51 protein-coding genes and 8 pseudogenes (1 of these 59 only partly in view) are annotated in these 56,100 nt (G+C 65.3%); 39 read left to right on the top strand and 20 right to left on the bottom strand.

The window, feature by feature from the left end; translation table 11 throughout:
- Nucleotides 1-535 precede the first annotated feature (535 nt).
- The 7 genes and pseudogenes from ACFQE0_RS08830 to ACFQE0_RS08790 form a co-directional block, all read left to right on the top strand.
- Nucleotides 536-1,577, top strand: a pseudogene (locus ACFQE0_RS08830) (IS3 family transposase); the annotation flags it as partial.
- A gap of 78 nt (nt 1,578-1,655) precedes the next feature.
- Nucleotides 1,656-2,753 (top strand): annotated as a pseudogene (locus ACFQE0_RS27655) (IS3 family transposase).
- Nucleotides 2,754-2,990: 237 nt separating this feature from the next.
- Nucleotides 2,991-3,461, top strand: coding sequence for a hypothetical protein (locus ACFQE0_RS08810; protein ID WP_139239579.1), 471 nt, complete (start codon nt 2,991-2,993; stop codon nt 3,459-3,461).
- Between the two features lie 1,862 nt (nt 3,462-5,323).
- Nucleotides 5,324-5,902 carry an ABC transporter C-terminal domain-containing protein gene (locus ACFQE0_RS08805; protein ID WP_139239580.1) on the top strand — a complete coding sequence of 193 codons (579 nt, stop codon included), beginning with the start codon at nt 5,324-5,326 and terminating at the stop codon, nt 5,900-5,902.
- A gap of 881 nt (nt 5,903-6,783) precedes the next feature.
- Nucleotides 6,784-7,416, top strand: coding sequence for a hypothetical protein (locus ACFQE0_RS08800; RefSeq protein ID WP_378968849.1), 633 nt, complete (start codon nt 6,784-6,786; stop codon nt 7,414-7,416).
- The gene (locus ACFQE0_RS08795; protein WP_081948797.1) at nt 7,413-9,647 is read left to right on the top strand and encodes a DDE-type integrase/transposase/recombinase; all 2,235 of its coding nucleotides are present in this window, start codon (nt 7,413-7,415) and stop codon (nt 9,645-9,647) included. The genes ACFQE0_RS08800 and ACFQE0_RS08795 overlap by 4 nt, the downstream gene beginning before the upstream one ends.
- Before the next feature lies 1 nt (nt 9,648).
- On the top strand, nt 9,649-10,701 hold the full coding sequence (locus tag ACFQE0_RS08790) for an AAA family ATPase (protein WP_179696867.1): 1,053 nt from the start codon (nt 9,649-9,651) through the stop codon (nt 10,699-10,701).
- A 985-nt stretch (nt 10,702-11,686) separates the two neighbouring features.
- Here ACFQE0_RS08790 and ACFQE0_RS08785 read toward each other — a convergent pair.
- Nucleotides 11,687-12,088, bottom strand: coding sequence for a hypothetical protein (locus ACFQE0_RS08785; protein WP_378968846.1), 402 nt, complete (start codon nt 12,086-12,088; stop codon nt 11,687-11,689).
- 766 nt (nt 12,089-12,854) lie between these two features.
- On the opposite strand from ACFQE0_RS08785, the gene ACFQE0_RS08780 reads away from it, so the two are divergent.
- From ACFQE0_RS08780 to ACFQE0_RS08765, 4 genes are all read left to right on the top strand, one after another.
- Nucleotides 12,855-13,223 carry a cupin domain-containing protein gene (locus ACFQE0_RS08780; RefSeq protein ID WP_059408428.1) on the top strand — a complete coding sequence of 123 codons (369 nt, stop codon included), beginning with the start codon at nt 12,855-12,857 and terminating at the stop codon, nt 13,221-13,223.
- 91 nt (nt 13,224-13,314) lie between these two features.
- A complete protein-coding gene (locus ACFQE0_RS08775) occupies nt 13,315-13,557 on the top strand; it encodes a hypothetical protein (protein ID WP_378975737.1) in 243 nt (80 codons plus the stop codon).
- Nucleotides 13,530-13,814: a cyclase family protein gene (locus tag ACFQE0_RS08770; protein ID WP_179239982.1), complete on the top strand. Its 285-nt coding sequence runs from the start codon at nt 13,530-13,532 to the stop codon at nt 13,812-13,814. Before ACFQE0_RS08775 ends, ACFQE0_RS08770 begins: the two co-directional genes overlap by 28 nt.
- Nucleotides 13,815-14,100: 286 nt before the next feature.
- Nucleotides 14,101-14,532, top strand: coding sequence for a LysR family transcriptional regulator (locus ACFQE0_RS08765; protein WP_179239981.1), 432 nt, complete (start codon nt 14,101-14,103; stop codon nt 14,530-14,532).
- On the opposite strand, the gene ACFQE0_RS08760 is transcribed toward ACFQE0_RS08765, so the two are convergent.
- Complete coding sequence (locus tag ACFQE0_RS08760) at nt 14,523-15,038, bottom strand: MarR family winged helix-turn-helix transcriptional regulator (protein ID WP_081948528.1); 516 nt, start codon at nt 15,036-15,038, stop codon at nt 14,523-14,525. The genes ACFQE0_RS08765 and ACFQE0_RS08760 overlap by 10 nt on opposite strands.
- A gap of 168 nt (nt 15,039-15,206) precedes the next feature.
- On the opposite strand from ACFQE0_RS08760, the gene ACFQE0_RS08755 reads away from it, so the two are divergent.
- From ACFQE0_RS08755 to ACFQE0_RS08740, 4 genes are all read left to right on the top strand, one after another.
- Nucleotides 15,207-15,515 carry a hypothetical protein gene (locus ACFQE0_RS08755; protein WP_043378310.1) on the top strand — a complete coding sequence of 103 codons (309 nt, stop codon included), beginning with the start codon at nt 15,207-15,209 and terminating at the stop codon, nt 15,513-15,515.
- Between the two features lie 79 nt (nt 15,516-15,594).
- Complete coding sequence (locus ACFQE0_RS08750) at nt 15,595-16,152, top strand: YkgB family protein (RefSeq protein ID WP_465264065.1); 558 nt, start codon at nt 15,595-15,597, stop codon at nt 16,150-16,152.
- 14 nt (nt 16,153-16,166) lie between these two features.
- The gene (locus ACFQE0_RS08745; RefSeq protein ID WP_043378316.1) at nt 16,167-16,718 is read left to right on the top strand and encodes a carboxymuconolactone decarboxylase family protein; all 552 of its coding nucleotides are present in this window, start codon (nt 16,167-16,169) and stop codon (nt 16,716-16,718) included.
- A gap of 478 nt (nt 16,719-17,196) precedes the next feature.
- Nucleotides 17,197-18,108 (top strand): helix-turn-helix domain-containing protein, encoded by a 912-nt coding sequence (locus tag ACFQE0_RS08740; protein ID WP_139239449.1) that lies wholly within the window; start codon nt 17,197-17,199, stop codon nt 18,106-18,108.
- 473 nt (nt 18,109-18,581) lie between these two features.
- On the opposite strand, the gene ACFQE0_RS08735 is transcribed toward ACFQE0_RS08740, so the two are convergent.
- Entirely contained in the window at nt 18,582-19,178 is a 597-nt protein-coding gene (locus ACFQE0_RS08735) for a cytochrome P460 family protein (RefSeq protein WP_051975887.1), read from the bottom strand.
- 36 nt (nt 19,179-19,214) lie between these two features.
- Nucleotides 19,215-20,114 (bottom strand): cytochrome P460 family protein, encoded by a 900-nt coding sequence (locus ACFQE0_RS08730; protein WP_378968840.1) that lies wholly within the window; start codon nt 20,112-20,114, stop codon nt 19,215-19,217.
- A gap of 201 nt (nt 20,115-20,315) precedes the next feature.
- Between ACFQE0_RS08730 and ACFQE0_RS08725 the strand changes: the two genes are divergently transcribed.
- Complete coding sequence (locus ACFQE0_RS08725) at nt 20,316-20,648, top strand: hypothetical protein (protein WP_043378319.1); 333 nt, start codon at nt 20,316-20,318, stop codon at nt 20,646-20,648.
- 66 nt (nt 20,649-20,714) lie between these two features.
- On the opposite strand, the gene ACFQE0_RS08720 is transcribed toward ACFQE0_RS08725, so the two are convergent.
- From ACFQE0_RS08720 to ACFQE0_RS08710, 3 genes are all read right to left on the bottom strand, one after another.
- Nucleotides 20,715-22,721 (bottom strand): putative bifunctional diguanylate cyclase/phosphodiesterase, encoded by a 2,007-nt coding sequence (locus tag ACFQE0_RS08720; protein ID WP_378968837.1) that lies wholly within the window; start codon nt 22,719-22,721, stop codon nt 20,715-20,717.
- A complete protein-coding gene (locus tag ACFQE0_RS08715; RefSeq protein WP_378968835.1) occupies nt 22,625-23,725 on the bottom strand; it encodes a PAS domain-containing protein in 1,101 nt (366 codons plus the stop codon). Before ACFQE0_RS08715 ends, ACFQE0_RS08720 begins: the two co-directional genes overlap by 97 nt.
- Nucleotides 23,726-24,087: 362 nt before the next feature.
- Nucleotides 24,088-25,221 (bottom strand): RNA-guided endonuclease InsQ/TnpB family protein, encoded by a 1,134-nt coding sequence (locus ACFQE0_RS08710; protein ID WP_230365910.1) that lies wholly within the window; start codon nt 25,219-25,221, stop codon nt 24,088-24,090.
- Between ACFQE0_RS08710 and tnpA the strand changes: the two genes are divergently transcribed.
- Nucleotides 25,198-25,605 (top strand): IS200/IS605 family transposase, encoded by a 408-nt coding sequence (gene tnpA / locus ACFQE0_RS08705; RefSeq protein WP_043378321.1) that lies wholly within the window; start codon nt 25,198-25,200, stop codon nt 25,603-25,605. The two genes, ACFQE0_RS08710 and tnpA, sit on opposite strands and share 24 nt — an antisense overlap.
- 88 nt (nt 25,606-25,693) lie before the next feature.
- Here the strand turns inward: tnpA and ACFQE0_RS08700 are convergent, their stop codons facing one another.
- Together ACFQE0_RS08700 and ACFQE0_RS08695 are read right to left on the bottom strand one after the other, a co-directional pair.
- Nucleotides 25,694-26,965, bottom strand: coding sequence for a glycosyltransferase (locus tag ACFQE0_RS08700; RefSeq protein ID WP_043378323.1), 1,272 nt, complete (start codon nt 26,963-26,965; stop codon nt 25,694-25,696).
- Between the two features lie 485 nt (nt 26,966-27,450).
- Nucleotides 27,451-28,437 carry an AraC family transcriptional regulator gene (locus ACFQE0_RS08695; RefSeq protein ID WP_043378325.1) on the bottom strand — a complete coding sequence of 329 codons (987 nt, stop codon included), beginning with the start codon at nt 28,435-28,437 and terminating at the stop codon, nt 27,451-27,453.
- 162 nt (nt 28,438-28,599) lie between these two features.
- Between ACFQE0_RS08695 and ACFQE0_RS08690 the strand changes: the two genes are divergently transcribed.
- The 9 genes and pseudogenes from ACFQE0_RS08690 to ACFQE0_RS08650 form a co-directional block, all read left to right on the top strand.
- Entirely contained in the window at nt 28,600-29,289 is a 690-nt protein-coding gene (locus tag ACFQE0_RS08690) for a cytochrome b/b6 domain-containing protein (RefSeq protein ID WP_051975891.1), read from the top strand.
- Nucleotides 29,286-30,059, top strand: coding sequence for a molybdopterin-dependent oxidoreductase (locus tag ACFQE0_RS08685; protein ID WP_043378328.1), 774 nt, complete (start codon nt 29,286-29,288; stop codon nt 30,057-30,059). The genes ACFQE0_RS08690 and ACFQE0_RS08685 overlap by 4 nt, the downstream gene beginning before the upstream one ends.
- Nucleotides 30,056-30,586 (top strand): hypothetical protein, encoded by a 531-nt coding sequence (locus ACFQE0_RS08680; RefSeq protein WP_043378331.1) that lies wholly within the window; start codon nt 30,056-30,058, stop codon nt 30,584-30,586. The genes ACFQE0_RS08685 and ACFQE0_RS08680 overlap by 4 nt, the downstream gene beginning before the upstream one ends.
- A 19-nt stretch (nt 30,587-30,605) precedes the next feature.
- Nucleotides 30,606-31,349: a TIGR04282 family arsenosugar biosynthesis glycosyltransferase gene (locus tag ACFQE0_RS08675; protein ID WP_043378332.1), complete on the top strand. Its 744-nt coding sequence runs from the start codon at nt 30,606-30,608 to the stop codon at nt 31,347-31,349.
- Nucleotides 31,346-32,353, top strand: a complete 1,008-nt coding sequence (locus tag ACFQE0_RS08670; protein ID WP_378968828.1) for an MptA/MptB family glycosyltransferase — start codon at nt 31,346-31,348, stop codon at nt 32,351-32,353. Before ACFQE0_RS08675 ends, ACFQE0_RS08670 begins: the two co-directional genes overlap by 4 nt.
- 161 nt (nt 32,354-32,514) lie before the next feature.
- Nucleotides 32,515-32,703 carry a hypothetical protein gene (locus tag ACFQE0_RS08665; RefSeq protein WP_378968825.1) on the top strand — a complete coding sequence of 63 codons (189 nt, stop codon included), beginning with the start codon at nt 32,515-32,517 and terminating at the stop codon, nt 32,701-32,703.
- Entirely contained in the window at nt 32,700-33,752 is a 1,053-nt protein-coding gene (locus ACFQE0_RS08660; protein WP_043378338.1) for a radical SAM protein, read from the top strand. Before ACFQE0_RS08665 ends, ACFQE0_RS08660 begins: the two co-directional genes overlap by 4 nt.
- Nucleotides 33,753-33,755: 3 nt before the next feature.
- Nucleotides 33,756-34,454 carry a glycosyltransferase family 2 protein gene (locus ACFQE0_RS08655; protein ID WP_043378343.1) on the top strand — a complete coding sequence of 233 codons (699 nt, stop codon included), beginning with the start codon at nt 33,756-33,758 and terminating at the stop codon, nt 34,452-34,454.
- An 8-nt stretch (nt 34,455-34,462) separates the two neighbouring features.
- A pseudogene (locus ACFQE0_RS08650) lies at nt 34,463-35,230 on the top strand (aminotransferase class I/II-fold pyridoxal phosphate-dependent enzyme); the annotation flags it as partial.
- 52 nt (nt 35,231-35,282) lie between these two features.
- Here the strand turns inward: ACFQE0_RS08650 and ACFQE0_RS08645 are convergent.
- On the bottom strand, nt 35,283-35,660 hold the full coding sequence (locus tag ACFQE0_RS08645) for a hypothetical protein (protein ID WP_378975735.1): 378 nt from the start codon (nt 35,658-35,660) through the stop codon (nt 35,283-35,285).
- Between the two features lie 263 nt (nt 35,661-35,923).
- Between ACFQE0_RS08645 and ACFQE0_RS08640 the strand changes: the two genes are divergently transcribed.
- The 4 genes and pseudogenes from ACFQE0_RS08640 (at nt 35,924) to ACFQE0_RS08625 (ending at nt 40,421) form a co-directional block, all read left to right on the top strand.
- Nucleotides 35,924-37,579: a patatin-like phospholipase family protein gene (locus ACFQE0_RS08640; RefSeq protein WP_210274612.1), complete on the top strand. Its 1,656-nt coding sequence runs from the start codon at nt 35,924-35,926 to the stop codon at nt 37,577-37,579.
- 71 nt (nt 37,580-37,650) lie between these two features.
- Nucleotides 37,651-37,866, top strand: coding sequence for a ferredoxin (locus ACFQE0_RS08635; RefSeq protein ID WP_043378346.1), 216 nt, complete (start codon nt 37,651-37,653; stop codon nt 37,864-37,866).
- The gene (locus ACFQE0_RS08630; protein ID WP_043378349.1) at nt 37,863-39,188 is read left to right on the top strand and encodes an NAD(P)/FAD-dependent oxidoreductase; all 1,326 of its coding nucleotides are present in this window, start codon (nt 37,863-37,865) and stop codon (nt 39,186-39,188) included. The genes ACFQE0_RS08635 and ACFQE0_RS08630 overlap by 4 nt, the downstream gene beginning before the upstream one ends.
- Nucleotides 39,181-40,421: pseudogene (locus ACFQE0_RS08625) on the top strand (cytochrome P450). The gene ACFQE0_RS08630 and the pseudogene ACFQE0_RS08625 overlap by 8 nt, the downstream one beginning before the upstream one ends.
- Nucleotides 40,422-40,659: 238 nt before the next feature.
- On the opposite strand, the gene ACFQE0_RS08620 reads toward ACFQE0_RS08625, so the two are convergent.
- Genes ACFQE0_RS08620 through ACFQE0_RS08610 form a run of 3 tightly spaced genes read right to left on the bottom strand, consistent with a single transcriptional unit; the run spans nt 40,660 to nt 45,318 of the window.
- The gene (locus ACFQE0_RS08620) at nt 40,660-41,295 is read right to left on the bottom strand and encodes an MGH1-like glycoside hydrolase domain-containing protein (protein WP_378968821.1); all 636 of its coding nucleotides are present in this window, start codon (nt 41,293-41,295) and stop codon (nt 40,660-40,662) included.
- Entirely contained in the window at nt 41,228-43,369 is a 2,142-nt protein-coding gene (locus tag ACFQE0_RS08615) for an MGH1-like glycoside hydrolase domain-containing protein (RefSeq protein WP_378968818.1), read from the bottom strand. Before ACFQE0_RS08615 ends, ACFQE0_RS08620 begins: the two co-directional genes overlap by 68 nt.
- An 11-nt stretch (nt 43,370-43,380) precedes the next feature.
- Nucleotides 43,381-45,318, bottom strand: coding sequence for an amylo-alpha-1,6-glucosidase (locus ACFQE0_RS08610; protein WP_051975920.1), 1,938 nt, complete (start codon nt 45,316-45,318; stop codon nt 43,381-43,383).
- 4 nt (nt 45,319-45,322) lie between these two features.
- Between ACFQE0_RS08610 and ACFQE0_RS08605 the strand changes: the two genes are divergently transcribed.
- A complete protein-coding gene (locus ACFQE0_RS08605; protein WP_179696869.1) occupies nt 45,323-45,514 on the top strand; it encodes a hypothetical protein in 192 nt (63 codons plus the stop codon).
- Between the two features lie 435 nt (nt 45,515-45,949).
- Here ACFQE0_RS08605 and ACFQE0_RS08600 read toward each other — a convergent pair.
- The 5 genes and pseudogenes from ACFQE0_RS08600 to ACFQE0_RS08580 all read right to left on the bottom strand — a co-directional run.
- Nucleotides 45,950-46,048 (bottom strand): annotated as a pseudogene (locus tag ACFQE0_RS08600) (zf-HC2 domain-containing protein); the annotation flags it as partial.
- Between the two features lie 26 nt (nt 46,049-46,074).
- The gene (locus ACFQE0_RS08595; RefSeq protein WP_230365905.1) at nt 46,075-46,737 is read right to left on the bottom strand and encodes a sigma-70 family RNA polymerase sigma factor; all 663 of its coding nucleotides are present in this window, start codon (nt 46,735-46,737) and stop codon (nt 46,075-46,077) included.
- Complete coding sequence (locus ACFQE0_RS08590; RefSeq protein ID WP_043378364.1) at nt 46,724-47,296, bottom strand: chlorite dismutase family protein; 573 nt, start codon at nt 47,294-47,296, stop codon at nt 46,724-46,726. Before ACFQE0_RS08590 ends, ACFQE0_RS08595 begins: the two co-directional genes overlap by 14 nt.
- A 935-nt stretch (nt 47,297-48,231) precedes the next feature.
- Nucleotides 48,232-49,032 carry a LysR family transcriptional regulator gene (locus ACFQE0_RS08585; protein WP_378968814.1) on the bottom strand — a complete coding sequence of 267 codons (801 nt, stop codon included), beginning with the start codon at nt 49,030-49,032 and terminating at the stop codon, nt 48,232-48,234.
- Nucleotides 48,966-49,142, bottom strand: coding sequence for a hypothetical protein (locus ACFQE0_RS08580; RefSeq protein WP_378968812.1), 177 nt, complete (start codon nt 49,140-49,142; stop codon nt 48,966-48,968). The genes ACFQE0_RS08585 and ACFQE0_RS08580 overlap by 67 nt, the downstream gene beginning before the upstream one ends.
- A gap of 306 nt (nt 49,143-49,448) precedes the next feature.
- Here ACFQE0_RS08580 and ACFQE0_RS08575 point away from each other — a divergent pair, with 306 nt between their 5' ends.
- The 7 genes and pseudogenes from ACFQE0_RS08575 to ACFQE0_RS08545 all read left to right on the top strand — a co-directional run bounded on the left by ACFQE0_RS08575 (nt 49,449) and on the right by ACFQE0_RS08545 (nt 54,824).
- Nucleotides 49,449-50,315 (top strand): alpha/beta fold hydrolase, encoded by an 867-nt coding sequence (locus ACFQE0_RS08575; RefSeq protein WP_043378372.1) that lies wholly within the window; start codon nt 49,449-49,451, stop codon nt 50,313-50,315.
- Nucleotides 50,316-50,317: 2 nt separating this feature from the next.
- Complete coding sequence (locus tag ACFQE0_RS08570; RefSeq protein ID WP_043378923.1) at nt 50,318-51,250, top strand: C-terminal binding protein; 933 nt, start codon at nt 50,318-50,320, stop codon at nt 51,248-51,250.
- 18 nt (nt 51,251-51,268) lie between these two features.
- A complete protein-coding gene (locus ACFQE0_RS08565) occupies nt 51,269-51,844 on the top strand; it encodes a carboxymuconolactone decarboxylase family protein (RefSeq protein WP_043378376.1) in 576 nt (191 codons plus the stop codon).
- Nucleotides 51,845-51,866: 22 nt separating this feature from the next.
- Complete coding sequence (locus ACFQE0_RS08560) at nt 51,867-52,589, top strand: glutathione S-transferase family protein (RefSeq protein WP_051975893.1); 723 nt, start codon at nt 51,867-51,869, stop codon at nt 52,587-52,589.
- Nucleotides 52,586-53,281, top strand: a pseudogene (locus ACFQE0_RS08555) (glutathione binding-like protein). The gene ACFQE0_RS08560 and the pseudogene ACFQE0_RS08555 overlap by 4 nt, the downstream one beginning before the upstream one ends.
- Before the next feature lie 53 nt (nt 53,282-53,334).
- On the top strand, nt 53,335-53,688 hold the full coding sequence (locus ACFQE0_RS08550) for an ABC transporter substrate-binding protein (protein WP_043378379.1): 354 nt from the start codon (nt 53,335-53,337) through the stop codon (nt 53,686-53,688).
- Nucleotides 53,657-54,824, top strand: a pseudogene (locus ACFQE0_RS08545) (IS3 family transposase). The gene ACFQE0_RS08550 and the pseudogene ACFQE0_RS08545 overlap by 32 nt, the downstream one beginning before the upstream one ends.
- A 69-nt stretch (nt 54,825-54,893) precedes the next feature.
- Here ACFQE0_RS08545 and ACFQE0_RS08540 read toward each other — a convergent pair.
- A pseudogene (locus ACFQE0_RS08540) lies at nt 54,894-55,382 on the bottom strand (FAD-dependent monooxygenase); the annotation flags it as partial.
- On the bottom strand, nt 55,348-55,725 hold the full coding sequence (locus ACFQE0_RS08535; RefSeq protein WP_378968808.1) for an FAD-dependent oxidoreductase: 378 nt from the start codon (nt 55,723-55,725) through the stop codon (nt 55,348-55,350). The gene ACFQE0_RS08535 and the pseudogene ACFQE0_RS08540, both read right to left, overlap by 35 nt.
- A 135-nt stretch (nt 55,726-55,860) precedes the next feature.
- On the opposite strand from ACFQE0_RS08535, the gene ACFQE0_RS08530 reads away from it, so the two are divergent.
- A protein-coding gene (locus tag ACFQE0_RS08530; RefSeq protein ID WP_081948533.1) for a TetR/AcrR family transcriptional regulator crosses the window boundary here: on the top strand, nt 55,861-56,100 show its 5' portion. The gene runs 432 nt beyond the window's last position; only the first 240 of its 672 coding nucleotides appear in the window; its start codon is at nt 55,861-55,863; the stop codon falls past the right edge of the window.

Genomic DNA, 56,100 nt, shown 5'->3' with positions numbered 1-56,100 from the left:
GCTGCCCGCTCAGCCGGTAATCTCGCCGTCGACGTTCGGCTGGGGCACCGTTTTCGCGTTTCAGGATGTCCAAAAAGGTACTCAGCGGCGATCCGGTTCAGCGCTATCGAGGACGCTTGGAAGCGCTTTCCCTCTCTCGGACCCCCGGCTCGCCGGCGCGGGCTTTTTCGCGTGCCTCATCAAGCCTCATCAAGCACGATGCTGGCTGCCAGGGTGGCTATCGATAGGTCCTCGCCCTCAGCGGTGGATGTGCGCACGTGGTAGCCGTCTCCCTCGGCTCCTGGACTCTTTGAAGCGCCTCGGTGGCTGTCTCGGCCTGATGGACGACGCTCGGCTTCTCGGTGTTGGCGAGGTTGGCGCCAGCGATGATGTAACCCATAGATCCTCCTGCTGGGCGCCCTGCATAGGCTGGCTAGATGGCGCTCGCGAGGCCGAGCCCCGCTCCATCGTAGCGGCGGACTACAGGCACACATGAGGGTATCTGGACTTGCCTCGAGAAAGTGGAGAGCTCTTTTCCTGAAGGAGGAGGGGTCCGATGGCAGACCGGAAGCAGACCTTTACCCCTGAGTTTCGTGCTGAGGCGGTGCGATTGGCCCAGACGAGCGGGCGGTCCCGCCGCGAGGTCGCCGCCGATCTCGGTGTCGGGCTCTCGACGCTGCGCAACTGGATCGACGGTCGACGCGAGCGGGAGATGGACAACCCACCGGCCGATCGGCAGGAGGACATGGCCGCCGAGCCAAGCGTCTGCGGCGCGAGAACGAGGTGCTGCGCCAGGAGCGGGAGATCCTGAAGCGGGCCACGGCTTTTTTCGCCAAGGAGGGAAGTCGATGAGGTTCCGCCTCATCGACGCGGCGAAGAAGGACTTCCCTGTCGCGCGCCTGTGCAAGGTTCTCGATGTCAGTCCGAGCGGCTACTTTGCCTGGAAGAGTCGTCCGGCCTCGACGCGGCAGCGCGAGGACCTCGTGCTGCTTGCCCACGTCCGATCCGCGTTCACGCTCTCGCACGAGACGTACGGCAGCCCGCGCATGACCCACGAGTTGCGTGAGCAGGGTTTGGCGGCAGGCAGAAGGCGCGTGGCCCGGCTGATGCGGGAGAACGGGCTCAAGGCTCGCCAGCCGCGCCGCTTCCGGCGCACGACGGACAGCGGCCACGCCTTCCCGATCGCGCCCAACCACCTCGACCAGGACTTCATGGCGGCCGGGCCGGATCGGAAGTGGGGAAGCGATATCTCCTACATCTGGACGCGGGAGGGTTGGCTGTACCTGGCGGTGGTCCTCGACTTGTACTCTCGGCGGGTCGTGGGCTGGGCGGCGAGCGACCGTCTCCACAAGGAACTCGCGCTGACCGCGCTGCGACGAGCCCTCGTCGTCCGGCAGCCTGGATCAGATCTGCTCCATCATTCCGACCGCGACAGTCAGTACTGTTCAAACGAGTATCAGGCAGAACTACGAGGACATGGCATCGTGATTTCGATGTCTGGCAAGGGAAATTGCTTCGACAACGCGATGGTCGAGACGTTCTTCAAGACGCTGAAGAGCGAGTTGGTCTGGCGCACCGCGTTCCAGACACGAGCCGATGACGTCCCCCCATCGCTTTGGTCCGGCGTGAGTGCGAGTTTTCCGGTTTTGTGAGACCCTGAGGGGAGGAGCAGAGCCGTGAAGAAGAGCAGGTTCACCGAGGAGCAGATCGCCTTCGCGCTGAAGCAGGCCGAGACCGGGACACCGGTCGCGGAGGTGCTGCGTCGGATGGGCATCTCCGAGCAGACGTTTTACCGCTGGAAGAAGCTCTACGGCGGCTTGGGCACAGGCGAGCCGAGGCGGCTGAAGCAGCTTGAGGACGAGAACCGCAAGCTCAAGCAACTCGTGGCCGATCTGAGCCTCGACAAGCACATCTTGCAGGACGTGCTCGCAAAAAGCTCTGACGCCTGCTCGGCGACGCGAACTCGTGCACCAGGTTCAGGAGGCGCACGGGGTGAGCGAGCGGCGCGGCTGCGCCGCGCTCGGCGTCGGCCGGTCGGGCGTCCGCTACCGCTCGACCAAGCCCGATCAGGCACCACTGCGGATGCGCATCTGCGATCTGGCCAAGAGCCGGGTGCGCTACGGCTACTTCAGGATCTACATCCTGCTGCGCCGGGAAGGTTGGCGGGTGAATCACAAAAGGGTCCACCGCCTCTACAGGGATGAGGGCCTTAGCCTGCGGCTCAAGCGGCCCCGCCGGCACGTCAGTGCGGCACACCGTGAGCGTCAGCCGGCCGCGCTCCGGCCGAACGAACGCTGGTCGATGGACTTCGTCTCCGACGCGCTGTTCGATGGCCGCCGGCTGCGGCTCTGACGGTCGTCGATGCGTTCACGCGCGAGGCCCTGGCGATTGAGGTCGACCAAGGCAACAAGGGCGAGCAGGTCGTGGCGGTCGTCGCCCGCTTGGCAATGCTGCGCGGAGCACCGTGCGCGATCCAGGTCGATAATGGGCCTGAGTTCGTCTCGAAAGCACTCGACCGCTGGGCCTACGAGAACGGCGTCACGTTGGACTTCTCGCGCCCTGGCAAGCCGACCGACAACGCGCTGGTCGAGTCGTTCAACGGCCGCCTGCGCGACGAGTGCCTGAACGCGAACTGGTTCTTGTCGTTGGCCGACGCCAGGAGCAAGATCGAGACGTGGCGGCGGCAGTACAACGAGAGCCGTCCTCACACCGCCCTGGGGTGGCTGACACCCCAGGAATTCGCCCTGGCGGCGGCCCTGCAGGCCGCCGAATGAGATCCGGAGGCTCACCTTTCGGCCGGACCAAAATCCGGGGGACCCTCACAAAACCGGAAAACTCGCACTCACGCCGGACCAAAGCGATGGGGGGACGTCGAGCTCGCGCGACTGATCCGCCAGTTGGCTGGCTGCGCCCACTCGGGCTTTGCCCCACACGTAGCCTCATACCAGCTGAGCGCGGAGGCGAGCCGTTGCACCAGCTCCCGAGCGAGCCCGCACAAGTGCCGACGCGGAGTGACAAACATCCACGAAGGAATGATGTTATGCTCCAAGCGAGGCACCTTCGCAGGTGGCTGCGATGCACCTGCGATCGAAGGAACCTGCGTGGTCGGGCGTTCCAAGAGTCATCTGACGAATATGACCGGCGCGGAATTCCGTTCGCGCCTCCGTGAGCTAGGGCGAACGGATGCAGCATTCGCGGAGGAGGTCGGCAGTTCAACTCGCAGCGTGAGCCGATGGGTCAGCGAAGGGCCACCGCCCGAAATCGCCTATCTCGTCGACCTCTTGCTGACTCTCGAGTTGCATATCGGCGCACCCATTTCGCCGGAAGGAGGTGCGGGAAAGGACGCTTTTGATATCGTGTTCGACGACATGCTTGCGCGCGCAGCTATAAGTGGCCGAAAATCCGAATTGATTGCGAGTATGCGCCGCTGGTTAGAGCACCAATATGTCAAGATGAGCAGAAGTACTACTGGTGAAAGTTAGCATCTCGCAGTCGTCGATCGCACGCGAACGCCCGCGACGTCTCGAGGTCAACGGGAAGACGGACGCACCGTCCAAGCTGGTAGCCGTCTTCCCCCAGCGGCTGGCCGCCGCACGTCGGTCCTTCAGTTGAGCTGAGAGTTGCTCAACCCGGTTGCAGCCGTTGAGGCGTCATTTCGGGCAAGCGGCGGGAGACTCATTCCTCGGCGGCGGGATCGCGGGCCGAGCGTCCTTGCTCCAGACGTGCTCGCGGAAGAAGTAGCTGTCATGGTCGCGATTGCCGACAGCCTACCTAAGCATGCCCGGAAGCTGATCGAGCAGCGGGAACGCAAGCGGCCACTCATACCCTGCGCCGGCACAATCAAGGCTGTCGCGAGGCCTTGCCATCAGCGATCACGCGCACCGTGGTGGCACACCCACCAAGTGATCGGCCATGAGCCTAACGATCGTCTCGGTTTCAGCTGCAAACTCCGTCATTTCGCAACCACTGGCCCCATTCTCCGGAGCGAGCCCGCTGGTTCCGTCGAGAGAAACCGCGCCGCCTTGCGAGCCGTACTCCTGAGAGGCTGAGGAGCCGCTTCCAAACGCAAGCGCGGGCTCAATAGATGGAGAGCTGGGCGGTCCATCGCCAAGGTCCAGGCTCGACTCCCACAGCGCGCCGCTTGCTTCGGTCTGGATCCGCCAGAAGATGGCCGAGAAGGCGCAGCGAAAAATTCTGCGGGCTCCCACTCCGATTTGCCCGTTGCGCCTCCGATAGCACCGATCCCGAGCAGCGTGGACAAGTCGCTCATTACATCAGACGGCTCAAGCGGTTACAGTAACAACCGGTGACGGGCATCCCCATGATTCACAGATCCGCCAGAAGCGTTCATTTGGTGGTGCGCCATTTTGTCTATACTGTATCCATGCTGGTATTTCGGGGCCGATCGGAGGCAATGCCGCCGGATGTCGGATGTTAATGATGGCAGCTGGCTCGCGATGATTGCCGCCGCGATGAGTTAATGTCTCGCCGATCCGTGCGTTGCCGGTGCGAGCTGAGCAGGCATGGAGGCAATCAAGATGGACCCAATCTCCCCAGCTGAACTAAGGAACGAATTTGGACGGAAAGCGAGTCGTCACAGTTTTGTATCGATAAAAAACATGCGGCCGATCAGATATAATCAGCGCTGGCACCGTGATGCCCTTGTCCAACTATCCCTTGATCCGTCTGTGATAGCATTCGAAGCCGAGTCCGAGCCGCTCCCCCACGAAGTGCTGAACTTGATCGTTACCATTTTGGGCGGGCAGATGCGTGTTTCCCTCGTTCGGGACCACACCAACAGCACTGACTCAAACCAAGCGAAAGACCAGATAAGAATCAGCAGATCGACGATTCTGCGGGAGCCAAGAGCGAGTAATGCAAGAGCAATATGGGCCACTCGAAAGAGCATCGTATCTATCGGAGACAGAGTGAGAATTTTAGGAAAGCTAGATGCTGCGCCGAATGGCCTCAAGTTGGCGGAGTTGCTCGCATGCATCTCGACGTCACGAGTCGACCCAGTCGATGCAATCCTTGCTCTTGTATGCCAGGGCTTGGTCACTCTCGATATCGAGAAGCCAATCGCACCAAGCACAACCGTCCGACGTTCCTTGAATCCAAGATCGGACTGTGGACCCAAGACAGCTTTGAAGTCCTAGCTCGCGTCCTTGAGTACGGATAATCAGCTGATTGTTCCGGAGCGGGGCCGATCCGAATGTGTCCGGAGCTTTTGGAGGGCAGCGGAGATCAATCGTCCATGTCCATCCAAGCCACTTGCCACCGCTGTCCAATGCTCTACAAAATGCCGAGGATTGCTCTTCGTCTCCGCCTGAGGGAGCGAACCCAGATGTCGAAACGACGTCGAGAGATTGAGCAGCTTGAGGCTGAAATCGCTGCCATGGAGCAGCAGGTTCAGCAGATCGCTTCTAAGCGAGCAGTCGCAGTACTGCGTATGAGAACGCTCGAAGCCATGGAATTTTTCGAGACCGCGGCCGTTCCACATCAGGAGCGACAAGGGCATTTACCTCTCATACCCATCAATGGCGACATGCGAGGTGGTCCTTCTGAGCAGCGAAGTCGGCCGATAAAGGGAAAAAATACTACGACTGCACCCACTGACAAGAAGCGGTTGGTTGATAGAGACAAGCTGGCTGAATTGACGCGCCAACTGTGTCCAGCGCGTCAAAAAGCCGTGCTTCTGGTCGTCGAGATGATCGAAGCAGCGTATCCTTCAAGCGTCACATCTGCGGAGATCAATTCTCGATTCGCTGAAGATGGGACCGTCTCGATATCCGTGCTTGCGAAGTGCAAGACGGCTCTCCATCGGTCTCAGCTCGTGTCATTTAGTCGGGTAGATCAGAGGTGGTCCATCAAAGGAGCGCCAACTGACTCCGAGTCGCCAGGTTTGGCAATCGTGCCAGCATGACTGTGCAGCGGAGGAAGCATGAATTCACCGGCTTACAGCGGGAGGCCGCCGGAAAGGTGGTGCGCAATAGCGCAAAGCGAAGGCGCGGCCTTTTGGGCCGCGCCTTCCAGGTGCGAATCTCAGGCTAGCAACCAGCTTCGCACCTCCAGACACTTTCGATTCGTCTGTTTCGAAGCCCCTGTGGCAAGCAGGGACTTCGACCGACACTCTGCAGGTACCATGCCGCTGTAGCAAGCAGAGGCACGGGCCGAGCGCTGAGACTTTGGCATTTTTGACGTCAAAGGCAAGCCTCTCCCCTGTGGGATCGGTCGGTACTGGGCGGTCGACGGCTTTCAGCACGCGCCCCTGTGTTCCGCGGGCAAACAGCTCAGCAGGTTGGAAGGCCCGTCCATCCGGCTCCCAACCTTGGATATCGAGCGCGGCGAAGTGGGTGCCGGACCGGCCCCCGCCAAGAGGTGTCATCGACTCCCTCATGCATCGAGCTCGCGTCGTGTTGGTCCGTAGCCGTTCCTCAAGCCGTTCCGGGGCGCGGGCAATAACGGCAGCAGGCACAGCACGGCGAGCAGATGGCGCGCGGCTGAGTGTGGATTGGCAGCAGTAGACGAAAAATTTTCCCTGTAGAAATAAGCATATTTATCGGGCCAAGCGACTGAACTGCCGATCGCAGAAGGAGAGGTTTAGTTTATCGGAGGAGATGTCATGTTTCAACCTCGTGTATTTAGGAGCGCTGACAAAAGAATACTGCATAAATCTGGACCCGAAAAAGTCTGGAAAGCCTTGGTCCGGGCGTAGAGGTATTCAGATATCCAACTGGCGAACCCGTACGGCGGATCATCACTCAAGGTGGCTCAAGGAAAGTTGGCGGGTTCTACTCGTGGAAGATGATGAACCACACCGTCTTCGAGTCTGTGACCGAAGAGCGTTGCAGCATGCTGATGGACGTTCACTCCGCCGTTGACGCATTCTACGCCCAGCCTGAAACCATCCGCGTTACGGGTACCGAAGGCAATTCCTTCGAGTACACTCCGGACTTTCTAAGCATTTTAGGTGGAACAAGGTTCCGACTTGAGAATAAGCGTGCTTGTGATCTGTGGCCACCGAAACCGGCCGACCGCTACGACGAGTCGGGCATCCGGAAATGGGAGAAAGCCGCACTTGTGCGCGCTCGCCTCCGTGCCGTGCGGCAAGCCTACACACGCTGCGGCCTACAATGGAAATTGGTCTTAGACCTTCATATCGCCAACATGGCTGCACCGGAGGTAGTGGACGAACTGGTCTCACATGGCGGACGTCCGATTAGTGAGGGGGATTGGCGCCGCCTCCGGGAACATATTATCGCAGCCGAAAACGCCACGACGCTGGATGCCGCGTCCGCTGTTCTGCGTGAAGCAGAGGACCCGCGGGGGACGGTTCTGGCGCGTGTAAGTGAGGGCCTCCTCGGGATCGATCTCCACGAAATCCCTAGAGACGAGAGCCTTGTCTTCCTCACCGGCAGACGGAGGGACGAGGTATGACGGACGTCATGGAAGCGGACCTGAGCAGCGAAGACTCAATCGAGCCGGTCACCATAGATCATATTGTACCTGACGATCTTGAGGTCGGGGCTTTCATTATCTACGAAGGAAGGCCGTTTAGTTTCCTTCATAAAGATGAAGGGTGTGCGCCACTTATTTTCAAATCCGAAACCGGCCCTCCTCGGCTGATTGAGCTGCTGCCGACCGAATATATTCACAAAATTGCGCTCGGCGAAATAAAAAGGCCTGGTAGAAAAAACATCGCCGGACTAAATGCAGAGCCTGAGTCGTATAGGCATGACGAGAAATTTGAGGCGCTTCCTAAAAAAGCGCGAGAAGTTGCAGGATTGAAGGATTTATATGTCGAAGAGTTTGCGCGCAGGATCCGAGACGCCGAAGAACGAGGTGAGAGGTTCGCGCGAAACGAAACGAATGCATTGATTGTTCGCGAAATCGTAGATGCTGCTCTACCAAAGGACGTTCATCCACCGGCCATGCGATCGGCCCGCAGCATTTTGCGTTGGTTGCAGAGATCGGAGCTTAAGAAGGGCTCTCCGATGGCGAACGTCCACGGCAACTACCAACGTCCATACAACCGTAAAATATCCCAACGTGTGCTGGACCTTATTGCCACGATCATTCGTGAACAAGCCGACACTCTACCTCATGCCTTGCGGCCAGGTATTATCCGCGGTCAAGTAAACACCAAAATTAAAGAAATAAATTTGGAGGAGAGTCTCCAAATACCGCCAGTAAGAACAACAACTGTGACTTCAGAGTTCAATCGTTACGACGGATGGATACGGCTTGCAGCTACAAAGGGTAAACATGCGGCGGACTTGGAATTCGGTGCCGTCGGAAAACTCGTCCGGCCAACACGTATCAATCAGCATTGGGAGCTTGACCATCACTCGATCGACCTCATCCCCATTTTAGGAAGCACAGAACTCGGGCAAATGTTGTCAAAATCGGCGTTAGGCAGATTGGACATAACTTTAGCGATAGACGTTTACTCGGGCTATCCCGTTGGATTCTACCCGTCTTTCGAAGGTACTGGTCTGCTGCCTTCTTTGATGTGCATTGCTCATGGCGTTCAGGAAAAGACCTACGTGGCTCAACGCTTCCCGCATATCAGCGGCTCACTGCTCGCACATGGCAAGCCTACCAAGGTCCGGTTCGATCGCGCACGGGAGTACGTCGGCAGACAGATGGCGAGATCTCTCCGCAGAGTTGGAATTGGCTTCGAGCTGGCGCGACCCAGATTTCCAGACGATAAACCATACATTGAACGATTTTTTGGAACGCTCGAGAATGATTTCGTCTCTTGGCTTAAAGGAAGAACCGGATCAAGCCCTCGTGACAGGGGTGCTGCAAACCCCGCGAAGGAGGCGGCTATTGAACTAGATGATTTCGTTGCGCTTCTGCACGAATATTTTATCACTGTTTACGCTCGCAGACCCCAAAGAGGTCTTGATTGGGAAACCCCGGAGCAACGCTGGCTGCGAGGTCTGCGAAACTATAAGCCTAGGCTTCTGACTCCTGATGAACAAGCTCGCGTAGACGTTCTTGCCTCCATTGAGGTAAAGGTGAACGCTGGCCGGGAGGGGATACAGTGGCGCAACAAGCATTATCAATCCCCGGAGCTTCAGAGCATCCGCCGTACGTCGGGTAATTTCGGAGTTCGCAAAAACTCTATGACTCCGCTGATTGGCAGAATTTCACTACGAGACGTCGGCGTTATATTCGTGTCCGTTCCTAATACTGATACTCCCTCAGAGATTGCTGTTCCCTGTACCGCAGCGGCAGCACACGGCAGGACTGTTTGGCAGGACGAAGTTGTACAGGCGCTTCTTCGCCAGAAGAAAAAGAATCCGCAATCGAAGATCGACTATGAGGATGGATTTTCGGCGCTGTTCCGCCGGTCGATTGGATGCATGGGCATCAAAACCGACAAAGCCTCGAAGCTTGGTTCATCTCGCGGTGCAGTTACCGCTGCACGATTTACCGGCGTGATGGTCGACGGCGTATGTAAACATGCTTTGACGCGTCTGGTTCGTGACGGCACTGCGCTTGATCTGTTCGGCCAATTGGCGGCGCAAGATAAAAGCCAGGCGGTCTGCGAAGAAAATATAAATGCAATAAATACGGATGATGAGGACATCGTCGATATCTACGATGACATGCCTGCCGATGAAATAGATATGAGCGATCTCCTCGGTGAGGAGGATTGAGGTGGCAATATTCCCTCACGAGCTTCCGCACAAGAAGCGGCTGGATTACATAGACAGGATCTTTATACGGCATGATGCGATCAAGATCGCCGCACAGGCTCTCCAGCACCTCACGTTCGCTCCGAATCGGCGCAGGGAAGGATCCGTAGGATATATACGCGGATATTCACGTTGCGGCAAAAGCGAAATTCTAAAACGTCACATCGAAGAACTTACTGGCACACAGGTCGGAAAGGGGCTTCAGCGGCTCATCGAAGGCAACGGCCATTTGATCGTTTACCTCGAGCTTTCTGCCGGGGAAACACCGCTAGGTGTTGCGACCCGATGGTTGCGCCTCTTCGAGGATTTGCGTGTGAGCGCACGGGGCCGCAGGTATGAGCCGCCCCTACGTGAGCGTGACGCGATTCAGCGCGCTATAGATATTTCCAATGACAACAACGTCACGCTTGTCGCGCTCGACGAGTACCAGAATTTGTTCAGAAGTGGATCTTCTGCGGCAGTCGATGCAGCCAGAAGTATGCTCATAACCATGCAGAATGCAGCAACGTTTCCGATCGCAATCACCGGTTCTCCGCTCCTAGAGGAATTGTTCTCGCGACATGAGGCAGTTAAGGAACGTGCGGGTCCAAGAGTACTCTTAAAGCCGCTGCCGTTCCGTGCGCGGAAAGAACAAATTGCGTTCGCTAGTGTAATTAAAAAATTTGAAGACAAGCTACCGTTCTTGCAGAAGCCGGGATTGTCGACGAAGGATTGGTTACAGTCGACATTTTTTGCAACGCGCGGCCGTCTTGGGCGGCTCACCCTGCTCACTCGCGCTGCGACTGATTTGGCATTCGCCGATTGCGCTGAGGGAACGATGCCTTCGACGTTGTCTATCAAGCATTTAAATCAAGCTTTCGATCTACTTCATGGCGACGATCCTACAATGAATGGCGTAAATCCTTGGGTCAAAGATTTCCAACTTCCCAATATTCCGCTGTCGGTCGAGGACGCAATGCGCATCAATTTGGACGATAGGAAGCGACGCAAAGGAAGGACGCTTTACGATGAGTGACGTGCCTCCTTCAGCGGCGCGGCTGCGTCGAACCGTACAAGCACAACCTGGGGAGGACCTAAGAAGTGTAGTCGTGCGCTACGCTCGGATAAAACGTATATCGGTCGAGATGCTTCTGCGTTTTGGCCTGCAGGTAGACGCGAATAGCTTAGCTTCTGTCCCGCTTCGCAGATACCAACTCGAGACGTTTGCGGACCTTGCGGGTCTCGAGCGCAAAAGCTTGCAAATGATGCATTTGCCGAAGGTAAGAACGGCTTTGAGCTTTTCGGTCAGGACGCTGGCTTGGACGTCATCGAGCCACATCGGCGGCGAGTGGCACCCGGCATGCTCAAATCGGATGGTATTCCCTGGATCAGGGCGCACTGGCAAGTCGCCTGCCTTCCATGCGATCCGGACACTGGGGAATGTTTTGTTCAAATCTGTCCTACATGTCAGAAGTCGCTTTCTTGGGTAGGAATCGAGAGTGTCTATCTGTGTCAAAACTGCGCTATCGATTTGCGTATGGTCGCGCCCCGGTACGCCTCAGAGAGGAAACAGGAGTTGGCCAAGCTAATGGTCGGCGTGCTGCGTCGCGACGCGAACGCCCTCACGCAGTTGCCGGCCATAATTGCGCATTCAACTGCCCGCGAGCAACTCGCCTTCTTCTCGGTTCTCGCCAGTCTATCCTTCATTGTCGCAGGCCGTATCTTGCCACATGGGGCATTTGCAACTTTCCGCGGCCTTGAGCTTGCGCTCGAATATCCCTCTTGTCTCGATGGCATAATCGCAGATATAGTCCGGTCTCATGAAGAATGTAGCATTAAATTGGGCTGGTTTGCGGCGTTCATGGAAGTACGTTGTCGAGTAAAATTGCTCCCTTCCGGAAAGCTTAAGCGATCGATGGAGAGGCGTATCTTTAGAATTATGGGAATTGACGAGAAAAACTACATGGTTGTTCGCAGGGTCAGGCCTGATTTTTCTTCGGAATCTTGGCGATCAATTTCCTTTAAATACCAGAGTTTCCTGAGAGGCGTCCCAGCCAATCGTGAACCGGAATCATTGCCCGTGGGCGTAATCGATATGCCGGGCCCATTTCAGTCTTGATTTTTTCAACAATTTCGAGTTCTGCGACTCTCCTGAGGCAGGACTCGGCTTCGTCTTTTCCTAATATCTCTCGTTCGATGTCGCGCATCGTCTTGTAATCATCCGAGATGAATTCCAGCAGGAGTCTCACTCCTGGGTGGTACAATGCCTTGAAAAACAGATCTTCCCGCGCAAGTTGAGAGATCATGTTGCATTGTGGACGGCCGGATGCGTCGTCGAAAATATTAAGCTTGCTCGTATTTTGATTTGAGGGTTCCGCGCGAGTGCTACGGCGGGGCGGCTGCGCGGGTGATGCCCTTTCCATGTCCCACTCCCTCGAAATCAGTCTCTCAACTGCTGCAACATCAGGTGCGGAGTCGTGATGTGAACAGGCTCGCCGCGCCGAATCCATATGTCCGAAATCTGGCTAGAGCGTGCGTAGCTACAGCTGTTTAACCGTTCTGCGCTCGGTGTCTATCGGTCGGTTCAATAAAGCTGGCTTTCACCCTGTCAATGAGGAGCTATCGTGCGGTCGATCCAGTGTCAGAATATTTGTTCGAACTGCTTTTTGGTGTCAATTCGCCGGCATTCGGTGACAGAATAAGAGTGTCGTCGGCGGTGAGATCGCTTGAGGAAACCAGATTATTTCGGTGCCAATTTATTCCGAGCCCGACACGGGCTTCGCACAGGCCGCCATCGTCGGCCGGTTCGAGGCCGGACCCGCCGCGATCCGGGTCGAGGCTTGAAGGGGGGCGATGCCACCTCGTGACGCGCTCGCCGCTCCGATGCTGCGCGACAAGGTGCACGGAGCGTCCTCGGCGTTCACGTCCTAGAGCCTGCTGCGCAAGGCGGGCAACGCGGCCTCGACACCGTGCCGAACCGGTGGTCGTCGCGGGCTTGATCGATCGGCCCGAGCGGGTGATAGAGGCCCTATGCGCGGGGGCCGTCGCGTTCACGGTCGGCACGGCAGTGTTGGATGGCGTCTTCCAGGCCCAATCGTCCGCGCTCGCCGACCAGTTCGAGGCCATCCGGGCTGCGCTCGCGGCCGCGTGGGGCTGCAACAAGAGCCCTCCACAGCAAGGAGCGACATCATGGACAAGGTCAACCTCGCGAAGGCGTTCAGCACGTTCTCGGACCACTGGAGCCCCAAGATCGCCGGCGACCTGGGCGACTTTCAGGTCAAGCTCGCCAAGTTTAGGGGTTCCTTTCACTGGCACCAGCACGACCAGGAGGACGAACTCTTCCTCGTCGTCGAGGGTCGGTTGCGAATGAGCTTCCGCGACCGGCCGGCGCTTGATCTCGATCCGGGCGAGTTCATCATCGTCCCTCACGGGACCGAGCACTTGCCGGAGGCGCTCACCGACGAGTGCCATGTCGTGCTGTTGGAGCCGAACACCACGCTGAACACCGGCAACGTCGAGAATGAGCACACCATTCGCGAGCTCGGCCGGGTCGCCTGATGGGGCACGACCCGCATTCGGTCGAGGATCTCTGGGCGCTGCTGCCGCAACTGCGTGCGGCGCGCTGGGGGACCTGGCGCATGCCTTCGACGTGGACATTCTCCACCGCTCGAGCTTCGCCCCGGCGCAGCGGACGGTGATCTACCACCAAGATCCCGGCGTGGGCAGCAAGAAACACGGCTTCCTTGCCGAGGAGTGGCGATTGCAGGGCCAGTGGGGCGCGCATGTCGACCCGCCAGCTCAGTTCGTGCGGGTCCCCCGCTTCCTGCATCGGATAGCGGTGCAGAGCTGGTCTTTCCGCTCGTCGTGTCGATCATCGGCGAGCACACGGTAACCGATCCGGATTACCGTGCGAGGCTTGAGGATGTCCGAGCCTGGGAAGGACACAACGGACCCATGCCGGCGGGCGCCTTCGTCGCGCCGCGGACCGACTGGTCGCGTCGCTGGCCCAGCCAGGAGGGCATGCTGAACCGGCATGTGGCCGGCATGTGCCACTTCCCGGCTGGAGCCGCGACGTTCCTGCCTACGTGCATGAGGAACGAGACATCACCGCTTCCGGGTATGACACCACCGATACCGACCCGGACGTGATCGTCAGCGGAGGCGCCGTGTTCTTGGAAGCCTACGCTCTCGGATTGCCCCGCCGGCAGGTCGAGCTCGACGGTCAATCTCGATCAGGTGCACATGTGCGGCTGTCTGCCGGTCGCGAGTTGGCCAAAGATGAAGCAGAGCGCGGGCTTTCCCGCACGGATTTTCGCCCTAATGCCGGCCGCCGGCGATAGCGACCTGCCAAATCGAGCCGGCCGGTCCGCGGAGGACGTGGGGCTGAGCCCCGCTCGGATCGGATGACGCTTTGGCTCGTCGGGCTGGAAGCACCGTGCGATCGGGAGGCCGGCTTGAAGCCACCCCGATTGATCTCGTATCGTTGCATATCGCGCTTCAGGTCAACGAGCTTGGAAGCATTCGGTGCGCCGCCGAGGTACTCGGATCGCCGGCGTCCGTAGTGAGCCGTCGAATTCGTGCGCTCGAGGACACGCTGCCGGTTTCGCTGTTCGATGGGTCGGCTCGTGGCGTAGAGCCGACGATCGCCGGGCATCGGCTGCGGAGTGCTGCACGGTCCATCATCGTCGATTCCGAACACACGGTTCGTTCCGCACTCGCCCTCGACATAGATCGAATGGGATCGCTTCGGGGAGCTGGTCGCAGCCATCGCCGCGGGACAAGCGTGTCAGCTTCTCGACGCGTACAGCCCGACTCATGCAAGTATCGACAACGACCATACGGACGGCCTACTTGGGTTCAGACTTGATCACGGTCCGCCAACTTCGCCAATGCTCGGCGAAGCGAGCCCGCATTTGCCTCGCCGAGACGAGCCAAACACTCCGCCTGCATGTGCTCCCACAGTGGAACGGTTTCGTCGAGACGGGCACGGCCCACCTCTGTTAGGTGAACGCGCCGGGCACGCCGATCGTCCGGATCGGGTTCGATCGTGATCAACCCACGCCGCTCGAGCAGCTTGATGTTGGCCGTGAGCGTGCTTTTATCGAGGGCAAGCTCATCGGCCAATTCACGCATCGTCGGTCCGTCAGCACAGGCGAGCACGGTGAGAAGTGTGAACTGCCAGTTCGAAAGACCGACGGCTCGGAACGCCGCGTCGAACTCGCGCCCGATCACGCGGGCGGCGCGCTGGACGGCGACGCAGATGCATGCCTGCTCGATGGCTGCAGCCGCGACGGGGGTCAGCTTGAAGGACGAGGGCACGTCGTGGTTCCAAACGGAAGCTGGTTCTAGGATATAGATCGAGCGAGCGCTCATGCGAGCCGCCGAGCCGGACCTCCAAGAAGTTTGATATCACATCATGTGCGCCGGCGCACGTGCCGCGGACGAAAATGGTTTTATATAAAACTTGTTCAACGAGCGGCGCCATTCGCCGCCTCGAATCAATCGCGGCAGAGACCCGCTCAGGCTCGACGGAGATCCAAGATGTTCATGCGCACGATGTCAGCGTTCACGGTCGCGTTTGCCTTGACCGCCACCACGCTGCCGGCCGCGGCCCAGCAGAGCCGCACCTTCACCGCCTGGGGCCACGAATTCGTCGCGCCGGAGATCGACCCCCGGGAGATCACGCCCGCCGCCCCGAACGGCGCGGGCCCTGCCCCGTTGCGCAGCAACGGTCGGACCACCGCCTACACCGCCTCTTCCGGACAGCCTGCGACCACGGCATCGACGGCTCGGAACCCGACGCGAGCCATCGACGTCCGGGGCGCCCGCTTTGAAGTTCCGGCGCGGTGATGCGTCGTACCCTCTCCTGGACGGCGAAGGTGCATCTCGTCTCCGCCGGCACAACTTCGCAATAGAAAGCTCGATTCCCATGTCCAATCACTCTCTTGTTTCCGGCCGAAGCGGCGCCTTTGTCGAAGTCGGTCCGGCTTTGACTGCGATCGAGCGGTACGGGGATCACCTGACCCGAGCGGCGCTCTACGGTTCGCTCGCCGTCATCTACGCTTGGTTCGGGGGAATGAAGTTTACAGCCTATGAAGCGGAAGGACTGGTTCCGCTGGTCGGCAACAGCCCGCTGTTGAGCTGGTTCTACAGCATCTTCAGCGTGCGTGGCTTCTCGGCTTTCCTCGGCGTGCTCGAACTCAGCATCGGCGCCCTCGTCGCCGCGCGGCTCGTCAACCCCAAGCTCTCCGCGCTCGGCGGTCTCCTGTCGGCCGGCCTCTTCGTCACGACCCTGAGCTTTATGGCGTCGACGCCCGGTGTCGCCGCGCCGGGCTCGGCTTCCCCGCCATCTCGGTGTCGATCGGTCAGTTCCTCCTCAAGGATGTCGGCCTGCTCGCCATTTCGCTTTGGATTGCCGCCGACTCGCTCAAGGCGATCCGTCACCGTCGCGACTGATTTGTCGCCGGCCTCGGATACCGACCATTAATGAGGAGACCCACCATGCAACGCATCGCTTCCATCGACCCGGTCACGGCGACCGGTAGCGTCAAAGATCTGCTTGAGGGTGTGAGAACGCAGCTCGGTGTCGTACCGAACCTTCACAAGGTCCTCGCGCAGAGCTCGGCCGGCCTGGAAGGCGTGCTGGCCTTCTCCGGTGCTCTCGCACGGGGTACGCTCGATCCCGCGACGCGCGAGCGCATCGCGCTGGCCATTGCGAACGTCAACGGCTGCGACTACTGCAACGCCGCCCACACGGCGCTCGCCAAGCACCGCAAGCTGGATGAGGCGGAGATCGCGGCCAACCGCACAGGCCGCTCGACCGACGCCCGCGCGGATGTGGCGGTCAACTTCGCCCGCAAGATCGCGGTCACCCGCGCCGATGTCGCTGAGGACGACCTCGCGGCTTTGCGCAGGGTCGGTTACACGGACGCGCAGATCGTCGAGATCGTGCTTCATGTCGCGGTCAACGTGCTGACCAACTACGTCAACGAGGTGTTCAAGACCGAGGTCGACTTCCCGCATATCGGGCCTGCCACGCGCATCGCGGGCTGACGTCGAGCGGAGCCGGAGCCTCGGCACATGGGCTCTGGCTCCGTCGTGGGAGTGCGGATCACCGCCGTGGGGCGCATGGCTCCGTTTCGACGCACTCTCTTTAACCGGACCGTCATTCATTTCGGCGGAGAGCGCTCCAGCCCGACGCGCTGCGTTCTCCGATCGTATGACGAGGTCCAGCTAGTGCTCTGACGCCGACAAAGCGTACACAAGGCAGCGCCGTTTTCGCATCGATAGCAGCAAGTTAACGGACAGGCACGTGGTGCGTTCGTTGGCGTCTGTGCACTAGCGGCCGTTCCGGGCGATCCACGCCCCCGCCCAAGATCGCCGGAAGACCCCGTTATGATCCAGTTCACCGTCCATACTACCGACCTCTGCTCCGGAGCTTCGAAGGTGGTGCTCGCCGACGTCGAACAGGCGCTCGGCTTCGTGCCGCGTGCGCTGAACTATGGGCGCCCGGATCGGAGGGGGACTGCTCGTGAACACGCCGGCGATCATCGCCCTTTTGGCACAAGGCCGGGATAGCCAACCAGTCAAGCGGCCGAAGGGACGAGCAGAGTACACCGAATCCGTGGCGTTCCAGACGCGCAACGACGATGAGGCTTGGAAGCCTTGGGCCGAGCCGAACCGCGAGCACCATGACTTGACACTTCGGTTCTGCACATTCGACTGCGACATTTTGCAAGACGATAATTATCAATTTCATACTCAAAAATCACTAAGTAGCATTTACTTGGTGTGTCTAGATGAACACCCGCGGCTTCCGATCGGCGGATTTCGCACCCTGAATATCTACGTACCTGAACCGTCGCTTGGCGATATAGTCGAGTCCGGGGATTCAGTTTCGTCTGCTGCGCCAACAGGATCGATTGACCCCAGAGCCGTTCCTGACTGGCAACTTCGTCGCCTTGAAGTCGAGATGCTGGCTGAAATGCGCATGGCTCGACCTTTATCGCGTCTTCGCATCGATACGTTGGGACTGGAGGTTGCGGTCCATCTTCTTCGGCAGCACTCGTCCATGAACGGCGCAGTCCGTTGGGAATCCCTCGGTCCGCGCCGTAGCCGTTTCGATCCCGCCGTCGGAAGGGCGATCGAGTACATGGAATCGCGTTGGGCCGACGATATCAGGCTGGTGGACGTGGCTCGCGCGGCGCAGCTATCTCCACGCAAGCTCACGACTCTTGTTGCCAAGGCAACGGGTTTGCCTCCCCACCGTTGGCTCATGCGCCGTCGTATCGAACGCGCGTGCGAAATGCTGCTCGATCCGCGCCGCTCGATCACCGAGGTCGCCTTTGCGTGCGGATTCCACTCCTCGCAGCACTTCGCGACCAGGTTTCGCAAGCAGATTGGTTGTACGCCGAGTGCATATCGACGGGAGCGGCTCTCGTGAATTTTTCTGACACTCCACACCGAAGCGACGGCTGCAGCAGGATTCTCAATTTTTTCGGAGAGGACTTTGCATGCACGTCTGGATAAATTCCAGCAACGAGTATTGCATATTGCTTTAGTTAATTTGATACATTAAATAATTACTTTTGTCCCGTGATATATCGATATTGTAATTATGATATACATTAACTAGATATTTTTTGTTTTATCAATCGAAGACAATAAATGCCCCCTGCCAATAAATAAGAAAGATGAAACTTACGAGATCACGCGGCGGCAGGTTGTTCGGACCTCTTAGTGAACAGAGCGCCTGGCCCATTCGCTCAGGCTGATGGAGGTGATGCGCGGGGATCAGTCGACGAGCCCGTTGCAGGCGTCGCAGCAGAGGTCGAGGGCAATGGCGCTAGGATGATGACAACAACCGCGAGCTTCGTCGTGATGTGCCATCCAGCTTGATCGAGCAGCAGCGTGGCCTCAGCGGGCAAGGACTGGGTAACCTTTGACGTACAGCCAGTCGGTGGCTTGCGCCGGGGTGTGGCAGCCCAGACATTCCTGGCGATAGTCGAGCGTCTTGGTCTTGTCCGGGCTCCCTTTGTCGAACCATGCCCAGCCCCACCCGTCACCCCAAAGCGGATTGCCCGGGTAGCTGCCGCGATCGTCTTTCACCATCATGAACCAACCGGCTAGACCGGCGGCCCGACTCACCCGGCCGGTGGTCATGTCCTCGCTCTCGGCGTTGAACACCTCCTTCACCAAGACGGTGCCATTTTTGAACCGGCCGTTGGCTCGATACTCGTCGATCGCGCCCGGAGAGACGTAGACCGTATGCATCTCCTTCGAGCCTGGCACGGTATCGGAGGCGACAGCCCAGGTGCCGAGGAACTGGTAAGCCGCTCGATAGTCGAGAGGTAGACGCATGGTGCCGGCGACGTCGACCAGCCCAACCGACGCCCTCGGGGTTTCTGCAACGTTCGCGGACCGTACCTGTTGGGCGAGCAAGCCTGTCGCCGCGGCGAGCGTCGCTCCGCAGGTTAGAAGAAGAGTAGCCGAGGGAAGACGGCGACGGAACATATGATCCTCCACTGACAACGCCGAGCGCTTGGGCCCCTAGTTCTTGCCGACGCGCTCCAGCAAGCCACGCAGCACCGGGTAGTGCTGAATGAATACGAAATCCCGGCCGGCGTTTGCAGCATGGCAGGCATTGCAGGTCTCGACGGCCTTTACCTCGGTCGCCGAGGCGTATTGTGCCTCGGGCACGTGACCGAAGGAGAAGTAGGCCCATTGACCCGGTTCGTTCGCGAAGCGACGCGAGTCCTTCACAGCCGCCTCGAGACCGGCATACTCTGCCATGAAATAGCCTTTGCCGCTCGATTCCGTGATCGCGCCGTTTGCCGGGTCCGTCGTGCTGTTGATCTGCTGGCGCACGAGCTCCTTGACGATCACAGTACCTTCGCGGAACTCTCCCGTCCGTTTGAAGTGCTCCCAAGCAGTCGGCTCGACATAGACGATGTGAAACTCCGGGAATGGCGCCTCCGGTAGGTTGAGCCGGTTCGGCGTCAGCGGCGTGCCGATGAACGGCCACTCGCGCCAGCCGATCGGGCGCACCAGCCGGCCGTCCGGCAGGTACTCGGCGACGTACGGGGTCCGCCTGCCGTCGACCGTGTACGGCTGGGCCGGCGGACGACCGGATTCGGCCGCGGCCGCAGCCCGCTCCTGCGGCTGGTTCTGCCAGGCTGCGCCGCTTTGCTGCGGGGGTGGCGTCTGCCTAAGCTGCTCCGGGGTGCGCTCCTGCGACTGGGTCTGTCGGGGCTGCGGTTCGCCGCTCGGCTGGGGCGGCGGTACTTGCCCCGACCGCGCCGTACCGGCCGCGGGCGGCGGCGTGGTCTGCGCCTCGGGCTCTGGATCCCGCCACAGCCGACCATCAGGGCGACAGCCCCGGCCGTCCGAAGCAGCGTCCAGCGATGACGAGACATGAAGAACATTTTCGGATCCTCCGGATTGCGGCATGGCCCGAACGGCGCGTCAGGGCGAAGCTCGACGGTTCGGCACGCGCGCGTGTTCCTGGCCGGTTGCCGGGCCAGCCCGAGATATGAGGCACACGACCAGCCCTCTGCAAGATCACGCCCGGTTCGCAGGCGACGCGTAAGGGTGCCCGCGCCGACGCGCGATTGCGTTCACGAAAAAGAGGCGACGTTCACGATCCGGAGCATGGGTCAGGTCGACGCGATCCATGCCGCAGCGCAAAGCACAACGGACGCGGTCGGCGGTATCGCGGCGACGATCGCGCAGTCGAGTGGCACGGCGCGCGCCGTCGCCGCTGCCGCCGACGACCAGGATCAGGTCGGCCAGGAGATCGCCCGTGCCATCGCGAGTGCGGCCGAGCAGACCATCGCCGGGCGCATCGGGACGATGCGAGCGGCGGCCGCCTCCAACGGGGGTCCGAGCGGGCGCGGTGCGAGCGGACGCCGGGCAGCGAATCAGGGCTCTCACATCCCGCGGAGCGCGATACCAGCCTTTCCTGAACGCGTGCGCACAGCCTGAGCGACGTGCGACGAGGCTGCAGGTTCATATGCGGCCCTCGTCCGAACCGGGTTGCGCGCGCGATCGTCAGGCGGCTCGCGCGGCCTGTTCAGTCGCCGCGATCAGCTGCCGCAGATCGGCGACCGGCAGCGGACGGCTGAACAGGTAGCCCTGCATCTCGTCGCAACCCTCATGCTGCAGGTGATCGCGCTGCGCCGCGGTCTCGACACCTTCGGCCACTGTCGTGATGCCCAGATCGGCACCGAGTCCGGCCACCGCCCGCACGATCGCCGCGCAGTGGCGGTTGACACCGAGCTCGCGCACAAAGGACTGATCGATCTTGATCTTGTCGAAGGGAAACGTCCGGAGATAGCTCAAGGAGGAGTAGCCCGTCCCGAAATCGTCCATGGCGATGCGCACGCCGAGGTTGCGCAGCCGGTGTAGGACCGCCAGGTTGGCGTCGCTGTCGGCGAGCAGCACCGACTCCGTGATCTCCAGCTCCAGTCGGCTGGGATCGAGCCCGGCGTTCGCCAGGGCCGACACGACGGCCGGGACGAGGCTCTGCTGACGGAACTGCACGGGCGAGAGATTGACCGCGACCTTGATCTCGCCCGGCCAGGTTGCCGCCTCCCGGCACGCTTCGCGCAGGACCCATTCGCCGATCGGCGCGATCAGGCCGGTCTCCTCGGCGATCGGGATGAACTCGGCCGGCGAGACGAAGCCACGCTCGGGATGGCGCCAGCGCAGCAGCGCCTCGCAGGCGTTGATGCGGTTCTCCCGCAGGTTCAGGAGCGGCTGGTAGAACAGCTCCAAGGCGCCGGTGTTCAGCGCCTCGCGCAGCTCGCGCTCCAGCGTACGACGCGCCTGGATGCGGGCGTTCATCTCCGGCTCGAAGAACCGGAACGTGCCGCGTCGCTCCGCTTTGGCCTGATACAGCGCGAGGTCGGCGTTGTTGAGCAGAAGGTCCGGCGTGGTCCCGTCGCCCGGCAGCATCGCGATACCGAGGCTCGCTCCGATCACCACCTTCTGACCGATGATGGAGAACGGCTGCGCCAAGCACTCGACCAGGCGCGCGGCGAGCTGGCCCGCAGCTTCAGGCGACGGCGCGCTCGCCTGCAGGATGGCGAACTCGTCACCGCCGAAGCGGGCGACCAAGTCCTCCTCGCGCACGCAGTGCCGGAGGCGATCCGCCACCGCGCGCAGCAGCGCGTCGCCGGCTGCGTGTCCCAGCGTGTCGTTGACTGCCTTGAACCCGTCGAGATCGAGGCAGAGCACGGCCGCCGGCTCGGCATGACGATGCTGTCGCTCGAGCGCGTCGCTCAGACGTTCGCGGAAGCAGGCACGGTTCGGCAGGTCGGTGAGCGGGTCGTGGTGTGCCATGTGAGCGATCCGCGCCTCAACGGCGCGGCGCTCCGTCACGTCCTCGGCGATCCCGAGCAGGTACTGCGGTCGCCCTTCCTCGTCGCTCACGGCGAGCTTCTTGACGTGCAGGAGGCGCGTACCGTTGCCGCGCGTCTCGAATTGACGCTCCTCGACGATCGCGTCCCGACCGCTGGCGCGAAACAGCGCCGCGTCCTGATCCAGCACGGCCCGGGCCGTCGTGTGCTGAAACAGAGCATGCGACGGCCCTCCGATCAGTTCGTCGCGCGGCACGCCGAGCAGGGCCTCGCAGGCACGGTTGACGAGCAGGAGGCGGTGATCAACCGCATCCTGCACGTAGAGCATCGCGGGGATGTTCTCGATCACCGTGTCGAGGAAGCTGCGCGTGCGGCGCAGTTCCGCCTCGGCGAGCTGGCGCTCGGTGACGTCGATGCTCGCAGCGAGCACGGCCGGCCGGCCCCGCAGCATGAGCGGACGCACGTAAGGCAGGATCTGGATCACCGATCCATCCGCCTTGCAATGACGCCAGATCCGCTCGCCATCGTAGGGCTTCGTCCGGTTCGCGAAGACGATCTGCAGTTCGGCACGGTCCGCCTCCGGTCGGATGTCGTGGGCTGTCATCGCCAGGAAGCGGTCGCGGCTGTAGCCGTAGTGCTCGACGGCGGCGGTGTTGACGTCGAGGAAGCGCAAGGATCCGGCGTCCAAGACCCACATCGGAACCGGGTTGGCCTCGAACAACATCCGGAAGGAGGCTTCGCGGGTGCGCAGCCCGTGATGTCGACGAGGGTGACTACGAGCAGGTCGCCGAGTGGGGCTACGGCGATCTTGAGGTAGGATTCCGCATCGTCCCCGATGAATTCCAGCTCGAAATTGTCGCTTCCGCCGTTCTCGACGACACGGAACAGGCGAGCCGTGATCTCCTGCGCGTGATGACCCATGTAGACTTCGGAAAGATGCTGCCACAACAGGCTGTCCAACGACCGGCGCATCAGCTGCGCGGCGCCGGCGTTCAGGGTGACGATCTGCAGATCACACAGCTGTCCGTCCGCGTCGCGCACGGGCGCGAGGGCGAGAACCCCTTCCCGGGTCGACTGGTAGACTTGTTCGATGAGACTGGATCGGGTCTGGGGTTCGCTGACGTGGACGAGGGCGACCGGGAAGCCCCAGTGCGTGTGCAGGGGCAACGCGAGGATCTCGTGAACCTCGACGATGCCGTTCTCGACGCGGCTTGCAACCTGCCGCTCTGGCTGGCCGGTCCGGAGGGCGCGTCGCACGATTTGATCCAAGAGCCGCGCGCAGTCGCTCCGCTGGTGTCCGGCGGCATGACGGGGCGTCCCTTCGAGCCATGTAGCGACGGCTGATGCCGTTTGCAGGTGGACGAGATCTGGCCCGTCGAGGCGCACCAGCACCGTGCCATCGGCGAAACGACCGAGCGAGCCGAGAGCGATCTCTTCGTAAGGCGGCAACGCCATACCCGGCTTCCGAGCGGCATGCCAACGTTGGCTCAGGATGTGGGCAGCACTGCCCGCGAGTCCAGGCGGTCGTTGCTTGGTCTGAGGCGACATGGCGCGAAGAGCGTTCTGGCGGATGCGGGCGAATGACCGTTGGCCGAATTCGCTAAATATTTCTGAATAACCGATTGGATCGGTGACAAAAACCGCAGCGATAAGCCGGCTAGCGATATCTCTCAAGTCATGCGTGCGTGCGAAAATCCGCACCTGGAGCTCCTGAACACGGGTCTGTTACAGACATTCGACGTTTGAAACCGGAACGCGGAACATGAATCTTGATGATTTACACTCTGGATAGCCGTGCAGTCCTTGCCCGGCCTTCACAGCGTCCGAAAGCTCTTTCCCGCTCGCCCGCCCGGATCGGGACAGCGCGGCCGTCCCGATTTCCGTTCGTCGACGTCAGGCGTGGAAGGTGCATCGATCGTGCACGCCACATTCGGGGCTGCAGATCCAACCGACGGCGCTTTTCGACCGGTGCGAGGAATCGAACGGGCTCTCGATCACCTGCATGACGTTATGTGAAGGCGTCATCGCGCTGTCATGATGCACCTTCGTGATGTCTCCCCGACTTAAAAGCCGGGGCTTCCATGCCCGGACGGGCACGGCGTCTCACATCCGAGACGAGCGATATTCCGCGCGGCATTCTGGTCGCGCTCATGTTCTGATCCGCACTCGCCGCACGTCCACCGCCTGATGCTGAGACCGGCCAGCCCCGTGGGTCCACTGAGGCGCCCACAGAACGAACAGGTCCGTGTCGTGTTGGCTTCGTTCACCTCGGCGTAGGCGACCCCTGCGTGATCGCATTTGTACCGGAGCATGCCGCGTAGCGTAGACCATCCGGCGTCGAGCACGCTCTTCGCCATCCGGGTCTTCGTCATAGCCGAGGCCGACACGTCGCCGACCGTGATCTTGCGGGCGCGATCCACGAGCGCCCGAGAGAATTTGTGAAGCACATCCTTCCGCCGATTGGCGATCTTGGCGTGAATCGATTTGACCTGCCGCTTGCGCCTCTTGCGCTGCGCTTCGGCGAGCTTGGGTTCGAGGCAGCGATAGAACTGCGCCTGCTCAAGTCCTGTGCCGTCCGAGCACTTGGCGACGGACTTGAGCCCGAGATCGACGCCGATGTCATCGCGCCCGCGCCCCTGCGAACGGGGCACCTCGCACACGAGGTTGCAGTACCAACGGCCGCGCGCGTCTTGGCTGAAGTTGCCCGACTTGATCCGCCCCTCGACGGCGCGGTGCAGCCACAGGCGGAAGCGCTGGCCACGCAGGAGCACGGTTGTTCCGTCGAGGGCGATGTCTTGGTTCGTGAACGGCACCCACCCGAGCGCCCGCCTGGGCCCACGGCTCGCACGCCAGCGAAGCTTCGGACGGCGCGCAGCCTTCCGTTTTATGACGTACTGGTTGATCATCTCTTGCACGACCTGCGACGGAAGGCCGAGCAGCTTGCCACTGCCCTTGGTCAGAACGCGAAGCTGCTTCTTGGCCGCCCAGATCGGACCACGCTGTGCCGAGCGCATGCTGATCTCGTTAAAGTAGTTCCAGACCGTATTGACCGCATCGCCGAGCGCGATCAGCCGCTCGTCGCGTCCTTGACGCGGAAGCTGAAGGTCTTCAGAACCGTTTGGTCTGTAAGGGTGGTCACGCCCTTGACATAGGGCATCGAGACGGTTTGGTCTATGGAGCTTCGCACCGGGCGGCACGTCGTCTTCACCCTGCACGCCCACCTAGTGTTCACGACGAAGCGGCGGGGCAAGGTGCTGACCCGTGCGCACCTCGACCGGCTCCAAGCGATCTTCGCCAGCGTGTGTGCGGACTTCGAGGTCGAGTTGCGCGAGTTCAACGGCGAGCGGGACCACGTTCACCTGCTGGTGTTCTATCCGCCGAAGGTTCGGCTCTCGGAACTGGTCAACAGCTTGAAGGGAGTGTCGAGCCGCCTGCTGAAGAAGGAGTTCCCCGAGATCGCCTCGTTCTGGTCTGTCAGGAAGAGCCGAGGCGTGCTGTGGACACCGAGCTACTTCGCCGGGTCGGTGGGCGGCGCCCCGCTCTCGATCCTGAAGCAGTACATCGAGAACCAAGGTCGCTGATCGCGGCTGTCGCCGCGAGCGCGCCTACAACCTCTCCCTGAAAGAAGAGGGATTGGCGCGCGTTCCGCTAAGAGCGAAAGTCGAAACTCTACCCCGACACGTGGGTGAGAGCGTCGATGGCAGCTAGGATCTCGCGCCCTGGGTCCAGATCGGCGAAGGCCCGTGCCATCACACGAGCACGTTCGCGAAACCGCTGCTCCGTGAGCACCCTCTCGACGGCCCAACGCAAGGCGTCCACGGTCGGGCGGTTCGTCGCAAGATTCAAGCCGACGCCCGACCACTCGATCCGGGCTCCGACCTCGGCCTTGTCCTCGGTCAAGCCGGCGGAGACAATCGGAACGCCAGCGGCGAGAGCTTGTGAGACGCTTCCGTAGCCCCCGTTGGTTACCAGGAGATCGATTTTGGGGAGAAGCACGTCGAAAGGCAGAAAGGTGGCGACCCGGCCATTAGCCGGTATTTCACAGTGTATCTCCTCTACGGATCTCCCGCCAGTTGTTGCAACGATGAGAAGATCGTCGCGCCCCTCAAGCGCCTGGAGCGTCGGCTCAAGTAGTTCGCTGAAATCAGCGTTTGCGAGCGTGCCTTGTGTCACTAGGATGATGCTCTTGCCGCTCTCCAGATCCGGCCACCATTCCGGTACCGCGACCGCCATCGGCGTGGTCGGCAGCAGCCCGACAAAACGCAGTCCTGGAGGAAACGTACCGAAATCGTACTCGAACTCGCGGACGCTCGGCTGCAGGAATGCGTCGGGCAGTATCGCGAGCGATTGGGTCAACGAGGCTGGCAAAGGTCGCGCGCCGAGCCGGGCCAGGCGGGCGTCGGTGAGGGCGCGAACCGGTCGGACGAATGAGGCATCGAGACCCACCTTCAATGCGGCGTAGCGAGCACGCTCGATGTCGTCCCGGGCCGGGAGCAGCCCCATGCCGACCGGCGCATCGTCGGGACGGTCGAGGAACAGAAAGCTGATGTTGAGTACGATGATCGGAGGCCGGCACGTCGTCGCATCGAGAAGAAGCGGCAAGATCCCAAGAAACAGGCTGCCTGCCACGATCACATCCGGAGCCTCCGTCCGGATCGTCTCGCGCAGAACCGCGGCTTGCGTCGCCATCGGTTCGATGAAGCGGTGCTCGAATTCGTGCGTCCACCGCACCGGTCCAGGCGGCAGGTGCGGCTCCAGATAGGTCGCCGCACCCCTGTCTTCGTAAGCTGTGAGGCGCAAACCCGAAGATTCGACCTTCTGCCGAAACGAAGGATCGGTCACCACCAAGACGGTGTCGCCGCGCCTGGCCAGCAGTCGTCCCACAGCCAACAGGGGGTTGACGTGGCCCGTAAGGGGGCTGGCTGCAATCAAAACTTTCATGCCGACATCCGGCGCAATCCTCGATCAGGGTTAGTCACATTTATTTCGCGTGTGTCGCTCGGTCCGTTACCAGCGGTTCCGCAAGTATCGGCTGGCGCCTTCGCAATCGGCGTTGCGAAGTTCGGCCAAGGTGATGCGAACTCGCTCCTGCGGGGGAACCAGGAAGCCGCACCGCGTCCGTCGCTGGTCGGACGGCACGTGAAACAAGCCTTGTTCCATCGCATGTCAGGCGATCACCTCGAATGTGGCGCCTCATGCACGTGCGGCCGCCGCGCACGTCGCAACGGTGCCGCTCGCCATAGGACTGCGACCGATCTGAAATTGTCGACACGGGATATGCGGCGCAGCACCTGTTTTGGACGATAACGCACGCCAGTCCGCTTCCATGCCTGCCTTCGATCCGCAAAATCGAGCGGGAAATCGCGAAGATGGTAGGCTCGATGTCGTCGTCGCATGGGCTGCCGGTTCTCCAGGCCAGCGCGCGCTCAATCTTCGCCCGTGACATCCTGTGCGGAGTCGAAGGTCGCGTTGGATCCGGGTTCGATGGCCTTGGCCGCGTCCGCGCATCGACCGCGGTATGCGCTCGGATCGACGCCGTAGGCCGCCTTGAAGGCATGCGAGAAGTAGCTTCGACTGGTGTAGCCCACACTTGCGGCGATGACCTTCACGGGCATGGGCGACGTCGTCAGCAACTGTGCCGCGAGGCGCAGGCGGACCCGGTGCAGGTACTCGATGGGCCCCTCGCCGAAGATGGCGGAGAACCGCTCGGCGAACGCGGACCGGCTCATCCCGCAGAGTGCAGCGAGACTATCGACCGTGTGGGAGGCGCCGGGTGCGTCGAGGACCGCCGCGACGGCGCGCATGAGCCGCGGATCCCGCAGCGCCGCGAAGATTGGCGAACTGGTACCCCGCTCCTTCAGGTGAACCCGCAGCAGAATGGCGAGGCACTGCCTCATCAGCGCGCTCGTCACCTCCTGCGTGCCGAGTCCGGGCTGGACCAACTCCTCGATCATGAAGGCGAAGGCGTGCCGCAGTCGGTCGTTGCCCGACAGGTCCTCGATCAATGCGCCCTGCAGGCGGTCGAAGAGGCCGAGCGCGCCGGCGTAACTGGCCGAGATCGCGCCGCAAGCCACGAGGATGTCGCGACTGCCGTCGCCGGCCGTCAGCGCGACGAGGCCGTCGGGAAGCACCCTGAGCGCATCTCGAGCTGTAACCGTGTGCATGGCCCCGGCGAAACCGAGGGAGTGAGGAACGCCGCGCGGCGGAATCACCATGCTGTTCGGCCCGAAGGCCACGGGCTCCTGGTCGCCGACGACGATAGTCCCGGTGCCTGACAAGACATAATGGACGAGCAGGGCGTCAGCGATGCCCTGCTTCCGCAATCGCCACCCCGATTGAATCTCGCAGAATGCGAAGGCATGAACCCTCACCGTCAAAGTCGATAGTAATTTGACTAATACATGATCTGACATGTGTGCCGACCGAATCAAAGCGCAACGGATTTAAACGATATCGTGCCGGAAGACGAAATGAATTAGGAGTTGTAGCATGATACAACAAACCACACCCGTGAAGCACGCACGCAGCATAAGCCACGCTGGGATGCTCGACGTCCTTCCACGCGATCACGGTTCATGTCCGTGTTGAGAGGCAACCCTGGAACTGCGCCGACGCAGTCCACAGCTGTGCCTCGCCGGCTGCATCCCTGGCCGGTACGGGTCATGCACTGGACGAACGCCGCGGCGATGGTGGTGCTGATCGGGTCCGGCTGGGGCATCTACGACGATTCCGTCATCATCCACGGCATCTATTTCCCCAAGTCGGCCCGGATCGGATCCTGGGCGGCCGAGAGCCTGCTCTGGCACTTCGCCGCCATGTGGGTGCTGGTCGCCAACGGCGCCGCCTATCTCGTCTACGGCGTCGCGACCGGGCGCCTGCGCGAGCGCCTCCTGCCGATCCGTCCGCGCGAAATCGTGCAGACCGTCCGCGACACGTTGCGGCTCAAGCTCGCGCACGAGGACCTCACGACCTACAACGCCGTCCAGAAGATCCTCTACATCGTCGCCATCCTGGCCGGCATCGGCCAGGTCGTCAGCGGCCTGGCCATCTGGAAGCCGGTCCAGTTCTCCGGGCTCGTCGCGCTGCTCGGCGGGTTCCAGGGCGCGCGCCTCGTCCACTTCGCCGGCATGGCGGTGCTGGTCGGCTTCCTCGTCGTTCACGTCGTGCTGTCCCTGCTCGTGCCGCGAACGCTGTGGGCGATGCTGACCGGCGGCCCCGTACGCCGCCCGGCCCTCCCTGCCACGGCGCGGGAGGCGACGCGATGAGGTCGCCGTTCCGCCCCCTCAAGGTGCCGGATCCCGGCATCCTCGACGACCACCGCGCTTTGGTCCGGAGGATCGAGCGTCGCGGCCTCCTGCGGGGCGGCCTGTCGCTCGGCGCGCTCACGATGTTGACCGGCTGCGACGTGACGGACACGAGCGCGGTCGGGCGGGCGCTCCGTGCCATGTCCGACTTCAACGACGGCGTCCAGGCCGCCCTTTTCGATCCCCGAAAGCTCGCGCCCGAGTATCCGGGGTCCCAGGTGCTGAAGCCGCCGCGCTTCAACGCCTACTACGACGTCGAGGACGTCAAGCCGATCGACGGCGACGCGTGGCGGCTGGAACTCGCCGGGTTGATCTCCGACAAGCGGCCCTGGACGCGCCGCCGGATCGCGGAGCTGCCCGAGCGCGAGATCATCATTCGCCACGTCTGCGTCGAGGGCTGGGACTACATCGGGCAGTGGTCGGGCGTACCGCTCCGGGCGTTCCTGGAGCGCGTCGGCGCCGACCTCACCGCCAAGTACGTCGCCTTCAAGACGGCGGACGACTACCCGAGCAGCATCGACATGGCGACCGCGCTGCACCCCCAGACACTGCTCGCGACCAGATACGCCCGCGAAGAATTGCCTGACCCGTATGGATACCCGCTGCGCCTGCGCATGGCGGTCAAGCTCGGCTACAAGAATCCGAAGTGGATCACGGTCATCGAAGTCACCAACACCTACCCCGGCGGATACTGGGAGAGCCGCGGCTTCGGCTGGTTCGCAGGCCTATGAGCGTCCGCGCGATCCGGTGCGCCGTCGGCACCTGCCTGCTCACGCTGGCGCTCTCCGCATCGGCGCAGGCGCAGACGCCGGGCCCCTCCCCGGCCCCCGACCACATGCCGAAGCCCGGCATGACCGCGCCCGAGATGGCGGGTCGCGCGGCGGACCGGTTTCCGCAGCCGGTGCGCGTCGGCGACCTCGCCGGCCGCCTCCTGCTCCGGCCGGAGGAGTCCCAGTCCGTCCTCGGCCGCGTCACGGGGCTCGTGCGCCGCGGCGACGGCGCGGGCGAGATGGCCGTGCGCCTCGACGGTGCGTTGGGGCTGGGCTGGCTAGGCCTGCGAGCGGTCGCCTGGAGCGGATTCGGGTCCCGGCTCGTGGCCGTGCCGGTGGAGGCGGTGGCGCTCCTGGGCGAGCACGTCGCCCTCATGGGCCTGACGCCCGAGCGCCTGCGCGCGCTGCCGACCTTCACGCCCGGTTCCGCCACCGAGATACCGCCGGACGAGACGATCCGCCTCGGGATCGTCCGCCCCTTCCATTGACCACGCGGGAGCCTTCTACATGGCACGAGGACCGACCTCCGGACCGGCCCCCACCTGCGCGATCGGGGTGATGGCGAAAGCGCCGCGAAGCGGGCGCTCCAAGACGCGGCTGTGCCCGCCGCTGACCCTCGACGACGCAGCGGCTCTGAGCGCCGCCTTCCTGCGCGACACGACCGCCAACATCCAAGAGGCGGCCCGCGCCGCGCCGATTGCCGCCTACGCGGCTTTCGCGCCGCCGGGCGCGGAGGCTCTGGTGATCCCCCATCTTGCGCGGGGAACCGACCTCGTCCTGGCGGATGGAAGCGTCACAACCGCGGCGCAGGTCGAGGGCTTCGGCCGTTGCCTGCTGCAGGCCGTCCAGGGCATGCTGGCGCACGGTCACGCGGCGGCCTGCGTGCTGAGCTCCGACATCCCGACCCTGCCGACGCGGCTCCTGATCCAGGCGGCCCGGATCCTGCTCGAACCGGGCGAGCGGGGCGTGTTCGGCGCCTGCGACGACGGCGGCTACTACATCCTCGGCCTCAAGCAGGCCCATGCCCGCCTGTTCGCCGACATCGCCTGGAGCACCGACACCGTCGCCGAAGCGACCCGCGCCCGGGCGCGCGAGATCGGCCTCGATCTCGTCGAGCTGGAGCCCTGGTACGACGTCGACGACGCGGCCTCGCTCGCGCGGCTCGCCGCCGACAGGACCGGCTACGCGGCCCCGGCGACGCGCTCGGTCCTGGCGCGGCTCGCGCGCGCGTCGGAGTTGGTGCCGGCATGATCCGGCTTCTCGCCAGCCCCGCTCATCGGCTCGCGGCCCTCGGCCTCCTGCTTCTGGCCGTCACTGTCGGCGCGCTGGCGATCCAGGTGCCGGGCGCCGACACCGTCGGCGCGGCGCCCCAATCCAACGCCTTCATCGGCGTGGTCGCGGTCGGCCTCGCGGTCTACCTCCTCGCCGTGCGCCTCGTGTTGCGGGAGCGGCTGCCGCGCGCGGCCCTATGGACGATCCTCGGCATCGCCGTGCTGCTGCGGGCCGCTTTGCTGCCGGCGCTGCCGTTCCTGTCGACCGACATCTACCGCTACGTCTGGGACGGGCAGGTCCAGGCCGCCGGAATCAACCCCTACCGCTACATCCCGGCCGACCCCGCCCTCGAGCGGCTGCGCGACCCGGCGGTCTACCCGCTGATCAACCGCAAGGACTACGCTCGTACGATTTACCCGCCCGCGGCGCAGCTGGTCTTCGCCGCCGTCGGGCAGGTATCGCACAGCGTCACCGGGATGAAGCTGGCGATGTTGGGTTTCGAGGCCCTGGGCATGCTGGCCATGCTCGCGGTTCTGCGCGGCGCCGGCTTGCCTTCGGCCCGCATCCTGATCTACGCCTGGAATCCGCTGGCCCTGTGGTCCTTCGCGCGCGACGGGCACGTCGATGCCGTGGCGATCGGCCTCCTCGGCATCGCGTTGCTGGCCCGCACCCGTCGTCGGTACGGGCTCGCGGGCGCGCTCCTGGGCGCGGCGACGCTGGTGAAGGTTCTGCCTGTCGCGGTCGCGCCCGCCTTCGTCCGTGGAGGCCGGCTGTGGCGGCCTATGCTCGCCGGGGTGGCCGTGATCGCCGTCCTGTACCTGCCCTACCTCGCTGCCGGCCCGAACGTGTTCGGTTTCGCCGGCGGCTACGGGGCCGAGGAGGGCTACGACACCGGCGTGGGCTACTGGCTGCTCGCCGGTCTCGGGCATCTCGGGCTCAGCCCCCGAGCCTGCTGCGGACCTACCTGGTCTGCGCCGGACTGACGCTCGCCGCCCTCGCGCTCCGGATCGCCTTCGGCCCGAACCGGCAGACCGCGCCCGACGCGGTCGCGCTGTGCCGCGATGCCGGGCTCCTCGCAGCCCTCACCACCTGCGCGGCGAGCCCACACTACGCTTGGTACTATCCCTGGCTGGCGCTGCCCGCGGTGGTCGCGCCGGCCCCGGCCCTGATCTGGCTCGGCTCGGCGCCGATCCTGTTCCTGATCGACCCGTTCGACGACCGCTTCCTGTGGCCGTCGCTGGTCTTCGTCCCGGCCCTCTTCCTAGCCGCCCGCTCCCTGCGGCAGGCCTGCACCGCACCCCTCTCCGCTCTCCCGGAAGGAACCGCACCATGACGGCCTCAGCCGCAGTGAAGGACCCGCGCCGCTACTTCGAGGCGGTCGGCCCCGACCGCGCCTCCGAGGCCTTGGCGCCGCCGGTCTGCCTCTATCTGGAGGTCACGAACCGCTGCAACCTGCTGTGCGAGACCTGCCCGCGCACCTTCGAGACCCTGGAGCCCCCGGCCGACATGAGCTGGGCGCTGTTCAGCCGGATCGTCGACCAGGTTCCGGACGTCGCCCGGGTCGTGCTCCACGGGGTCGGCGAGCCGATGCTGGTGAAGGACCTGCCGCGGATGGTCCGCTACCTCAAGGACCGCGGCACCTACGTCCTGTTCAACACCAACGGCACCCTGATGCAGCCGAGGCGCTTTCAGGAGCTGATCGATACCGGGCTCGACGAGCTGCGCGTCTCCCTCGATGCCGCCGACCGGGCCTCGTACCGCCGGGTGCGGGGCAAGGACTTCTTCGACCGCATCGTGCGCGACGTCGGCAAGTTCGTCGCGTTCCAGAAGGCGACCGGCGCCGCGACCCCCCGGGTCTCGCTCTGGCTCACGGGCCTCAAGGAGACCGTGGACCAGCTCCCGACCTTCGTGCGGCTCGCCGCCGAGATGGGCGTGACCGAGGTGCACCTGCAGCGCCTCGTCTTCGACGAGGCCGGGTACGGTATGGCCCGCGCCGACCTGTCGCTGTTCGAGAGCACCCAGGCGGCGGAGGCCGCCGCCATCGCCGAGGCCGAGGCCATCGGCCGTTCGCTAGGGGTGACGCTCGACGCCTCGGGCGCGACCGAGCCCGGAATCAGCCTGAAGCGTCAGGAGGACCGCGCCTGGGCCACCTGTCGGCGACCCTGGTCCCTGATGTACGTCACCGCCCACGGTCGGGCGCTGCCCTGCTGCATCGCGCCGTTCTCGGTGCGCGGCTATTCCAACTACACGCTGGGCGACGCCACGCAGGCCACGCTCCGGGAGATCTGGAACGGCGCGGCCTATCGCGACTTCCGGACGTCGCTCCTCTCCGACGTGCCGCCCGCCCCGTGCCGGAACTGCGGCCTGCGCTGGAGTCTCTGAGCGATGCATCCGGTCAGCATCGTCATCCCGACCCTGAACGAGGCCGAAGCGATCGGCGCGGTGATCCGCGAGATCCCGCCGGCCTACGCGGCGGACGTCGTCGTCGCCGACAGCGGCTCGACCGACGGGACGCAGGACGTCGCCCGGGCCGCGGGCGCCCGGGTGATCGAGGCCGGACGCGGCTACGGCCGGGCCTGCGCGCTCGGGGCGGCCGCGGCCGATCCGGCCTCGCGCGTGATCGTCTATCTCGACGGCGACGGCGCGGATCGCGGCGACCTGATCGACCGGATCGCCGGGCCGGTGCTCGCCGGCCGCCACGACCTCGTCCTCGCCTCGCGCACGCTGGGCAGCCGCGAGCCCGGATCGATGCTCTGGCACCAAGTGCTCGCCGGCCGGCTCGCCGGCCTCGGCATCGGCCTACGCTACGGCGTCCGATACACCGACATGTGCGCCTACCGCGCCATCGACCGCGCCGTGCTGCGGGCCCTCGCCCTGCGCGAGCCGACCTACGGCTGGAACATCGAGATGCAGATGCAGGCCGCGCGAGCCGGCCTGCGCATCCGCGAGGTGCCTATGCCCTACCGGCGCCGGTTGGGCGGATCCTCGAAGGTCGCGGGTTCGCTCGGTGGGACGATGCGGGCCGCCGCTCGGATCGGCGCGACCTACCTGCGCGTCGCCGCCGGCTCGGAGCGGCGCGCGTGAGGCCGGCGATGGCGCTCAAGGACGACGCTGCACCGGGCCTTTGGGCCGGCGCCCGGACGGAGGCGCCCGGCCCCGATACGGACCACGGGATCGCGCCCGCAGGGTCGTTCGCGCTGGCGGCGTACCTGGATCGCTGGTCGGCCTGCGCGCATCACGACCTCGCCGCCTCGGACTCGGAGCCGCTGTCGCTCGCCGCCTTGCTGCGCCTTGCCGGCCCGGAGGATCGTCGGCGCTGGCGGAGGGCCGACCTCGGCTACGCCGACCCGCGCGGCGCCTCCTGGCTGCGCGCCACGATCGCCGGCTGCTACCGCCGGCTCGCTGCCGACGACGTGCTGGTCAGCGCAGGGGCGCAGGAAGCAGTGGCCTGCGTGCTGAGTGCGCTGCTCGGTCCGGCCGATCACGCGGTGGTGGTGGTGCCGATCTACCAACCCTCGGAGCTCGTCGTGTCGCGGCTGTGCGCGGCCGATGGCGTCGCCCTCCGACCGGAACCGGCCTGGACCCTCGATCTCGACGGGCTGGTCGCCGCCATCCGGCCGAACACGCGGCTGGTGCTGATGAATTTTCCCAACAGCCCGACCGGCGCGTCGCTGGATCGAACGACTCTGGAGAGGCTGGTCGACCTCTGTCGCCGACACGGGCTCTGGCTCGTCAACGACGAGGTCTATCGCCAGACGGACCTCGACCCGGGCCGAGCCGTCCCACCCGTCGTCGACGTGTACGAGCGCGGGATCTCCATCAACGGGTTGTCGAAGGGCTTCGGGCTTCCGGGCCTGCGCGTCGGCTGGGCCGCCTGTCGCGACCGCGGGGCGCTCGACCGCGTCCTCGCGGTCAAGAGCCTGCTGTCGAGCTCGCCTCGCCGGACCGAGCGAGATCCTGGCGCAGGTCGCGCTGCGGGCCGAGCAGCGCCTGACCGGCCGCGCCCGCGCGATCGGGCGGCGCAACCACCACCGTCTGCGTGCTCTGCTCGATCGCTACCCGAACCTGTTCGATCCGGAAGAACCGACGAATCTCGCCTTCGCCTGCCCCCGCTTCCGTGGGCGAGAGGGTGCGACCGAGTTCTCGAAGGCTCTCGCGTCCGAGGACGGCGTCCTCGTGCTGCCCTCCGCGTTGTGGCACTCGGCGCTGGCGCCGGTCCCCACGGACCGCCTGCGCCTCGGCCTCGGTCGCGTCGGCAGCGGCGCGGCGCTCGGGATCCTCGGGGATCATCTGCAGCGGCGCGCCGGCCGATGAGTGCCGAGATCGGACGCGACCGGAGCATCGAGCACCCCGGTTCCGTTCCTCCGGGCGCGGCCCCAGCCGCTTCCCCGAGGCTCACCGGGCTCGGCGGCCTATCCGCACCACCCACGGAGGCCGAACGCCTCGGCGCCTGCGACGTGGCGCCCGTCCCTGCCGCCCGGGCTTCGGGGCGCACGGAGATTCCGTTTCTTGCCCCCCTCGACGGAGACGCCGACGTCGCGATCCGGGCGCGGATGACCTCCGTCGCCGTCGCCGGAGGGCGGACGCTGTTCGAGGAGGGGGACGAGGCCGACGCCCTCTACACGCTCGTGAGCGGCGCGGTCGGCCTCTCGATCCGCGACCCGCGCGACGGCAGCGTGCGCCGCCTCATCCGACTCGCCCCTCCGGATACCGTGGGCGAACTCGCCCTGCTCACCGGCGAGCCGCGCTCGGTCACGGCAACGGCCCTGCGCGATACGCACCTCCTGCGGCTCTCCCGCGCGTCGTTCGAGGATCTGATCGCCGCCCATCCCGGGACGCTGCTCTATTTCGCCCGGATCCTGGCCGCGCGGCTGCGCACCGCCCATACGGGCGTGACCCTGAGCCATGCGCCGCGGAGCTTCGCCGTCCTGGCGGTGACCGAGGGCCTCAAGGCGACGGCCTTCGGCGAGCGGCTGGCGCAGGCCCTCGATGCCGCGCTGCCGGGGCGGACCGGCTGCCTCTCCGAATGGCCCCCCGAGGCCGACGAGGCGTGGTTCCACCGCTACGAGCAAACGCACGACCGCACGGTCTTCGTCGCCCACCAGATCGACTGCCCCTGGTGCCGGCTCTGCCTGCGCCACGCCGACCACGTCCTGTTGCTGGCCGAGCCAGGCGCGCCGCCACGGCCCGGCGCCGCGGACTATCTCGCTTCGATCCGCTCCGACTGGATCCGCATGGACCTCGCCGTGGCGCAGCCCGCCGAGGCGCGCCTGCCGCGCCCTCTGCATCCCGACGTCGCCGCGCTGCCCTTCTCCCTGCGGCTCCAGGTTCGCGAGAACCACGGTGGCGACTTCGCCCGGCTTGCCCGGATCGCGTCCGGCCATGCCCGCGCCCTCGTCCTCGGCGGCGGCGGCGCCCGCGGCCTCGCCCATCTCGGCGTTCTGCGGGCGCTCGGCGAGGCCGGGCTCGACATCGATCTCGTCGGCGGCACCAGCATGGGCTCGATCCTGGCCGCCAGCGTCGCCCTTGACTGGAGCCTCGACGCGATCGAGACCCACACGGTGGCTTCCTTCGTCGGACGCAACCCCCTCGACGACTACACCCTGCCGTTCCACGCCCTGACGCGCGGGGCCAAGGTGGATGCGGGGTTGGCCGAGCGGTTCGGCGATGCCCGCGTCGAGGATCTCTGGCGCCCGTTCTTCTGCGTGTCCTCGAACCTCACGACCGGCACCGCAATGGTCCACTGGGCGGGCCCCCTCGACCGGGCGATCCGCGCCAGCATCGCCATTCCCGGCCTGCTGCCCCCGGTGGCGAGTGCGGACGGCATCCTCGTGGACGGCGGCATGATGAACAACCTGCCTGCCGACGTGATGGCCGATCTCGACCGCGGGCCGGTTCTCGCCGTGGATGTCGGCAGCGACGCCGCCTTCCAGGTCATGCCGCGGCAGGGCCGGAGCGCGCAGGCGTTCCGGCGCCTCCTCGGCATCTCGGACCAGCTCCCCGGCATCGCGCACCTGCTCCTGCGCTCCGCGATGGTGTCGAGCGACGCCCAGACCATGGCGGCCGTCACCCGGGCTGCGGTCCTGCTCAAGCCCTCCTTGGCCGGGGTCGATCTGCGGGCGTGGTCGAGCTTCGAGACGACGGCCGAACTCGGCTATCGCTGCGCCCGGGAAGCGCTGGAGTCGGGCCGCCTGGGAGCCTGGACATGAGCCGCTCCGATGTTCGGGCAGGCGCAGATCCCGACCGACCGGTCATCCGCACATCTCTTCGGAGCCCCTGAATGCGTGTCGTGGTCGATCTCAACCGCTGCCAGAGCTACGCGCAGTGCTGCTACGCCGCCCCTGAGCATTTCGAGGTGCGCGGTCACGAGATCCTGTTCTACGATCCGGCGCCGCCCGAGGCGAAGAGGTCGCAGGTCGAGCGGGCGCAGCAGGCCTGCCCCGTCCGGGCCATCGCGATCGAGCCCGCCGGACTCGCCGAGGGTGACGAGCCGTGACGGACGGGCAGCGACCGGGCATCGTCGTGGTAGGCGCCTCCCTCGCCGGCCTGCGGGGCGCGGAGGCGTTGCGGGACGGCGGCTATGACGGCCCTCTGACCCTGGTCGGGGACGAGCCGCACCGGCCCTACGACCGGCCGCCTCTGTCCAAGCACGTCCTGGCGGGCGAGCTTCACCCCGACGCGACCGCACTTCCGCAACTCACCCGTCTGCGCGCGCAGTGGCGGCTCGGCCTGCCGGCCGTCGCCCTGGACCGGGACCGCCGGGTGGTGCGCCTCGCCGACGGCGCGACGCTTCCCTACGAGACGCTCCTGATCGCCACCGGCGCCAGGGCGCGGCCATGGCCCGGAGAAGGCGCCGATCTCGCCGGGATCTTCACGATCCGGACCCTGGAGGATGCCCGCTCCCTGCGGAGCGCGCTGGCGCTGCGGCCGAGCCGCGTCCTCATCGTCGGCGCCGGCCTGATCGGCTGCGAGGCCGCCTCCTGCTGCCGCGATCTCGGCCTGGCGGTGACGCTCGTCGATCCCAACCCGACGCCGCTCGCCCGCCTCCTCGGGACGGTGATCGGGGCCACACTCGCCGGGCGGATGCGGGCTTCCGGAGTGGACCTCCGCCCGAACGTCAAGGTGGTGGCCTTCTCCGGCGAGGATGGACAAGTCCGCCGCGCCCACTTGGCGGGTGGCGCGGACATCGCGACGGATCTCGTCATCGTCGCCCTCGGCGCGACGCGCGACACGGGTTGGCTCGCCGCGGCCGCCCTCGTCGCCGACCCGGGAGGCCTGACCTGCGACGCGGCCTGCCGCGCCCTGACCACGACGGGGGAGCCCGATCCCGCCATCTACGCGGCCGGCGATGTCGCGCGCTGGCCGAACCCACTCACCGGCGGCCGCTTGGTGACCGTCGAGCATTGGGGCAACGCGGTGGACCAGGCCCGGCACGCGGCGGCGAACATGCTTGCTCCGCCCACGGGCCAGGTCGAATACCAGCACGTGCCTTCCTTCTGGTCGAGCCAGTTCGGTCTCAACATCAAGCTCGCCGGCCTGACCGAGGGGGCGGAGGCGCTCGCGATCGTCCAGGGATCGCGGGCCTCGCACCGGTTCCTCGCCGTCTATGGCCGGGCCGGGCGAACCGTCGCGGCCCTCTCCTTCGATCAGGCACGCTGGCTTCCCGCCTATGCCGAGGCCGTGGCTGACGGGGCGGCCTTCCCGCCGATCCTCGGCGCCACCGACCAGCCGCGGATCGAGACCCTGGAGCCCGGCTTTCCCAGCCCGCGGCGATCCTCCGGCCGATCGGTTACGGCTCTGGAGACGGCCCATGCCTGACGAGACGCTGTTCGCGCAGGTTCTCGATCCGAGAAACAGGGCGAACCCCTATCCCCTCTACGCGCGCTTGCGCGAGACGCCCGTGTCCCGGCAGGCGGACGGCAGCTACGTCGTCAGCACCCATGCCGCGCTGAAGAGCCTGATTTTCGATCCCCGGCTGAGCTCGGAAGACCTGCCGCCCTCGCGGCGACCCAGAACGGGCAACCCTCTGAAGGACTGGATCCTCAACCCGATCCGGAATCGGGTGGTCAACGGCCATCGCCCGCTGATCTTCCGCGATCCGCCCGACCACGACACCCTGCGCGGTTTCGTGATGAAGGAGTTCACGATCGCCCGGGTGCGGGAATCTCACGCCAAGGTTGCGAAGCTCGTGGATGCCCTGATCGACAAGTGCCACGGCCGCGACACTGTCTGCTTGGTGGAGGACCTGTCCTATCCGCTGCCGGTGGCCGTCATCTGCGAGCTGCTCGGCGTGCCCGAGGCCGATGAGGCGCAATTCCACGTCTGGGCGATCCGCCTCGCGACGGCCCTGGAGCCCGACGTGCGCCACGACGAGGCGGGGCGGCGGGAGATCGCCGCAACCTTCGACGCGATCTCCGACTACATGCGTCGGCTGATCCGCGAGAAGCGCCGCCATCCGGCCGACGACATGCTCAGCGGGCTCGCCGCCCACGGTGGCCGGGGCAGCGCGGCCATGGGCGACATAGACCTGATCTCGACGGCGATCCTGCTCCTCGTCGCGGGTCACGAGACGACGGTGAATCTCATCACCAACAGCATGCTCACACTGCTCAGGCATCCGGAGGAGCTGCGAAAGCTGAAGGCCGACCCCGAGCGGGCACCCCGCGTGATCGAGGAGATGCTGCGCTACGAGCCCCCGTCCATTTCCGCACCCGCAAGGCGCTCGGCGCCATCGCGGTGGCGGGAACGACGATCCCGCCGGGATCGTCGGTGGTGCTGCTCTTTGCGGCCGGAAACCGCGACCCGGCGCGGTTCGAGCAACCGGACCGGTTCGATCCGGACCGGACGGACAACCAGCATTTCGGGTTCGGCGGTGGCCTCCATTACTGCGTGGGCGCGCCCCTCGCGCGGATCGAGGCCGAGATCGCCCTTGTCACGCTCTGCCGGCGCCTCATCGCACCGAGGCTCCTGGACGACCCGCCGCCTTACCGACCGGGCGCTTCCCTCCGCGGTCCACAGCACCTCGGCATCGCCATAGCGGGGATCGCGTGATCCTACAGGCGCGAACGGTTATGAGACGATGGCGAGAGCCAAGCGCGGTCGTCTTGCGGAGCGGGGTACGTCGGCTCTGGACTTGCGTCGGTCTGGATGCTGCTCGTCGTTACGTCTGGATCGAGGAGCCGGGAGCGGTCCTCCTTCATCTGCGCGCCGAACCAGCCGGCGATGGACGACTTCAGCGACGCGGTGTCTCCCCCGCAGGATAAGACACCGGAGCCGGGGGGCCCGATCGTCAGGACGGGATGGCGCGGGTGATCGGCAGTGCGGTGAGGCGCCCGGGCCTCAGGAGCAGTGCTACGAGGCCTGTCCAGCCCGTCTGATGCATCGCGCCGAGCCCTGCGCCGGTATCGCCGTGGAAGTACTCGTGAAACGGGATGCAGTCGCACACATGCGGATCGTCGGCGAGAGCGCCATAGGAGGCGAGCACCGGCCGGCGTCCATCTGGCCCGCGCAGGAATAGCCTGCAGAGGCGCTCGCTCAACTCGTCGGCGATCTCGGGCAGGCTGAGATAACGGCCGGAGCCGGTCGGGCACTCGAAGCGGGTGTCGTCGCCATAGAACGTCCCGAAGCGGTCGAGCGCCTCGATGAGGAGGATGTTAATCGGCATCCAGACCGGACCGCGCCAATTCGAGTTGCCCCCGAACGTGGCGGTCGTCGATTCCGCTGGTTCGTAGTCGACGGAGTAGCGGGCACCGCTCCAATCGAGAACGAACGGGTGCTCGGCATGCGCCTTCGACAGAGAGCGAATACCGTGGTCGGAGAAGAGCCGGTCTCGTCGAGCATCCGCGCCAGAAGCGCCTTCATGCGGTGCCGGCGCAGCAGCGAGAGCAGCATCCGGTCGCCGCCCGGGCCGGGCGGCGGTCCTCACCCTCGCCTTGGCTCCAGTGCGAGACCAAGGCGGCGAGGTCGGGACGGTTACGCAGCATCCACTCGGCCCGGCGCGCGAAGCCGGGGAATCGGTCGCGCAAGGAAATGTCGAGCACCTCGACGGCGCAAAGCGGGATCAACCCGACCAGCGAGCGGACGCGCAACGGCAGCATCTTGCCGTCGGGCAGGTTCAGCACGTCGTAGAAGAATTCATCCGCCTCATCCCAGAGGCCGACCCCGCTGCCGCCGATGTCGGTCATCGCCTCGGCAATGTAGAGGAAGTGCTCGAAGAACTTGGTCGCGATGTCCTCGTAGACCGGGTCCTCGGCGGCCAGTTCAAGGGCGATCCGCATCAGGTTGAGCGTGTACATCGCCATCCAGGCGGTGCCGTCGGCCTGGTCGATGGTGCCGCCGGTGGGCAGCGGCGCCGAGCGGTCGAAGATGCCGATGTTATCCAGTCCGAGGAAGCCGCCCTGGAAGACGTTGCGCCCGTCCGCGTCCTTCCGGTTCACCCACCAGGTGAAGTTCAGCATCAGCTTGTGGAACACCCGCTCCAGGAATGTCCGGTCGGGTCGCCCGGTGAGCGCGGCGTCCATCTGGTAGACGCGCAACGCCGCCCAGGCATGAACCGGCGGGTTCACGTCGCCGAAGGCCCACTCGTAGGCCGGCAGCTGGCCGTTGGGGTGCATGTACCACTCGCGCGTCAGCAGCACGAGTTGGCCCTTGGCGAATTCTGGGTCAATCAGCGCGAAGGTCACGCAGTGGAAGGCGAGGTCCCAGGCCGCGTACCAGGGGTATTCCCAGGTGTCGGGCATCGAGACGATGTCGGCGTTGTTGAGGTGCGCCCACTCGCTGTCGCGTCCGTGTCGCCGCTCCGCTGGGGGCTCCGGCTGCGTCGGATCGCCCATCAGCCAGCGGCGCACGTCGAAGTGGTAGAATTGCTTCGACCAGAGCATGCCGGCCAGGGCCTGGCGCTGGACGAGGCGTGCGTCGGGGTCCGTCATGTCGCGTTGAAGGGCGGCGTAGAAGGCGTCGGCCTCCGCGACCCGACGCGCGAACACCGCCTCGAAACCCGCGTCGTCGAGACCCGGCGCGTCGGCCGGGGACAACCGGTAGCGCAAGACGATCGTCTCGCCGGCCATCAGCGTGTGGCGGCTCAGCGCCGCGCACTTGGTGCCCTCGTGGAGCGGGTTCACCCGCGTGCGGGTTCCCGCCACCACATCGTCGTTGATCGCGTCCTTGGGGTGGTACGATCCGCTCACGCCGAACAGGCGAGCAGTGTTGGTCTCGTTCTCGCAGAACAGGAACTCGGCCGGCTGTAGGGCCCTGAACAGCCGACAGGGACCCGCGGCGCGGGTCGCCTCGACGCTTGGCCCCTCGACGAGCCGGAGGAGCGGCCGCTTCGGATCCTCGCGCCACGACCACGTGTTGCGCGACCACAGATGGGGCAGGACGTGGATTTCGGCCGCTTCCGGCCCGCGATTGACGACCGAGACCCGCATCAGCACGTCGTCGGGGGCGGCCTTGGCGTACTCGACCGTGACGTCGAAGCAGCGGTTCTCCGCCAGTACACCGGTGTCGGCGAGCTCGTACTCGGGCATGTCGCGGCCCTTGCGCCGTCGGTTCTCGGCCACGAGCTCGGCGTAGGGAAACGCCGCGTGCGGGTACCTGTAGAGCATCCGCATGTACGAGTGCGTCGGCGTGCCGTCGAGGAGCCAGTAGAGTTCCTTCATGTCTTCGCCGTGGTTGCCCTCCTCGTTGGTCAAGCCGAACATCCGCTCCTTGAGGATTGGGTCCCGCCCGTTCCAGAGGGCCAGCGCGAGACACCAGAGCCGCTTGTCGTCGCTGAACCCGGCGATGCCGTCCTCGCCCCAGCGGTAGGCCCGCGAGCGCGCGTGATCATGGGGCAGGTAGTCCCAGGCGGTGCCGTCCCGGCTGTAATCCTCGCGGACCGTCCCCCATTGCCGCTCGGCGAGATACGGTCCCCAGCGGTGCCACCCGTCCGCGGCACAGGCCCGAAGACGGCGTCCTTCCTCGGTCTCGAACAGGTGGGATGCGTTCGGGCCCTCAGGCATTGCGGTCTCCCTCAGAACGCTTTGAGGCCGAGCATCCGGCGCAGGCGGATATATTCGCCAAGCGACCAGGCCTGGAACGGGCAGCCGCCGGGTCGATAGGGCGCATCGCCGTCGGCGACTTCGCTGACATGACCGAGGCCGGCCTCGCCGAGGTGCTGCTCCAGCGGCGGCAGAAAGCGAGCCCGCCCCTCCGTCAGGGCCGCCTCGCTGCGGCCGCGGACCGAGAGCCACGCGTCGACGAAGGGACCGAGCAGCCAGGGCCAGACCGTGCCCTGGTGGTACGCACCGTCTCGCGTCCGCGCGTCGCCCCCGTAATGACCGGCATAGGCGGGATCGTCCGGCGACAGGGTGCGCAGGCCGAGCGGCGTCAGAAGCCTGTGCTCGACCGCATCGACGACGGATTTGGCGAGCTCCCCAGTCAGGAGCGGAAACGGGAGACCGCCGACGCAGAAGATCTGGTTCGGACGCACCGCCGCATCGTGCGTGCCGGGGACGTGGTCGACATCGACGACGTCGAATAAGCCACCCACCGGGTTTGGAAATTTCTGCGCGAAGCTCGCTCGCGCCGCGGTCTCGGCCTCGGAGAAGCGCGGCTCCCACAGCGTCGCCGCGATGTGGAGGGCGTTGATCCAGAGGGCCTGGATCTCGACCGGCTTGCCGATACGGGGCGTGACCACCCAATCGCCGACCTTGGCGTCCATCCACGTGAGTTGCCATCCGGGCTGACCGGCCGCGATCAGACCATCCGCATCGGCCCGGATGCCGAAACGGGTACCGGCAGCGTAGCCATCGAGGATCGCGAGGCAGGCTGTACGCAGAGCTGGCTCGGACTGGACGGAGCGCCCAACCAGCCTGCAGGCTGCCAAGAAGTCGTACACGCTGACCACGTACCAGAGCGAGGCGTCGACGGAATTGTATTCCGGTACCTCGCCGGAATCCGGGAAACGGTTGGGCATCATGCCCTCGCTGACGACGCCCGCCCAGGCTCTGAGGATGCTCTCCGCGGTGTCGAGTTCGCCGGTCGCCAGCAGCAGGCCGCGCAGCGCGATGAAGGTGTCACGCCCCCAATCCGTAAACCAGGGGAAGCCTGCCACCAGGGTACTGCCCCGTCCTCGATCAACCCGGTAGCTCAGGGCACTTCGGCGAAGATCCGGACCGGCCCGCGTCGCGCGCGCCGCGGCGATCATCCGGTCAGCCAAGGCTCGGACGCGGACCGGCCCGCTCTCGCCAGCGCGTAGCAGCATCAGCCCGGGCTCGGGCCCCGCGAGATCGAAGCGAAAGCTGCCGGGCGCGGCGAGATCCTCGACGCAGTCGAGTCCCCGCGCCCGCTCCGCCGCGTAGAGGAACTGGCGATACCAGTCCGGTTCATGTCGATAGGTGCCCGTGGTCAGGGCGGAGATCGCCGGTCGATCCGGATAGGGATGCCACGTGACGCAGGTTCCGGTCTCCGCGCCGCCGATTTGTGGCTTGAAGTCGAAAGCGGGATTTGCGGTTTGCAGGCTGTGATAGTCCCGTCCCGAGAGCAGCGGGACGACGACGAGCGTGCAAGGACCAGCGCCTGAGATCCGCCGCCATCGCAGCAGCGTGTCGCAGGCATCGGGATCAACCAAGATCTCCTGGGTGATCTCGGTGCCATCCGGCAGGCCGAATGTCCATGACGGCCAGGGCTCGTGAGTGAAGCTCGTAATTCGCTCAAAACCGCGCGGATGGATCACGTCCGGCAGGTAGCGCTGGGCGCTGAGATCGGTGTGTCCGGCCGCGGTCTCGATCCAGGCCTCGATGCCGTTGACGAGCACCGTCCGCCCGGTCGGCGGATTCGCCGCCGTGAGCAGGAGCGCGTGGTAGCGGCGTGTCCGGACGCCCGAAACGGTGCCCGAGGCGAAACCGCCGAGCCCGTCGGCCTCCAGCCACTCGAACGCCTCGCCCGGCAGGGGTATCGCGTCAGGCATCCCGGTGTCCCGCTCCGTCCGCGCGGCATCCGGCGTGCGCAGCCGCACGCGGATCCGGCCTCCTGCAGGCACTCAGGATCATGGCGCGATCGACGCGCCGCGGAGAACCTCGATGTTCGATCCAGCCCGCGCCCTTCCTCCGATCGTCGGCGCGATCGCGGCCTTCTTCAGCCTGATGGTCGTCGCCTTCGTCTGAACGCTTCCCGCTCCAAACCACGTAGGGACAAAGATCATGACCCGCCCCGCTTTCGCCGCCATCGCTCTCATCACCTTCGCTGCGTTCCCGGTCAGTGCCGCGCCGGTCGACCATTTGCCGGCCGCGGTCGGCTCGGCATCGACGATGCCACAGGCGCTGTTCCGCCAAGTGACGTCGAACGGTACGACGAAGCCGGGGGCTCGGCCCTCGACGGGCGCAGTGGGACCACCGCGGCGCTCGACCGGAAGAGTCGCGCTCTGCACAACCTGATCGCGACCTCGATCTGTACCGGTTGCTGACCGGCGCTCACCGCGATGCCTCCCGCAGGGCCGCCACGAGTTCGTCCTCGCGGGCGGCGTCGAGGGGCGGAGGCGGGAGCCGGCCGAGAGCGTCGCGCGTGAGCGCGATCTGCCGCACGAAACGCCGGCAATTCCTGCAGGTCGCGAGATGAAGCCGGATGCGCCATCGAACGCGTCCGGACACCTCCGCGTCCACGAACGCGCCTGCCTGCTCCGCCGCCTCTCGACACCGCATCCGATCATCCTCGCCCGTTCCGCTCGTCACGCTCGCGCCGCGTCGCGGGTCAACGCCTCGAACACCCGTCGGATCTTCAGCCTCGCTCGATCGAGCAGCACGCGCTGACGCGCCTCGCCGAGGCCGAGCAACTCCTCCGTCTCGCGCGGGCCGAAACCCTCGATGTCGCGATGCCGGATCACGGCGGCCTCGTCCGGCGGCAGAGCGGCGATGGCCGCCTCGACCGCTTGCCAGACCTGCCGCCCCGCGAGCCCGCGCTCCAAGTCGATCTCGCTCCAGTGCCAGGGCGCCTCACGCCAGTGGCCGTCGGCGAGGAAGGCATCGGCGTCGAAACCGGATCCCTCGTCCTCGTCATGCCGTGGCGTGAGTTCCGCGAAGGTCGCGGTGCGCCTGGCGGAGACCGAGGCCTTGCGCGCGATGTTCAGGACGATCCCGGTCAGCCACGTGCGCAGCGACGAGCGCGCCTCGAATCCCGCGATGTTGCGCATCACCGCGATCCAGGCCTCCTGCACCGCCTCCTCCGCCGCCTCCCGCGTCAGGTGTGCGCCACGGGCGATCGCCACGAGCCGCACGTGATAGCGCCGCACGAGGATCCGGAAAGCGGCCTCCTCGCCGAGCCGAAGCCGCGGAAGCAGCAGGTCGTCGCTCGGTTCCAGATCGGCCGTCATCACCGGATCAGCCTGGCGCATCACGGGTCAACCTGATGTCGACCTCGCGCTCGACGAAGGTCCACTCGCGGGTAGCGCGTAGCGCTGCGACGAGCGCCTCGAAGGCTACCTCGTGCTCCGGCGGGAACTCGAACCACGTCAGGAAATCGAACGGCTCGCCGAGGTCACGACTGTGGTGGAGTCGCCGTGCGATCGCCGGCAGGTAGCCGAGGCCGATGCTCGTGTGGTGCGAGGTTTCCTCGAAGATCGCCCGGCGCTCGTCCTGAGCCAGCTCCCACCAGCGCGCCGACTTCCTGATCGGGATCAGGGCGGCCCGCGTCGCCGAAGGTCGATCGAGAGGTGGCTGCACGGCGCGTAGCCGCTGCGCCTCGTTGCTGGTTGTATAGCGCAGATTGCTCACCACCCCGCGCAAGCGCCAGATCGTGCCGGTCGAAGGACCGGTCCGCTGTCCCATGTTGCCGATCGGAAGGCTGACGGAAAGGCGGGTTGCGCTGGGCAGACGCTCCCCAAGCGGCGACTCCGCGCGCGTCACCCGCCAAGGGCCTGCATCGCCACCCGCGAACTCGATCAGGTCGATCATTCCGCCATCCTCTCGGTAAAGGCCGCTTCGCTTGCAAGGCTCGCCGCGTTACACAGTCGAAGGCAGTCAACATCTTCCCCGCCCTGAAGGACGAGGATTTTCGGAGACCGTGAGATCTCGTGCAGTTGACGCTTCATAGGGCCGCTGATGCAAACCCTCCACGTTGAGCAAAGGTGTGTTCCATCTCCGACGAATATCAAACGCCGCGTTCGTGTCGGCAAGAACGTGGCGAGAAGGATAGGTCGGAGAAGGTTTCATTTGTCGAGGCACCATTTCTATCGGGTGGGCCAGATCCTGTGTTTCGTGCCGATCCGCAGCGGCGATGATCGGGCCCTTGCCTGCGGCGAGGCGGGCAGTGTACGCGGCGCGTCGTCTGGGACTGCGCCCTCGACCGGGACTTGTCACCCGGCCGAGTGGGCTGCTTGAGGGGGTGAAACAGCCGGGAGACCGATAGGAGCACCTGATGCATTCCACACCGCAATCCGGATAGCCAAGAAACTCGTGGGCTCGTCACCCGGTGCAACGCCGGATGGGACGCACCGGGCCGTACGCGCCCATGAAGGGAGCGCATCAGGTCATGGCTTATCGGATCGGCTAAGGTCCGCGCGCTCGCTCCGCCCGTCGACGCAGACTTCGACCACCGCGATCCTGGTCCCGTTCCGTAGGATCGACGGTGGAAGGTTCGCGAAGACGCCGGCGTCGAAAGATCGGTCGACGACCCGCTCATCGGCCTTCCGCGGATACGTCCTCGCGAATCGGCCATCGGCATGGTCCCCGACCGTGCACACGACGAGGACCGCCGCAAACGCGTGGATCCGCGAGTCGGGCACTTGTACGACATCCCGACTCTCGTCGCTCATTCAAACGACCGATGATCGACCAGTTGCGGAAACTTTCCCTTCGAGCCGAGGTAAGGCCAAGCCCTTCGAACGCTCTCAACCGGCGCCAGAGATCCGTGCGTCCTGCAGAAATTCTCTTCTCAGGTAGTCGATGGCTGCCCGCACCTTGAGCGGAACGAACCGGCGCGACGGGTAGACGGCCTGCATCGGCAACGGCATCGGCCGGTGAGCGGGGAGGATGATCTTCACCCGTCCCGTCTCGATCTCGTCGCGGAACGCCCAGATCGGCACGACGCCGATGCCGAGGCCCGCGATGACGCCCTCGCGCACCCCTTCCGAATTGTTGACCCGGAAACGACCCGCGACGTCGACTGAGACGGGTCCATCCGGGCTCGTGAACGACCAGCGGTGGCCGGCGACGAGACGCGTGTAGACGATGCAGTCATGGGCGGCGAGGTCGCCCGGGCACGTGGGTTCGCCGCATTTCGCGAGATAGGCCGGGGCGGCGACCGTGACGCGCCGCGTGATCCCGATCCGTTTCGCGACGAGGCCCGGATCGGTGATCTCGCCGACCCGGATCGCGAGGTCGATCGCCTCCTCGACCAGGTCGGAGAAGGCGTCGTTCATGATGAGATCGACGCGGATGTCCGGGTAGCGCTCCGCGAACAGCGCAAGGCGCGGCACGACGTGCAGACGCCCGAACACGACCGGCACGGTGAGTCGCAGCGTTCCGGACGGCCGGCCCTTGCGCCTGCCGACCGCGGCTTCGGCCTCGGCCAGCGTCTCGAGCGACCGCAGGGCGTGTTCGTAGAAGACGCGACCGTCCTCCGTCACGGCGAGCGCGCGGGTCGTGCGGGTGATGAGCCGCGTGCCGAGATGCTGTTCCAGCGAAGCCACTTGCCGGCTGATCGTCGGCTGGGTGGTACAGGCTCGGCCGCCACGGCGGTGAAGCTGCCGGCCTCCACGACCCGCACGTAGGTCCGCATGGCCGTGATCAGGTCGTTCATCCATACGGTCCCCGTATCGTCCGGAGCTCCGACACCCCGTAGCCGACCGCGGCGGACCGGTCACCGATGACTGCCGATCGAGGCGGTGGATTCCGGCGGGCGACGACGCCCGCGAGACCGACGCATCCTTCGGCACGCGCCGCTCGCTCGCGCCGCCACGGTCCCCGTCGCCACGGTCCCCGTCGCCACGAGCGCCCAGGATCTTCCAGCACGTACTCATACAGGTCGCGTATAGATCCTATTCCCGCGTCACCTCTTCTCACGACTCCCGGTTGTCCGCACGCTGGTTGCAAAGGGGAGACCCTCATGACTCCGGATGCACGGCACCATACGGCCCAGGTCAACGGCATCCGGATGCACTACCTCGACGCGGGTGCGGGCCCGGCCGTGCTGCTTCTGCACGGCTATCCGGAGACGCATTTCGCGCGGCGCCATCAGTGGCCCGTCCTGGCCGAGCGGTATCGAATCATCGCTCCGGATCTGCGCGGCTATGGCGCGACCGACAAGCCCGATACGGGATACGACAAGCGGTCGATGGCGGGAGACGTCCGGGCCCTGATGGCGCATTGCGGCATCGGGCGTGCCGCCCTCGTCGGTCACGACCGCGGCGCCCGTGTCGCGACACGGTTCGCCAAGGACTACCCGGAGGCCATCGACCGCCTCGTCGTGATCGACAACATACCGACGCGCGTGGTCTTCCAGGCCACGGACGCGCGGCTCGCCAAGCTCTATTGGTTCTTCTACTTCCAGCAGGTGCCGCATCTTCCGGAGGCGCTGGTCGCAGGGCGCGAGGAGATGTTCCTGCGGCACTTCTTCGATAGCTGGTCCTACGCGCCGGGTGCGATCGGCGAGGAGGCGGTGGCGGAGTACGTCCGCGCCTATTCTCGGCCCGGCGCCTTCCGCGGCGCCTTCGCGGACTACCGGGCAGGACCGGTCGACCTCGCGCAGGACGAGGCCGACGCCGACCGGCTGATCGCGTGCCCGACCCTCGCGATCTGGGGCGCCGACTTCGACCTCGTGGGCCGGACCTTCGACGTCCTGGCCGTGTGGCAGGGCATGGCCGGAGACGTGCGCGGCGTCGCCATTCCGCAATGCGGGCACCTGCCTCCAGAGGAGCGGCCCGACCGCGTCAACGCGGAACTCCTTGCCATTCTCGAGCCGTGGCGGGGCTGACCATGACAAGGCGGAAGGTCGTCGTCACCGACCACGTATTCCCGAACCTGGAGCCCGAACGCGCAATCCTCGACGGCTTGGCCGATCTGGTCGTCGCGCCGTCCACGGACCCGCAAGCTCTGCTGGAGGTCTGCCGCGATGCCGACGCTCTGCTGAACTGCTACGCGAGGCTTCCGCCGACCCTCGTCCAGCAACTGGAGCGCTGCGCGATCATCGCGCGCTACGGCATCGGCGTGGACACGATCCCGCTGCCCACGACGCGGGACAAGGGCATCCGGGTGACCAATGTCCCGGACTACTGCATCGAAGAAGTCGCCGATCACACCCTGGCGCTGATGCTGGCGCTCGCCCGCGGGCTGGTCCGCGGGATCGACCAGACCCGCGCGGGCGTGTGGAACGTGGCCGCCGTCGCGCCTCTCCACCGCCTCCGCGGACGCACGCTCGTCCTGCTCGGGTTCGGGCGCATCGCGCGCGCCCTGGGCCTGGACATCCTCGTGTGCGACCCGTTCGTCCCTCAGGACCCGATCGCGGGGCTGGGGGCCCGCCGCGTCGAACGCGACGAGGCCTGGGAGGCGGCCGACATCCTCTCGCTCCACGTGCCGCTGGAGGCCGAGACGCACCACGTCGTCAACGCCGAGAGCTTGGCGCGGCTGAAGCCCGGGGCCCTCCTCGTCAACACCTCCCGCGGCGGCCTCGTCGACCTTCCCGCAGTGTGCGCGGCGCTGGCATCGGGGCGATTAGGCGGCGCCGCGCTTGATGTCCTCGAGACCGAGCCGCCGACGGCGGAGACTTGGATCGGGACCGTTCCCAACCTCATCGTGACGCCGCACCTCGCCTTCTACTCGGAGGAATCGCTGGTCGATCTCCAGAGGCGCACCGCCGAGGAGGTGGCCCCGGCGCTGCGCGGCGAGCCAGCCCTCAATCCCGTCCACTGATCGCAGGAAGGCACCGTCATGGACCTGACCATCCACACCCCCGGGACCGCGCCCGAGCGGTCGAAGCCGATCGCGGCCGACTCGCTCGAGCGCTACGGCTTCCTGCCGAACCTGCACGGGATCATGGCCGAGTCGCCGGTTATGTACGAAATCTATCGGCAGACCGGCGCGACCTTTGCCAGGCGCACCCTGTCCGTGCTCGAACGCCAGATCGTCCTGCGGGCGATCGACTACGAGAACGAGTGCCATCACTGCATGGCGGTGCACTCGCCGATCGCCACGCGCGAGAGGATTCCCGGGGCAATCCTGTCCGCGCTGCGCCACGGCGACCCGCTGGCCGACCCGAAGCTCGAGACGCTGCGCAGCTTCGCCGCCGCCATGACCCGGACTCGCGGCCAAGTCGGGCAGGCCGAGCTCGATCGCTTCGAAGCGGCGGGCTACACGCGGGAGAACCTGATCGAGGCGATCGTCGCCATCGGGTACGAGGTGCTCGGCAACGACATCGATCACGTCGCGGCCACGCCCCTCGACGCGGCGTTCGAGGCCTACGCGTGGAGCAAGCCCGAACCCGTCCAGCAGGCCGACGCGGCCTGAATGGCGCGGTGGAACGGGTCCGATGGCGCTGAAGCTCTACGATCTCGCGGCGGCCGACGAGCGCGTCCGGTTCAGTCCGTTCGTCTGGCGCGTGCGTCTGGCGCTTGCGCACAAGGGCCTCTCGGCTGACACGGTGCCGTGGCGCTTCACCGACAAGGCGACCATCGCCTTCTCGGGCCAGGATCGCGTTCCCGTCCTAGTGGACGAAGGCGCGGTGATCGTCGATTCCTGGTCGATCGCCTGTCATCTCGACGCCAAGTATCCCGACCGGCCGTCCCTGCTGGGTCCGCGCGAGGCCCGAGCCGGGATCGTGTTCGTCAGGAACTGGTGCGACGGGGTCGTGATTCCCGGGATCGGGCGCCAGATCGTGCTGGACGTCTGGACCATCCTGCACGAGCGCGACCAAGAATACTTCAGGCGCACGCGGGAGGCGCGGTTCGGGGCGACGCTCGAGGCGGTCGCGGCGGGCGCCGATCAGGCCCTGCCCGCCTTCCGGGCCTCCCTCGAGCCGCTCCGCGCGACCATCCGGTCGCAACCCTTCCTGGGGGGCGAGCGCCCGAACTTTGCCGACTACATCGTATTCGCCGCGTTCCAGTGGGCTCGATGCTCGTCGCCGCGCGGACTCCTGGCGGCGGACGACCCGGTCGCGGCCTGGCGCGACCGGTCGCTCGCCCTCTTCGACGGCCTGGCTGCGAGGGCGGCTCGCGCCCACCTCTCCAACGAAGGATCGGATTCTCCGCCATGATCGACGTGCATTTCTGGACGACCCCGAACGGCTACAAGATCCTGCTGGCGCTGGAGGAGGCTGGAGCGGCCTACCGGATCGTGCCGGTCAACATCAGCGAGGGCCGGCAGTTCGAACCCGACTTTCTGCGCATCTCCCCGAACGGCCGCATGCCGGCCATCGTCGATCACGCGCCGGCCGACGGCGGCGAGCCCGTTCCGGTCTTCGAGTCCGGCGCGATCCTGATCTACCTCGCCGAGAAGCTCGGCGGCCTGATGCCCGACGACCGGCGCAGCCGCAAGACCACGCTGGAATGGCTGATGTGGCAGATGGGCGGGCTCGGCCCCATGCTCGGCCAGAATCACCATTTCAGCCACTACGCGCCCGAGCGCATTCCCTATGCGATAGAACGCTACGTCAAGGAGACGTCGCGCCTCTACGGGGTCCTCGACGAGCGATTGGCCGATCGCCCCTTCATCGTAGGCGACGCATACGGCATCGCCGACATGGCGGCCTACCCGTGATGCCTGCTGTGGGAACGGCAGGGTCAGCGGATCGAGGAGTACCCGAACGTCCGCCGTTGGCTCGATGCCCTGGCGGTGCGCCCCTCCGTGCAGCGCGCCTACGCGGCCGGTAAGGCCGTCAACTCGACTCCGACCGTCACCGAGGAGTCGAAGGCCATCCTGTTCGGCCAGGGACGCCGCGGCGGCTGAGCGCCGCGACCACGCTTCCGAAGCCCGAGCGTCACGACACGGGGAGGACGACCATGACCGGACGGTTCGGCGCGCGCGGCCGCGCCGCCGCGTTCCGCGCGCTCGCGGCGGCCCTCGTCCCGACCGGTGCTCCGGCCGCGGAGGCCTTCTCCGACGGCGTCGTCAAGATCGGTGTGCTCGGCGACCGATCGAGCGTCTACGCGGACAAGTCGGGCGCGGGCTCGGAGCTGGCCGCCCGCATGACCGCGGAGGAGGCGGCGGCGCTGTTGCCCGGGGTCGCCATCCGGATCGTCGGCGCCGACCACCAGAACAAGCCCGACATTGGACTTGCCTCGCAAAAGTGGAGAGCTCTTTTCCTGAAGGAGGAGGGTTCCGATGTCAGACCGGAAGCAAACCTTTACCCCTGAGTTTCGTGCCGAGGCGGTGCGACTGGCGCAGACGAGCGGGCGGTCCCGCCGGGAAGTCGCCGCCGATCTAGGCGTCGGGCTCTCGACGCTGCGCAACTGGATCGACGGCCGACGTGAGCGGGAGATGGACCACCCGCCGGCGGAACGGCAGGAGGACATGGCCGCCGAGCCAAGCGCCTGCGCCGCGAGAACGAGGTGCTGCGCCAGGAGCGGGAGATCCTGAAGCGGGCCACGGCTTTTTTCGCCAAAGAGGGAAGTCGATGAGGTTCCGCCTCGTCGACGCGGCGAAGAAGGACTTCCCGGTCGCGCGCCTGTGCAAGGTCCTCGACGTCAGTCCGAGCGGCTACTTTGCCTGGAAGAATCGTCCGGCTTCGGCACGGCAGCGCGAGGACCTCGTGCTGCTTGCCCATGTTCGCTCCGCCTTCACGCTCTCGCACGAGACGTATGGCAGCCCGCGCATGACGCATGAGTTGCGCGAGCAGGGCTTGGCGGCAGGCCGGCGACGCGTGGCCCGGCTGATGCGGGAGAACGGGCTCAAGGCCCGCCAGCCGCGCCGCTTCCGACGCACGACGGACAGCGGCCACGCCTTCCCGATCGCGCCCAACCACCTCGACCAGGACTTCACGGCGGCTGGGCCGGATCGGAAGTGGGGGAGCGACATCTCCTACATCTGGACGCGGGAGGGCTGGCTGTACCTGGCGGTGGTCCTCGACCTGTACTCTCGACGGGTCGTGGGCTGGGCGGTGGGCGACCGTCTTCACAAGGAGCTCGCGCTGACTGCGCTGCGACGTGCCCTCGTCGTCCGGCAGCCCGGACCAGGTTTGCTGCATCATTCCGACCGCGGCAGTCAGTACTGTGCGAATGAGTATCAGGCGGAACTACGAGGACATGGCATCGTGATTTCGATGTCTGGCAAGGGGAATTGCTTTGACAACGCGATGGTCGAGACGTTCTTCAAGACGCTGAAGAGCGAACTGGTCTGGCGCACCGCCTTCCAGACGCGAGCCGAGGCCATCGACGCGCTGGCCCGTTACATCGATGGCTTCTACAATCCCCGACGCCGTCACTCGGCGCTCGGCTTCACCAGCCCCACCCAATTCGAAAGGGGCATCGCCCACCACACCGCTCTCCACTAAACTGAAGCAAGTCCAATCGCGGATGCCCGTGTTCAGACCTTGCCCGCCGGCCGGGCTGTTGAGGTGCGCGGCGTCCCCCGCCAGCAGCACGCGCCCGCTCCGGAAATGAGGCGCCACGCGCTCGTGCTTGCGGTAGGCCGAGGTCCACACCGTCTTCCGCCAGGCCCCCTCGCCGAACAGAACCTCTGTCAGCTCTCGCGCGTGATCGGCGAGCTCGGCGTCCGTCAGCGTGTCGGGAATGCCCTGCTCGATCAAGCGCCATATCCGCGGCGCATACCGGATCGACATAAGGAGCGACGGGCGATCGGGCTCGGCGAGCCACCCGTCCGCGGTGTCCGCCTCCTCGCTCACCTCGACATCGGCAAGGACGGCTCGAGTCGCGTAGGTCTTACCCTGCAACTCCCAGCCGAGCTGCTGCCGAACGCTGCTGTGGGAACCGTCCGCCCCCACGAGGAATCGCGCCTCGACGACGCTCTCGACGCCTTCCCCTTCGCGAAGACGAACATGCACGCACCCGCCGGCCTCATCGTCCTCGAATCGAACGAACGAGCATCCCATACGCAGGCTCGATCCTGTCGTTGCGCTGGGCGTGCTCGAAGAGGACGCGCTCCGTGCGGTTCTGAGGGATGGCGAGCAAGTAGTTACACTGCGTGATCGGGTCGTAGGTTCCGAAGTCGAAGTCGATGAGGGTCTTGCGGTCTGACGCGCGGCGCAGCCGGAGGTGGGACGACTGCTCGCCGCTGACGATCAAATCCTCGACCACGCCGAGCGACCGAAAGATTTCCAGCGTCCGTGGAAACAGCGCGATTGCGCGGGAGTGAGTGTCCAGCTCCCGCTTCTGATCGACGACGATGCTCCTGACGCCCCCTCTTCGCGAGGCCGAGAGCGAGCGTGAGGCCAACGGGGCCGGCGCCGCAGATAAGGACTTCGGTGCTTTGAGGAAGGGACGACACGATGATCTCCTCGGATCATTGCCACGGCGCCGCGACCCGCTATGTTGTCAGCGACAACACACAACTGGGAGCCTTTGTAGGCTGTGTCAACATTGGATCGCGAATCCTGCTGCCCATCCGGCGCGCGGCGTTACCATCACGGTAACCTGCGCGATGCGCTGCTCGAACGGGCGGCCGAGGTGATAGGTGCGGAGGGAATCGAGGCGCTGAGTCTGCGGGCGCTCGCCCGCGACCTCGGCGTCTCGCACGCTGCACCCGGCAGACACTTCCAGACCCGGACGGACCTCCTCGCCGCGCTGGCGGAGGACGGCGTGGACAGGCTG

It is taken from the genome of Methylobacterium komagatae (assembly GCF_042661665.1).
Taxonomy (GTDB): Bacteria; Pseudomonadota; Alphaproteobacteria; order Rhizobiales; family Beijerinckiaceae; genus Methylobacterium; species Methylobacterium komagatae.
The sequence above is the reverse complement of the archived record's forward strand: the minus strand, read 5'-3'. Positions and strand labels throughout refer to the sequence as shown.

Bases quoted from the DNA above. Each gene is read 5' to 3' on its own strand.
- ACFQE0_RS08795 (WP_081948797.1), top strand. From the start codon at position 7,413: ATGACGGACGTCATGGAAGCGGACCTGAGCAGCGAAGACTCAATCGAG.
- ACFQE0_RS08655 (WP_043378343.1), top strand. From the start codon at position 33,756: ATGCATCCGGTCAGCATCGTCATCCCGACCCTGAACGAGGCCGAAGCG.
- ACFQE0_RS08615 (WP_378968818.1), bottom strand. From the start codon at position 43,369: ATGCCTGAGGGCCCGAACGCATCCCACCTGTTCGAGACCGAGGAAGGA.
- ACFQE0_RS08595 (WP_230365905.1), bottom strand. From the start codon at position 46,737: ATGCGCCAGGCTGATCCGGTGATGACGGCCGATCTGGAACCGAGCGAC.
- ACFQE0_RS08755 (WP_043378310.1), top strand. From the start codon at position 15,207: ATGTTCATGCGCACGATGTCAGCGTTCACGGTCGCGTTTGCCTTGACC.
- ACFQE0_RS08695 (WP_043378325.1), bottom strand. From the start codon at position 28,437: ATGTCAGATCATGTATTAGTCAAATTACTATCGACTTTGACGGTGAGG.
- ACFQE0_RS08750 (WP_465264065.1), top strand. From the start codon at position 15,595: ATGTCCAATCACTCTCTTGTTTCCGGCCGAAGCGGCGCCTTTGTCGAA.
- ACFQE0_RS08700 (WP_043378323.1), bottom strand. From the start codon at position 26,965: ATGAAAGTTTTGATTGCAGCCAGCCCCCTTACGGGCCACGTCAACCCC.
- ACFQE0_RS08675 (WP_043378332.1), top strand. From the start codon at position 30,606: ATGGCACGAGGACCGACCTCCGGACCGGCCCCCACCTGCGCGATCGGG.
- ACFQE0_RS08760 (WP_081948528.1), bottom strand. From the start codon at position 15,038: ATGAGCGCTCGCTCGATCTATATCCTAGAACCAGCTTCCGTTTGGAAC.
- ACFQE0_RS08780 (WP_059408428.1), top strand. From the start codon at position 12,855: ATGGACAAGGTCAACCTCGCGAAGGCGTTCAGCACGTTCTCGGACCAC.
- ACFQE0_RS08635 (WP_043378346.1), top strand. From the start codon at position 37,651: ATGCGTGTCGTGGTCGATCTCAACCGCTGCCAGAGCTACGCGCAGTGC.
- ACFQE0_RS08720 (WP_378968837.1), bottom strand. From the start codon at position 22,721: ATGTGGGTCTTGGACGCCGGATCCTTGCGCTTCCTCGACGTCAACACC.
- ACFQE0_RS08560 (WP_051975893.1), top strand. From the start codon at position 51,867: ATGGCGCTGAAGCTCTACGATCTCGCGGCGGCCGACGAGCGCGTCCGG.
- ACFQE0_RS08785 (WP_378968846.1), bottom strand. From the start codon at position 12,088: ATGGAAAGGGCATCACCCGCGCAGCCGCCCCGCCGTAGCACTCGCGCG.
- ACFQE0_RS08680 (WP_043378331.1), top strand. From the start codon at position 30,056: ATGAGCGTCCGCGCGATCCGGTGCGCCGTCGGCACCTGCCTGCTCACG.
- ACFQE0_RS08730 (WP_378968840.1), bottom strand. From the start codon at position 20,114: ATGCCGCAATCCGGAGGATCCGAAAATGTTCTTCATGTCTCGTCATCG.
- ACFQE0_RS08570 (WP_043378923.1), top strand. From the start codon at position 50,318: ATGACAAGGCGGAAGGTCGTCGTCACCGACCACGTATTCCCGAACCTG.
- ACFQE0_RS08745 (WP_043378316.1), top strand. From the start codon at position 16,167: ATGCAACGCATCGCTTCCATCGACCCGGTCACGGCGACCGGTAGCGTC.
- ACFQE0_RS08800 (WP_378968849.1), top strand. From the start codon at position 6,784: ATGATGAACCACACCGTCTTCGAGTCTGTGACCGAAGAGCGTTGCAGC.
- ACFQE0_RS08610 (WP_051975920.1), bottom strand. From the start codon at position 45,318: ATGCCTGACGCGATACCCCTGCCGGGCGAGGCGTTCGAGTGGCTGGAG.
- ACFQE0_RS08580 (WP_378968812.1), bottom strand. From the start codon at position 49,142: ATGAACGACCTGATCACGGCCATGCGGACCTACGTGCGGGTCGTGGAG.
- ACFQE0_RS08685 (WP_043378328.1), top strand. From the start codon at position 29,286: ATGAGGTCGCCGTTCCGCCCCCTCAAGGTGCCGGATCCCGGCATCCTC.
- ACFQE0_RS08590 (WP_043378364.1), bottom strand. From the start codon at position 47,296: ATGATCGACCTGATCGAGTTCGCGGGTGGCGATGCAGGCCCTTGGCGG.
- tnpA (WP_043378321.1), top strand. From the start codon at position 25,198: ATGGAGCTTCGCACCGGGCGGCACGTCGTCTTCACCCTGCACGCCCAC.
- ACFQE0_RS08660 (WP_043378338.1), top strand. From the start codon at position 32,700: ATGACGGCCTCAGCCGCAGTGAAGGACCCGCGCCGCTACTTCGAGGCG.
- ACFQE0_RS08575 (WP_043378372.1), top strand. From the start codon at position 49,449: ATGACTCCGGATGCACGGCACCATACGGCCCAGGTCAACGGCATCCGG.
- ACFQE0_RS08645 (WP_378975735.1), bottom strand. From the start codon at position 35,660: ATGATCCCCGAGGATCCCGAGCGCCGCGCCGCTGCCGACGCGACCGAG.
- ACFQE0_RS08565 (WP_043378376.1), top strand. From the start codon at position 51,269: ATGGACCTGACCATCCACACCCCCGGGACCGCGCCCGAGCGGTCGAAG.
- ACFQE0_RS08805 (WP_139239580.1), top strand. From the start codon at position 5,324: ATGTCGAAACGACGTCGAGAGATTGAGCAGCTTGAGGCTGAAATCGCT.
- ACFQE0_RS08725 (WP_043378319.1), top strand. From the start codon at position 20,316: ATGGGTCAGGTCGACGCGATCCATGCCGCAGCGCAAAGCACAACGGAC.
- ACFQE0_RS08550 (WP_043378379.1), top strand. From the start codon at position 53,335: ATGACCGGACGGTTCGGCGCGCGCGGCCGCGCCGCCGCGTTCCGCGCG.
- ACFQE0_RS08735 (WP_051975887.1), bottom strand. From the start codon at position 19,178: ATGTTCCGTCGCCGTCTTCCCTCGGCTACTCTTCTTCTAACCTGCGGA.
- ACFQE0_RS08640 (WP_210274612.1), top strand. From the start codon at position 35,924: ATGACCTCCGTCGCCGTCGCCGGAGGGCGGACGCTGTTCGAGGAGGGG.
- ACFQE0_RS08690 (WP_051975891.1), top strand. From the start codon at position 28,600: ATGTCCGTGTTGAGAGGCAACCCTGGAACTGCGCCGACGCAGTCCACA.
- ACFQE0_RS08670 (WP_378968828.1), top strand. From the start codon at position 31,346: ATGATCCGGCTTCTCGCCAGCCCCGCTCATCGGCTCGCGGCCCTCGGC.